The sequence below is a fragment of the Pseudoalteromonas sp. T1lg21 genome (assembly GCF_002964625.1).
Taxonomy (GTDB): domain Bacteria; phylum Pseudomonadota; class Gammaproteobacteria; order Enterobacterales; family Alteromonadaceae; genus Pseudoalteromonas; species Pseudoalteromonas gelatinilytica.
In genome coordinates this window covers 230686-271317 of the sequence record NZ_PQBX01000039.1, presented here as the reverse complement: position 1 = coordinate 271317, position 40632 = coordinate 230686, and the positions used below count along the sequence as shown (strand labels likewise).

Below are 40632 nucleotides of genomic sequence, written 5' to 3'. Positions count from 1 at the left end.
TACCAGAGCGGGTCATTAGCTCAGTTGGTAGAGCAGTGGACTTTTAATCCATTGGTCGATGGTTCAAGTCCATCATGACCCACCATTTTAATGGTATTGTATATCGGCGGATTGACGCATCTTAATATCCAGAGCGGGTCATTAGCTCAGTTGGTAGAGCAGTGGACTTTTAATCCATTGGTCGATGGTTCAAGTCCATCATGACCCACCATTTCTTATTTATCATTTCTTTCTAAGTTATCTTTTATTTATCTTAACAGCGCACAGCAATACTGTTCTTTAGCGTCATATTCTCGTATAATTCGCGCCATGAATGCACTGTGGACTAAGTGGTCGAGAAATGAGTCTAGCTGAACAAATTATGCCTGAAGATTATATCTTCCCTCCAAAGCCAGCTCCGTTATCAAAAGACGAGCAAGCTGAGTACAAGGCACGTATCAAACAATTATTAAAAGACAAGAATGCCGTTCTTGTTGCCCATTATTACACTGATCCTGAAATTCAAGCACTTGCTGAAGAAACAGGGGGTTGTGTTGCCGACTCGCTAGAAATGGCGCGTTTTGGAGCTAAGCACGATGCAGATGTAATTGTGGTAGCGGGTGTTCGTTTCATGGGCGAAACAGCAAAAATCCTTACGCCAAATAAAACCGTTGTTATGCCAACGCTTGCTGCAACCTGTTCATTAGACGTAGGTTGCCCAATCGAAGAGTTCTCTGCGTTTTGTGATCAGCATCCAGATCGTAAAGTCGTGGTGTATGCAAATACATCAACCGCTGTTAAGGCGCGTGCAGATTGGATTGTGACTTCTTCATGTGCGCTTGAGATCGTAGAGCACCTTGATGAGCAAGGCGAAAAAATCATTTGGGGTCCTGATAAACACTTAGGTTCTTATATTCAAAAGAACACAGGTGCTGACATGATCATGTGGAATGGCGCCTGTATCGTTCATGACGAGTTTAAAACCAAAGCACTTAAGGATATGAAAGCCTTACACCCAGATGCGGCTGTATTGGTTCATCCAGAGTCTCCTGCGGAGATTGTAGCCTTAGCTGATGCAGTTGGTTCAACAAGCCAACTAATCAAAGCAGCGCAAACCATGGACAACAAAAAGTTCATCGTTGCGACTGACCGTGGCATTTTCTACAAAATGCAGCAGTTATGCCCAGAGAAAGAATTCTTTGAAGCACCAACAGCAGGTGAAGGCGCAACCTGTAAAAGCTGTGCACATTGCCCGTGGATGGCAATGAATGGCTTAAAAGCGATTGAAGAAGCACTGACAGACCCTGAAGGTAAAGAAGTGTTTGTTGATATGGACTTACGCGAAGGCGCATTAAAGTCGCTTAACCGTATGTTAGAGTTCTCAGCATCGCTTCAGCGTTAATGTTTATACAAAAGGCAAGGTGTTCACCTTGCCTTTTTTGTTTGATTACTAATCACTTAACTGCACTATTTTAAAAAGCCCTTGCGTCGGTAGGGTTGTTTTCATACTATAGCGCCTCGCTAAAATCTTAGTTAGCGCCTTAGGTGACGTGTCCGAGTGGCTGAAGGAGCACGCCTGGAAAGTGTGTATACGGCAACGTATCGAGAGTTCGAATCTCTCCGTCACCGCCATTTCTTAATTTTACCCCACCATAGCAAAGTGCTTTTCAAGATTACATTTAGCACGCATGGCTATGTGACTGCTGACTTTCCTTGCAAGTTCTATCACTAGTAATTCAAGTTGGTCACGGCTATAACCAAGTAATACACAGCGTTTAAGTTGTTCGCTAACTAAGCTGCTGGCATCGTCTAATGCAAATAAAGCGCCTAAAGAGGCAAGCTCAAATACAGTGTTGTTCTGCTGCTCTATGCCAAACGGCAGCTGACCAAATGTGAGTGCAGTTTTTAGCTGCTGCTCTGTGCGCTTGATAAGCAATGTATTTGAACCTTGAATATCATCAAGTGAGTTTAAAATCTCTAGCGCCAGCAATGCTTTTGGCACCCCAGAATACACACTAATATGCGGTAAAATATCACACAACTCTTGCATTGAAACGCCATCATTCAATGCGTGCTGACATGCTCGTTTTAACAAAGGCTTGTCATGAACGGTGACCAAAGCAGCGATCGCGACAAACACAAATAAATCCGTGTTGTTATGGCTCATAATTTCTCTTTTGATTTTAGGTATTGAATGTATTGAGGTTTTGTAGCAGTGGCTGATTGCATAGAGCATGCAATCGAAAAAATGAAAATACATTATGGTCGATAATGGCCGTTTCTGCTTGCCATAAATGATTTAATTTTTGCCTAAAACAACGAACTGTTACCTTTAATGGTCCTAACCTTAAATTACGGTGATACACTTAATTGAGTATTTATGTGAGGTAATCTAAATGCGTCAGGCATTAATAGAAGCAGTGAAAGCAATAGCGATTGCAGATGGTAGTTTTGAAACAGCTATACCTGAGTTATTGGTATTCAGACGAAGCGAAGTCTCATTGCCGATGGCCTGCGTGTATGAATTAGGACTGGGCATTAGCTTGCAAGGTGCAAAGCGAGTTGTGCTGGGTGAGCATAGTTATGATTACACTGACGGCCAATCTCTGGTTACCTCAGTCGATGTGCCTGTTGCGTCGCATATTACTCGTGCCAGTAAAGAGCAGCCATTTTATGGACTTTACTTGCGTTTAGATGCTCATGAAATCAGCCACATTGTTGCTGAAATGGAGTTTGCAGGGCAAGACAAGTTTCCTAAGCACCAAGCTATGTCGGTGGTTGATACTGATAACGGCTTACTTGATGCTTTACTGAGGCTTATTCAACTCGACAATGAGCCACACTTAAAAGCTAATCTTGCGCCACTTATTAAAAAAGAAATCATATTGCGCTTGTTAAATAGTCCGCATAGCCCTTATTTAAGGCAGATTGTAATGTCTGGCTCAGCCCATCAAAAAATCGCCAAGACCTTATGTTGGTTAAAAGAAAACTACACTAGTCAATTTTCAATTGATGATTTGGCCCGTGATGCACACATGAGCCCCTCGACATTCAGGCTGCATTTTCGTGATGTAGTAAAAATGAGCCCGTTGCAATATGTAAAAAATCTGCGCTTGCAGGCGGCAAGACAATTAATGCTGAATGAGCGAATTGATGTAGGCTCTGCAGCCTTAAAAGTGGGTTATGAAAGCCCATCGCAGTTTAGTCGTGAATACACTCGCTTTTTTGGTAAGTCACCGATAAAAGATATTTCAGCACTGCGGTTACAACAAATCGCATAAAAAATGGGAGCACATGGCTCCCTTATATTTAAAATCGTTTCTTTGGCATTCTCAGCTGTGAGTCAAACTCGTCGGGGAATAAAATGGTGCCGTCGTCTTGATCTGTTGGGAACACCGCAATGAGTAAATCATCTTGCTCAAGGCCAGGTGTCCAGCGGCTTAACCAATCTTTTACAGGAATGGCTTTTGGTGTGCAGTCTTGCCATTCGCCGGTTGCCCAGCTTTGTGCAAATTCGCGGCTAGGCCACACAGGTACACAGTCGTCGTCTTCGTTAGAGAGCATGACACAGCCATGTTCGTCATTGAGGATCCACACTTGTTTAAACTCTTGAACCGTTTCAAACATATAAGCGAGTCGTTTCTTTGCCCCTAAGGCAAGAACAGTATCAAATTCAGTTTCAACACGTTTAGCAGTTGCATTATTCATGATAGGCTCACTCTTTTAGTTATACACAGCTACACCTTAATCATAAGGTGATAAATAAATATGACAAGTAAAGTTAATAGCTAAATTAATTTACTAATGCAGCGAATAGATCGTCAGCAAGTTGTTGCAGAGATTTTGGATCTTGATTTGTGAGTGCATAGGTACGAATACCGTATATGCCCATCACTAAAAAGCGCGCCAACTGTTGAGATGACTTGCTACTTTTAAATTCGTGGTTATCAAGGGCTTTTTGAAGCTGCTCAGCGAGGGCATGCTCGTAGGCATTAAGGTTACCACGTAGCACTGTACAAATTTGTGGGTCATTGCCTTCAACCTCAGAAATACTCTTTGTAAGTAAGCACACCTTGGCAACTTCACCTTCAATACATTCATCAACAATCACTGTTAAGTAATGTTTGAGGGTCGATAAAATTGATTGTTGGTCATTAAAAAGGGCAGTAAATTGTTGGTTTCTGTCTTTTTGATATTGCTCGGTAGCGGCTAAGAATAAGCCTTTTTTGTTGCCATAAGCCGCGTAAATAGAGCCCGGATGAAGGTGAGTCACTTCTTTTAATTTTTGCATACTGGTCTTCGCATAGCCATATTGCATAAAAGCATGCATTGCTTGGCGTAGTACAAATTCAGTATCAAATTCAGCAGTTCTCATTAAGGCTCCTCACGGTATATAATACCAATCCGCAATAATACTTAGTCATTTTGAGGGATTAAACCTGTCGCTACCCGCGTTAAAAATTTCTGATTTACGACTGCATGGATGCAGAAGGTAGAGCAATGCAGGAGCAATTGCCGAGCACAACTAAATAACGAAATTTTTGCCTTGTTATCAACGAGGTTTTCTTGCCTCAAAATAGACCACTTAATTAAGCGAATTGGTATAAACGAAGTTTACGTAATCTTGAACGATTATTCAAAATAAACCTTGAAGTATGTTTGTTTCGCCCTTATCTTGAATGTATGTTCAAGATAAGGATAAAACCATGACAACCGATTTACTTTCTCCATTTAAACTAAATGACAGCATTGAGCTGCAAAACCGTGTACTAATGGCACCACTGACACGCTGTATGAGCGACGATAATCTCGTACCAACCCAAGCAATGGTTGATTATTATGCACGCCGTGCCGATGCGGGCTTAATTATTAGCGAAGCAACGATTATTCGTCCAGATGCGCAAGGTTACCCAAATACACCGGGTCTATTTACCAGTGAACAAATTCAAGGCTGGAAAAAAGTCACCGATGCTGTGCACGCCAAAGGCGGCAAAATGTTTGCTCAGCTTTGGCACGTAGGTCGTGTTGCACACCCTCACTTTTTTGGTGGTGATGTTCTGGCACCATCAGCAATTGGTGTAGAAGGTTCGGTACCGAGAATGCGTGAGTTAACTTACGTTACTCCAAAAGCGGCAACCATCGAAGACATCCAAGTTTTAATTGCCGACTACGCAAAAGCGGCTGAAAATGCAATTGAAGCGGGTTTTGATGGTGTAGAAATTCATGGTGCAAATGGTTACTTGATTGATCAATTCTTACACTTTGCTGCCAACCAACGTGAAGACCAATACGGTCAAACACCAGAAAACATGTCACGATTTGCTCTTGAAGTCGTTGATGCTGTCGTGGCAGCAATTGGTGCAGATAAAACTGCTTTACGTTTATCGCCAGGTGCGTATTTTAATATGACCGAAAGCGACGGTGATAAAGCGGTATTCGATTATCTATTACCAGCCCTTGAAACACGTAATCTTGCGTACTTACATGTGGGTATTTTTGATGACAGCATGCGCTTTGCAAGCTTAGGTGATAAGTCGGCGTCTGAATATATGCGCGGTGCGTACAAAGGTACCTTAGTAGGGGTAGGTAGCTATAGTTTTGAGACGGCTAATCAAGCTATCGATAACAACCAATTTGATTTAATTGCGATTGGTCGCCCATTCATTGCGAACCCAGATTACATCAGTAAAGTTAAAAATGGTGAAGCATTAACACCATACAGCGACGAAATGCTGGCTGAATTGATTTAAGAAAATCTAATAATATTGTCCAACCAACAAGCGCTCAGTTAATTTAACTGGGCGTTTTTTTCTAATACTTTCTTATATATTAAACAGTTAAGTCTTAAATCTGCCATGAAAATGCATTAATTGTTTAACTGTTGTGTCAAAAATTTTGACCCTAAATGTAATACACGCTCTGCATACTGTGCCCGCTTTTAAATACGTAACCTTGGAAAAACAATGAGCACAGTAGCAAAAAAAACCAAGCTAAGCCTTGTGATCGCAACGCTTTTAGCAACATCGGCACATGCAAACACGACTAACGAAATTGAAGAAATTACCGTTGTTGCAAAGCCAACCAGTTATGCAAATAACGTTATTGAACCTGCCATGCTTGAGCAACAAAGTTCAGTATCAAGTGTGTTAGCCGTGATTGATAACCTACCGGGTATTAGCATCAACGAAGGTGATGCATTCGGTGGTGACGACTGGTCAACCACCATTACTATGCGTGGCTTTAGTATCGATGGTAATCAACAGCAATTAGGTATGACGATTGATGGTATTCCTAATGGCGGTTCTAACTATGGTGGCGGTGCAAAAGCAAACCGTTACTTAGACAGCGAAAACTTAGCAACAGTTGAAGTAGGGCAAGGTACGTCTGATATTGCCTCTGCATCACTCGAAGCATTAGGTGGTACTTTTAATTTTGTGAGTGCACAACCGAGCACAGAGCAAAGCACTACGTTTGCTTACACAACGGGCGATCATAACGCTAGCCGTTACTTTGTTAAGCACGAAACCGGCACTGTGTTTGATAACACGCAAGCTTATATCAGCTATTCGCAAACAGACACCAGCCGTTGGGTTGGAGATGGTAGCAATGGTGGTAAAGACAACCAGCACATCGAAGCGAAGTTTGTATCAGACTTTAGCGACTTAACCGTAACGGGTCGTGTTTCGTATGATGATGTTCATGAAATTAACTATAACAGCATCAGCATTAGTGAGTTTGAACAAAACCCTGATTGGGATCGTTTAACTTGGAATTGGACTGGCGTGCCGCATTTTGATCAAATGTTTGCTGAGGGCTGGGGTACACTGCGTGAAAATACCCTTGCGTATGTAAAGTTTGATTACGCGTTAAGTGCCACTTCAAACTTAAGCTTGTCGCCTTACTATCATAAAAATTCAGGTCGTGGTGATTGGATCCCGCCTTATTTAACGTCACCTGTTGATGGCGATGGCAACCCAACAATAATTGGCGGCGAAAACGCTGGCAGCTACGGCTTCACCGACAGCGACGGTAATCCACTTGCACCTGCTGCAGGTTGTACGGCAAGTTTAGAGTGGCCATGGTCTTCAGGCCCTGGCTTAAACCCAGCCTGTTACCCAGATGATGCTATTCCGGTTATGTCGTATCGTCATACTCACTACAAAAAAGACCGCTTAGGTATGACCGGTGAATACCAAGTAACCCTTGGCAACCATGACATTGAAGCCGGTTTTTGGTTTGAACAAACAGACCGTGATGAGTCACGTGACTGGCATAAAGTTATTGATGCCCGTGTCTATCATCACTTTGACCATACGCCGTATTGGACACAGTACAAAAACACCTTTGAAACCGATACATTCAAATGGTACGTACAAGACTCAATCAGTTTAGGCGACTTCACACTTAATTTAGGTGCTAAACAGTACCTTGTTGAGCTTCAGCGTTATAACCATTTTGAAGATGAATACTCAGATAAAATCGACAGTGATTCAGATGTGCTCTTCAGCGGTGGTGTGCTTTATCAGCTATCTGCAAGCACAGAGCTATTCACCAGCTACAGCGAAAATTTTGCGGCAATTAAAGATGGTGTACTTGAACGAGATTCATCAACACTGACCGAAATTGAACCTGAAACAGCTGAAAACATCGACCTAGGTGTGCGTTACAGTGATGACCGCTTAAGCTTAACTGCAACAGCTTACAGCATTGAATTTGATAACCGCATTACCTTTATTGCTCCGGGCAGTGATACCGATGGTATTGACTACACGATCGGCACGAACGGTTCTTACATCAACGTTGGTGGTATTGAGTCAACGGGTGTTGAGCTTTCAGCAAGCTATATGCTGACTGACAAATGGAATCTTTACACATCGTATACGTACAATAACTCTGAGTATCAATCGAACGATCCAAGTGCTTACAACAGCGATGGTGAGCTACTTGAGGATGCATCAGCCAGCTTTAAAGCGGGTGATGAAGTGATTGACTCAGCACAAGATTTATTTGTGGTATCGGCAGACTACTACAGCGGTGATTTCCGCTTTGGATTATCGGCTAAATACACAGGTGAGCGTTTAGGTGCATGGACTGATGAACAAACTCGTTCACGTAACAAAGTTGATGGTTACACCTTGGTTGATTTAAACATTGGTTATAACACCAGTCTTGATTCAGGCGTGTTTAAATCAATCGACCTTGCATTTGTGGTGAATAACCTGTTTGATAAATCATATCTCGCAGGTGGCACAGGTAATGGCTCTACCTACTTTATTGGTGCACCACGTACCGCAGCTTTAACACTTACAGCGCAGTTTTAAGTAATAAGCTAACGTTTTAAATAGCCCATCGTTGATGGGCTTTTTTACAGGTGAAATATGAAAAAATTAATTTTAGCCACGGCGGTTGTAGCGGCATCACTATTAAGCTTAAACAGTAAAGCTGCCGACAATGTTGTGCTCGTAACTCTTGATGGGCTTCGCTGGCAAGAAGTGTTCTCTGGTGCAGATAAAAACCTAATCGATAACACTGATTTTGTTGCAGATACAGATGAACTAACGGCGCTTTTTTGGCGAGATGACCAAGCACAGCGAACTCAAGCGTTAATGCCATTTTTTAGCGAAACATTGGCAAAACAAGGCGTTTTGATTGGCGATAGAACGCAAGGCTCATTGATGTCAGTAAGCAACCCGTGGTATTTCTCATACCCAGGTTACAGTGAAATTTTAACCGGCATGGTAGATGAAAATATCGATAGTAACGATAAAGTGCCTAACCCCAATAAAACCATTTTAGAGAGTTTAAATTCTCAGCCAGAGTTTAAAGGTAAAACCGCGCTTTTTGGTAGCTGGGATGTGTTTCCCTATATTGTAAATCGTGAGCGCAGTGGAGTGTTTGTTAATGCTGGCTTTGAAACTTTTGATGCGGTGAAGTCAAAGGAAGTGACTCTGCTAAACCAAATGCAAAGCGAGATCCCAAGCCCTTGGCACAATGTGCGCCTCGACAGCTTTACTTACCGATTTGCCAAACAATATTTATTAAATAAACAGCCGCGTTTGCTGGTTATTAGCTTGGGTGAAACCGATGACTTTGCTCATAACGGTAAATACGATGCCTATTTAAAATCGGCTAAACAAAGCGATGCGTTTATCCGTGACCTTTGGCAAACAATTCAACAAACACCGGGCTATAAAGACAATACCACATTGATCATCACGACCGATCATGGCCGTGGCAGTCATGCTGATGATTGGCAGCATCATAGTCGAAGCGTGCTTTGGCACGTTCAGAGCAAGGAAAGCAGCGTTTTCCAAACGGCATTGTTGGCTCTGAGCATATTTGGTTAGCAGCTATTGGCCCAGATATAAAAGCAACAGGCTTAATTAAGCCAAGCAATGAGCTCAAACAAGCGCAAGTAGCGGCAACTGTGCTGAATATTTTAGGCGTTAACAGTCAGCAAGTTAACCCGAAAATGGTCGCGCCAATTAAGGAGATTTTAAAATGAGTTTAACTTTTAGTTTGTTTAAAAGCGCCTTATCTGGGTTAATGCTGGTTAGTAGTGTGAGTGCGATTGCCGCGCCAAGTAAAATTTTGTTTGGCTCATGTGGTCATCAAGACAAGGCTATTCCGATTTTTGATGCCATCAACAAAGAGCAAGCCGATTTATTTATGTTCCTTGGCGATAACATTTATGGTGATACCGAAGATATGTCGGTACTTGCTGATAAATACCAACGTTTAGGGCAAAAGCCGGGCTTTAAAACATTACGTGCGAATACGCCAATCATTGCCATGTGGGATGACCATGATTATGGCGAAAACGACGCTGGCAGCGAATACCCCAAAAAACAGCAATCACGAAAAATCATGCTCGACTTTTGGCAAGAGCCTGCGGATTCTGCTCGCAGAACTCGTGAAGATGGTATTTACACTTCGTACACGTACGGTGAAGGTGAGCAAACAGTAAAGGTGATCATGCCTGATCTTCGTTTTAATCGCACACCGTTGAATCACGTATCGGCGATGACCTATCAACTTGAACGAAAACCTGCAAAACAAGGGCCTTATAGCCCAACAACTGATAAAAACGCCTCTATGCTTGGCGAAAGCCAATGGCAATGGCTTGAACAAGAGCTTAAGTCAGATGAAAAGATAAAAATCATTGCCTCAAGCTTGCAGCTATTAGCTGATTTTACTGGTTGGGAGTCATGGGCTAATTATCCGGCTGATCGTGAGCGCTTATTTGCGCTTATTAAAAAACATAAAGTAAACGGTGTGATTATTGTCAGTGGCGATACCCACTGGGGTGAGCTGTCTAAATATCAACAAAACCTAGATTACCCGTTATATGAGATGACTAGTTCTGGGCTTACAGAAAAGTGGAAAGATGTTAGCCCTAATAAACACCGTGTGGGTGATTACACTCATGAAGTTAACTACGGCGATTTAACAATCGATTGGCAAAAAGCAGATCCTACCATTCGTATTGCGCTTAAAGGTATTAAGGGTGATGAGATCATGCACACCGAGTTTGCGTTATCGACGATAAGCCCATACCAGTAAATATTGCCAGCTGCGCATATCTTTAACACATGCCCGCAGCTCATGCCCGCAAACATGGAATAAGCCTTGTTTGCGGGTATTTCTCTCTATCCCATCTAATTAAAATATCTTACACTGTGTCAATTAGTTAGTTTCAAGCAAGGACAGTGTAAAGTGCTGAATATAATTCAATCAAATCGCATGGAAGCACTGCAAGCGCGGTTTCACGCTCTTCTTAAAGTTAATCCGCTAACGAGCCCTTTTAAAAAAGAAATTGTGCTCGTGCAGTCACCGGGTATGTCGCAGTGGCTAAAAATAGGTTTAAGCGAACACTTAGGGATTGCCGCTCAGGTCGATTTTCCGCTGCCTTCGAGTTTTATTTGGCAGCTTTACCAACAATTATTGCCTGATGTACCCAGTGAATCACCGTATAACAAAGCTAACCTTGCTTGGAAGCTGTTTGCGATTTTACCAAACTGCATTGATGAGCCGCTGTATTTACCACTTAAAACCTATTTAGAGGGTGACAGTGAAGGGCAAAAAACCTTTGCCTTGTGCGAGAAAATTGCCGACGTTTATGACCAATACTTAATGTATCGCCCTAATTGGATTGCCACTTGGGAGCAGGGCATCGATGAACTTGATGATGTTGATGTAGGCATTGCGCCATGGCAACCGGATCTTTGGCGCAAGCTGGTGGCGCACAGTAAAGAACTTGGGCAAAGCCAATATCACCGCGCCAATATGCAAGACAAACTCCTTGCAGCCCTTGAAAAAATGGACGCAAGCCAATTACCCGAGCGTATTAGCTTATTTGGTATTTCTGCAATTGCGAGTAGCCAGCTTGAAGTGTTTCAGGCCATTGCGAAAAAAACGCAGGTGTTTTTGTTTTTCTTCAACCCCAGTGAGCATTACTGGGGTGACACACTCGATGAAAAAACAGCAGCTAAGATTGCTGCTAAATATGCCAAACGCCCGCAGTTACAAGCGCTTGAAGACAGCGAGAAAAACCCTGATCACGAGTACTTTTTTATTGGTAACCCGTTACTCTCGTCGTGGGGTAAATTAGGCCGAGACTATTTTGAGCAGTTACTACAACTAGACGCGCAGTGGCTTGACGGATTTGATAACGAGTTTGATCAAAGCTTGCTATCGCAAATTCAGTCTGAAATTTACCAGTTAGCTTTTAAAGGTGAATCACTAACACCAGATAAAGAATGGTTTATTAATGACGAAGGCAAATTGCCGATTCAGACTGATGACACCAGTATTGTGCTAAGCGATTGTCACACGCCACTTCGTGAAGTAGAACGACTACATGATTACTTGCTTAATTTATTCAATGAAAATAAAGCACTAACACCGAAAGATATTATTGTAATGATGCCGGATGTTGGCACATACAGCCCGTATATTGAGGCGGTGTTTGGTGGTGCAGAAGGGCGACGCTTTATCCCTTATGCGTTAGCCGATTTAGCCATAGAACAAGAAAAACCTGTGCTTAGTTCGTTTGCTAGTTTAGCTGATTTACCATACTCACGCTTTGGTGTATCTGACATTCTTGATTTACTGCAAGTCACGCAAATTGCCGAAAAATTTAACCTCGAAGCTCATGAGTATGAGCAAATAGGTTTTTGGCTTGAACGCGTTGGCGTTAAATGGGGCTTAGATGCCGCCCACAAAGACAGTTTTGGCTTACCAGCAATAGATTTAAACACTTGGCAACATGGCCTAAACCGCTTGTTACTTGGTGTTGCACAACGTGATGAACTACTGCCTTTCTCGGGGATTTACAGTGCCGATGAAGTTGAAGGTATGGCACTGAATACCTTAAATAAACTCATTGAATTTATTGATGTACTGGCCCGATATAAAGCTAAGCTGCAAGCTGATGCACCGCTTAACGAAAAAGCAGAAATTCTCAAAGAATTATTAAGCGATATATACAGCGATGAAGGCGAGCAAAGCTGGGATTTATTAGTACTGCAAAAAGTGCTCGATACACTGATTAAGCATTATGATAATGGCGATTACCAACAAGCTGTTTCGCAGCGTATTGTGAGTTACTTGGTTAAACAAGGTATTCAAGAAAAAGGCGTAGGGCAGCGCTTTTTAGTGGGGCAAGTTAACTTTTGTACGTTGATGCCAATGCGTGCGGTGCCATTTAAAGTGGTGTGCATGCTAGGTTTAAATGATGCAGATTACCCGCGTACCGTTCAGCCAATCGGTTTTGACTTAGTTCCTTACTCAAAACGCCAAAAAGGCGACCGCTCTCGCAAACTTGATGACCGTTACCTGTTTTTAGAAGCGATTTTAAGTGCTCGTGAGAATTTATACATCAGTTATATTGGCCGTTCTTGCTTTGATAACCAACCAAGAATGCCCTCAACTTTAGTGAGCGAGCTTTTGGAATACATAGCCCGTAGTTTTGAATTTGCTGACAAAGACACTCACTTAAAGCTACCAGAGGCGCTAATTAATTATCAGCACTTACAGCCATTTAACCCAGCTTATTATCTAACAGAGAAAACAGATGACGAGCAAAAAGCAAATAAACCGCTAGCCACACAATTACACAGCTATAACCCAGTGTGGATGCCAGCTCAACCTGTTAATCCTGAGCCACAGCAAGCGCTCAGTGTTCAGCCAGAAAGCAGTGTTGAGTTAACTCAGTTTATTCGCAGTATTTGCCAGCCGCACGAGAGCTTTTATCAGCAAAGTTTGGGTTTACGCTTACCGCAATTTAACGATATTGCTAAAGATGAAGAGCCATTTAGTTTAGACGCATTACGCCGCTACTTTTACCTTGACGAAATTCTCGAAGCGAGCATTCAAGAGTTACCGCTTAACAAAGCGCAAATAATGCAGCGCGGTGAGTTACCACAAGCCCATGTTGGCGACCTTGTGTTTGAAAGTATGCAGCACCGAGTTGATGCGCTTGCAGGGCAAGTGAAAGCGCATATTCAAGGTGATGAAGCATTACCCGTTGAAGTAAATATTAAAATAGCCAACACCACACTAGAAGGTTGGTTAAATCATATTTATGGTCAAAAACAGGTGTTTTATCGCACCGCCAGTATTAAAGCAAAAGATGTAATTCGTGGCTTTGTACATCATTTAGCGGCGCAAATAATGGGGCAACCTGTTGAAACCCTCATTCTTGGCTTAGACAAGCAAATTAGTTTTTCACCCTTGTCAGAAGACGATGCCCGCAAGTATTTAAACGATTGGTTCTCGCTTTATGAAACGCTTTTAACTCGTCCAGTGGCGTTTTTTCCGGTCAGTGGTTACGAGTACATAAAAACAGATAAAGACATGGTTAAAGCAAACAATAAATTCGCGCCGCAATACATAGGCATAGGTGAAGGTGAAAACCCGTATATTCGCTTAACCATAAAAAGCCTCAAAGACTGTGAAGAAGAGTTTATAAAATGGAGCGAGCTGCTGTTATCGCCACTAGTTGAATTAGCACAGGAGGCCGATCATGCAAACGCTTAATCCAATGAGTATGGCGCTGTGTGGGCAAAGCCTTATTGAAGCCAGTGCCGGTACGGGTAAAACCTACACCATCACAGGTTTGTATTTACGGTATTTGTTGGGCTTACAAAAAGCGACCGGTGAAGATGAAGCATTAAATACGCCGCTGAGTGTTGAGCAAATACTGGTGGTGACCTTCACTGAGGCTGCAACCCAAGAAATTAAAGACCGTGTGCGGGCGCGTATAATCAATGCCAGAGATGCACTGCTTGGTAAAAAGCCCGATGATGAGCTGATTGAGCAAGTGATTAACGAGGTGACTGACAAACACGCCGCATTTGATTTGCTAGACGCTGCGGCAAAGTCGATGGATGAAGCCGCTATATTCACCATTCATGGCTTTTGTCAGCGAATGCTGAAACAACATGCTTTTGAATCCGGCGTGGCGTTTAACTTAGAGTTTATTTTAGATGAGCGTGAGCTTATTCAAGAAACCCTTAATGACTTTTGGCGTGCCTTTGTTTACCCACAATCAAAAGAGCGCACGCAAGCAATTACCGATATTTTCCCCGTGCCGGCGTCACTGTATTCACAGGTAGTGAGTTTACTCAATAAACAAGGGGCAACAATTACCCCTGAGTACGACCTTGACGATATATGGCAAGCACGCGACAACTTTGTGGCAAAAGTACCGGCATTTAAAACGGCGTGCCGTAAGAGTGAATTTATTAATGCTGTAAAAGCATCTGATTTAAGTGGTTCAAAAACCCCAGGTCGAAAAAACAGCCTTGCAGCGCTTGAAGAATACTTAAGCAATGACGAGTTGTTTTTTGTATTTGGTACCAGTAAATACTCGTTTGAAGTGTGGAGTACAGAGAATTTAAGCGACCCTGCAAATTATAAGAAAAACGGCCGCTTACTCAGTCATGCAATGCTGGCTCGGTTTGATGAAATGGCTGAACTGAGTAGCCTTATCAATAACGGATTGAATATTGCGATAGTGCAATATGCTGCTAAATGGGTGGCAAGTGCATTAGCTAAACGCAAGCAAGAGCAAGGCGTTATTACTCCAGATGATTTACTGAGTAACTTGCACCAGGCGCTTTTAAGTGAGCAAGGCCAAGCATTAAGTGAAAAAATTGCCGCTTTGTTTCCGGTTGCCATGATTGACGAATTCCAAGATACCGACCCAGTTCAATATGGTATTTTTAGCCGCATTTATGACATTAAAAACACCACGCTTGCCATGATAGGCGACCCAAAACAGGCTATTTATGGTTTCCGTGGTGCAGATATTTTTACTTATATTGGCGCAAAACAAGCCGTTTCAGATGACAAGCAATACACCCTAGATACCAACTACCGCTCAAGTGAAGGGGTTGTTGATAGCGTAAACCGTTTATTTGCTAAAAATGCTAATAGCTTTATTTACAACGATGCAATCCCATTTCAAAAGGTTAATGCCAAAGGAAAACAGCAAGACAAAGCGTTTTTAATAAACGGTGAAATGCCAAGTGCGTTTGAATTTTCGGTTTTTGTTGATGAATACGCCGAAGCGAACAACAAGCCAACCAGCAAAGGGGTGGCTCAACAAGCATTGGCTTTGCAGTATACGAAAAAAATTACTGAGCTACTAAAGCAAGCTAATGCAGGCAATGCAACCATTGCAGGAAAGCCTCTCACCGCCGCCGATATCTGTGTATTAGTGCGTGACAGAAACGAAGCACAGTTGATGAAAACTGCACTGTCAGAAGCCGCCATTGCCAGTGTGTATTTATCGCGAGATAGTGTTTTTAACCAAGAGCTTAGTCATCATTTACTGAACTTTTTAACGGCATTGCATGGACAGTATGATGAATCATTACTGCGTGGTGTGCTTGCTGGGCCATTGTTTTGCTTAAGCTACAACCGCATTTATGAGCTTCACGAAAATGAAAGTGCATGGCAAGAGCATTTAAACTTTTTTGCTCAGCTTGCTCACATTTGGCATAAACAGGGCGCTATGGCGATGCTCGAGCGTTTATTAAGCCATAATCAGCTCGCAGCACGTTGGCAGGGCTTAGGTTACAACGTTGAGCGCTGGCTCACCGATTTCCGCCATTTAGGGGAAATATTACAGCAAAAGCAAATTGAGCTTGAGGGAACCCATCGATTGTTGCGTTGGTTTGCGCAAAAAGTTAGTCAACAAGATGGTGAAGCGGTGCAAGTACGCCTAGAAAGCGATGCTAATTTGGTGAAAATTGTCACCATGCACGCCTCAAAAGGCTTAGAGTACCCGATTGTATTCATGCCGTTTGCCTGTGGTTATCGCGAAAGCAAAGAAGCCCTTTACCATAAAGACGGTAAGCTGATTTATGACCTTGCTAAAAGTGACGATGCAATGCAAAAAGCAGAGCAAGAGCGCTTGGCTGAAGATTTACGCTTGCTCTATGTGGCATTGACTCGTGCCGTGCATTTTTGTTCTGTGGGTATGTATAACATTTCGCAAGGTCGCAGTGCTCGCCCTGGAATTCAAAGTACCAGCATTGGCCACGTATTATTTGCAGGGTTAGAGATTAAATCGGGCGATGAATGGCGCGCGTTGTTACAACAATTTTGTGAAGGCTCTGCGCACATGCACTATGAGGCGTTTAGCCAAGCAGATGAGCTTGAAAAGTTAACATTTGCTGGTGCTGACAGTGAGCAAGCCTATCAAGTTAATACTGTTAAAGCAGACATTCAGCGTGATTGGCGCTCAACCAGCTTTAGTAGCTTAACGCTGAAAAAGCATACTGATCATATTGAGCTTGGCCGCAGTGATGAAGACCACGAAAAAGATGAGTTTTTAGCCCAAAATGCCAATGCTTTAACACCTTACAGCTTCCCTAAAGGGGCAAAGCCGGGTAGTTGTTTGCATGAAATATTTGAGCAATTAGACTTTACCGACCCTTATGCGTTAACGCGCCCAGCCAGCGAGCAAGACGACCACGCACTAGATAAAGTGATCAAAACGTTATTCGAAAAATACCATATTGATGATAGCTGGCAGGAAATGACCGAGCAGTGGATCCTTGCAGCACTGAATTGCCCATTAAACGATAAAGGGCTTAGTTTATCAGTACTTGAGCCCGATACCTGTTTGGTTGAAATGGAATTTAACTTACCGCTGTTATCGCTCTCAAGCGATAAGCTTAACCAAGTGTTAGTAAAACACTTTAACTTACCCGGGCAGCTTGATTTTAGTGAGGTACAAGGCTTACTAAAAGGCTTTATCGATTTAATATTTTGCTGGCAAGGTAAGTATTATATTCTTGATTATAAATCGAACTTTTTAGGTAACAGTGCGGCTGATTACCACCATGAGCAACTAGAACAGGCCATGACCAGTCATCAGTATCATTTGCAGTATTTAATTTATACCGTGGCACTGCACCGTTTATTAAAACAACGTATTCAAGATTACGATAGCGATACGCATTTAGGGGGTGTTTACTACACCTTCTTACGTGGTATGAGCGAAGGGCAAGGGGTGTATTTTAATCAGTTAACAAAACAGCAGATAACTGAGCTGGATAGCTTATTCGCACAAGGAGCCATGCTATGAGTCAACTGACATTCGGCTTTGATGAACATGAGCCAAACGAGCCAATGAATAATCAACCAGAACAACATGGCCAAAGCGATTCAGTGTTGCCTGCCACAGAACTTAAAACACAGCCGTTACTGAGTTATTTACTTGAGGCGAAACGTATTCGCTTAGTTGATGTGAAACTCGCTGAGCTATTGACTGGCATAGAAACAGTAACCGGTTCACAAACACTGATAGAGAATAACGAAGCAGCGCACAGTGAGGTTTTTTACCTGATTTTATTGCTTGCGGCAGCACAGCAAAGTCAGCACAGTTGTTTAGAGCTCGTGAATATAAACTGGCAAAATCCGTTTGAAATTAAACAGCAAAGTTTAGCTGATGCCAGCATCGCAGCCCCTGAGGTTTTAACCCCGTTTGCGACAGAATTTGGCCTTAATGAGGCCGTTAATAAACTAATGAATGCTGAGTGTGTAGGGAACGACAAACCACTGCTATTGTTTGCGAATAAACTTTATTTTGCTCGATTGGCAGAGTACGAAACCACACTGGCTTCGCGTTTACATCATTTAGCAACGAAAGAACTCACCCTTGATGAAGCCGCATTAACAGCACTACTTGAGGTGTATTTTCCTAGCAGTGAACATGCACCCAACCCAAGCGATCCTATTAAAACATTAAACTGGCAAAAAGTAGCTTGTGCGATTGCAGCAACAAAAGGCTTTAGTGTGATCACTGGCGGCCCGGGTACCGGTAAAACCACTACAGTAACTAAGCTACTAGCCATATTACAATCTTTGTATGCCAGTGCACCGCTAACAATAAAGCTGGTTGCACCTACAGGTAAAGCGGCAGCGCGTTTAACCGAGTCGATTTTAGGGGCAAAACAAAAGCTTAGTATGATCCCTGATAATATCGCGCCACTTATTCCTGACAGCGCGCAAACGATTCACCGTTTACTGGGCGTTATTCCGCATACCAATAAGTTTCGCCATAACAAGCGTAACCCACTGCATTTAGATGTACTGATCATTGATGAGGCGTCGATGGTTGATTTGTCGCTTATGGCAAAACTAATCGAGGCATTACCGAGCCATGCTAGGCTTATTTTACTGGGTGATAAAGACCAATTAGCCTCGGTTGATACGGGCAGTATTCTTAGCGACCTATGCCAAGGGCTAGAGCTTGGCAAAATGCCGGATTACAGTAGTGAAAGAGCAGCGCAGCTTAATCGCGTTTGTTTTAATAATCAGAGCGAGATACCTGCGGCGAGCAGTCATTTTGTACTTAACGATTGTATTGCGTTTTTACAGCAAAGTTATCGTTTTGATGGTAGCAGCGGCATTGGTCAATTAGCACAAGCTGTAAATACCAATAACAGTGGCTTACTGGGCTATGTTGAGCAAACGATTAATCAAGGTGGCTTTAAAGACCTTAAACTTAATTACAGCGTGATCAGTAAACCGATTGAGCAATTTGTGCAACAAGCGGCGTTGCAATATCACGATTATTTGCAGCTTATCCAGCAAGGGGCAAGTGTTGCCAATGTGCATAAAGCATTTGCTCATTATCAGTTACTGGCTGCAGTCAGAGAGGGCGATTACGGTGTAAATAGCCTTAATCAGCGTATTGAAAAAGCACTGGCTCAACAAGGTTTAATCTCGCCATATCAAAGGCATTACGTGGGTATGCCAATTATGATCAGCCAAAACGACTACCAGCTAAAACTGTTTAATGGCGACATAGGTATTTTAATGCACGATGAGCAAGGTCAGTTAAAAGCCATGTTTGTTGATGAACAAGAAAATATTCGCGCCTTTTCGCCCGCCCGTTTACCTGCTCACGACAAAGTGTATGCTATGACAATTCATAAGTCGCAAGGCTCTGAATTTGCTTATACCGCAATGATTTTACCGCCAATAAAACAGGCTAATCAGGGCATTAACAGGCAATTGGTTTACACGGGTATCACCCGCGCGAAAACCACATTTGAGCTGGTGGCAGATAAAAATGTATTGCTTATGGCAATGAATAAATCTGTTACTCGTGCATCGGGTTTATACGATAGGTTAAAACATGAAGCTAGTTAAAGTAACGAGTGATCAACTCAACGAGTTAATGGGTTGGTTTAACACAGAGGCCGAACTGCGTATTTGGTCTGGGCCATTTTTTAATTACCCATTTGATAAGCAAAGCTTTAAAAACGATTTAAACCTAGATGCGCTGAATTCCTGCGCGTTGGTTAATGACGAAAGCCAGATGTTAGGGTTTGGTCAATATTATCTACGTGAAGGTCGTTGCCATTTAGGACGGCTAGTTATCGCGCCAAGTGAGCGAGGCAAAGGTCTTGCGAAAGTGTTGATAAATTTACTAGGAGAGCAGGGCAAACAGCAATTGCAGTGTGATAGCTTGTCGTTGTTTGTGTATACCCATAATACCCTTGCTAAAACAGCTTATGAAAAAATGGGGTTTATACAAACCCAGTACCCCGCTGACATGCCACTGGATGGCTGTATTTATATGACCTGCTAAGAGCGTTTAAAGCTGCTTTTACGAAACAGATTAGGTTGCCAGCCAAAGTGTATGGCACCTAATCGTAAACATACCGTCACCGTAAATGCGCCAATAATGCACCAAATATAACTGACCTCAAGGGTGAATAAAGCCGCGTAAGTTAACCCGCCAGATAAGCAAGCGGTTGAATAGAGTTCTTCGCCCATTACTAAAGGCACTTCTCGACAGATCACATCACGCATCAGGCCGCCAAAAATACCCGTGGTCATACCCATGGTGATGGCAACAATCATATCTGCGCCGCCAATTAGTGCCTTTTCGATACCAATAATGTTGAAAATAGCCATTCCTACGGCATCCATTAATAGCATGGTGGTGTTACTTAAATCGGGTAAGTGACGAATTGATAGAATAGACGCGAATATGGCTATGTAAGTTGCGTACAAATAATCGGGCTGAGCTATCCAAAATACCGGTTTGTTAAGTAATATGTCTCGAAGTGTGCCACCACCCAAGGCGGTGACTGTGGCAACGACTACCACACCAAAACCACCGACACTTTTTTCATGGCCCAGCAAAGTGCCAGAAATAGCAAAAAACGCTACACCGATAATGCTTAAAAAATGAAAGTATTCTGATGTCATGGGGCTTCCTTACCAGTTAGTAAGTTAACCCTAGCAAAATGAGCTTTATTGATGCTGAACAGCTAAGAAAATAAGGCGGGTAATGATGTCACCCGCCAGTAGGGAATAGTGATTATATCAATACGCTTATTTAAGGTAATCAACCACTAATTGCGTCATTGCATTTACGCCAAGCTGTAAAGCTTTTTCGTCTGCAAAAAAGTGTGGTGAATGGTTACTTGGTGCTGTGACTGCATCTTGACCTTTTGGTGTGACACCTAAGAAAAAGAACATGCCTGGTGTTTCTAAGGCGTAGTAACTAAAGTCTTCGGCACCTGTGATAAGTGGCGTTGTGATCAGGTTTTCTTTACCAACTACACCAGCAAGTGTTGGTGTCATTTTCTTGGTTAATTCAACATCGTTCACTGTTACTGGGTAACCATGGTCAATGTGAACATGTGCTTCTGCGCCACCTGATTCAGCTACCATCTCAGCGGTTTTAGCTAAACGTTTTTTTATGTCAGCACGCATTTCTTGGTCAAAGGTACGAATTGTGCCCACCATTTCAACTTGATCAGGAATGATGTTGTTACGCACACCGCCATTAATGGCACCAAATGAAACCACAGAAGGCGCTTTGGTCACATCAACTTGGCGAGAAGCGATGGTTTGTGTTGCCATAATAATTTGTGATGACGCTACAATTGGGTCAACCCCATTCCAAGGGCGAGAACCGTGAGTTTGGCGACCTTTTACTGTGATAGTAAATTTGTCGGCGCTGGCCATTAGTGGCCCTTCACGAAAACCAATTTGTCCGGTATTAAGAGAGCTGGTTACGTGTAAACCAAATACGGCTTCTGGCTTTTCTTTAAATAAGCCTTCTTTAAGCATAAGCTCTGCACCGCCTTCTTCGCCATCTGGTGCACCTTCTTCAGCAGGTTGGAAGACAAACAAAATATCACCCGCTAGTTGGTCTTTAATTTTTACTAAAGACTCAGCGGCTGCCATTAAAATAGCCACATGGTTATCATGACCACAGGCATGCATTACGCCAACGGTATTGCCTTTGTACTCTGTTGTTTGAGTTGACGCGAAAGGTAAGTCTACTTGCTCTTTAACAGGTAATGCATCCATATCAGCACGTAGCGCAATAAGCGGACCTTTTTTGCCCCCCTTAAGTTTGGCAACTACACCGGTATGTGCCACACCTGTTTGAACCTCAAGGCCTAGAGAACGTAAATGCTTAGCCACGTATTTAGCTGTTTCAAACTCACGGTTACTAAGCTCTGGGTTTTGATGCAAATGACGGCGCCATTTAATGACTTTTTCGCTGACACTTTTATTTGCAGATTTAAGTTCAGAATTAATATCACTCGCAAATGCAGGGGTAGAAATAGCACTGAGAAGTAGGCTGGTCGAAAGTAGTTTGTTTAACATCCCGTATCCTTTTATTATTTGGATATCCAAACAACCTGTGAAACGCTGAATTCTGCATTTTGAGATGGCTTGGATATATGCACACTACTCCAATGTAAAGGATAAACACTTGAATGAACAAGACCTTTCGGTAATTAACCAAGACAAATGGTTTAAAAATCGCACACAAATATTTAGGGACAAGCTAGTAAAAAATGCTAAATTAATCACCTTAAATGCGGGGGATGCATTGTTTTTGCGTGGTGATGAAAATACCGGTCTGTATTGTGTTATTAATGGCGTGCTTAGAGTTTCTGGGGTTAATAGCCAAGGCAAAGAAGCGGTGCTCAGTTTTGTAACCAGTGCAATGTGGTTTGGTGAAGTGGCTCTGTTTGATGGCGGTAAGCGCACCCACGATGTGTATGCTCAAACTGCAGTACGGCTTTTACACGTTCCTGAGCGGGCATTAAGACAGTTATTACAAGAACATCCCGATTATTGGCATGACTTTGGGCTGCTGCTTACCAATAAAGTGCGAAACCTGTTTGACTCATTAGAAGATCACGCACTCCTTACAGCAAAGCAAAAGGTGAGTAAGCGGTTATGCATGCTTTATCAATCGTCACACCAAAGCTGTTTGCCGCTTACCCAGCAACAACTTGCCGATATGACCTATTTAACACGGCAAACCATTAATCAAATATTACAATCTCTGCAAGCTGATTCAATTATTAATCTTAAATATCAATCGATTGAAATTGTTGATATCGATAAATTGCAATCTCAATGCTAGTTTGGAACTAAAATTGCTACAAAGTTGTAATCAAGCTTAAATGGAAGACAACTTGTGGCAATTACATTTCATAATCAATATAACCCTTATCACGCTTCGGCTGCTGCTAAGTTGTCGCAAACAACTCTCATCGATGATGTGAAGGCCATGCATTCGCCTGCATCTTCAGCACACCAACTTTTACAAAAGCAGTCTGAGCCCAGTTCTTTTTTAGCACAGGCGCAAGAAGCCTTGGTTTATCAGCGACTCGGGGTTGATAAAGAGAAAATTGACGAAATAAAAGCGCAAATAGAAAAACTTGCCGAACAAATGCAGCAACAAGGTGCCGACACCAAAGCACTGCAAGAAAAAATGAATGAGCTGCAAGCGATGCTTGATGAAGAGTATCAAAAAGGACGCGAACGCATGGATATGCGGCCAGAAGCTGAAAAAGGCAAAGTTATTGATGCGCTGGTTTAATGTGTGAGTTTAAGCTAGCTACTGTAAATGTCGGATAGTTGACATTCTTGACGGTGAATTATCTGCTAATCTGAGTTTTGAACACAGTTTTGGCAGGAAAAATAATGAAAACATTAAAACAACAACTGACAAATTACGCCCTTTATCACCGTTCTAAACGCAATATTTACACTCACTTTATTGGCATTCCATTAATTGTGTTTGCGATTATTTGTTTATTGCAACGCGTCACGCTTATCTCAGAGCCTGCTGTTATCTCCTTGGCAACCGTGGTGATTGTATTCACTTGTCTTTATTACTTAATGCTTAGCTTATCTATGGGGTTAATTATGGCTGTATGCTTAAGTGCGTTAAGCATTGCTGCTGAGCCTGTGGTGTCGCTTTCAATAGAATTATGGCTCGCCGTGAGTATTGGCAGTTTCGTGGTGGGTTGGGTGTTTCAGTTTATTGGCCATTATTTTGAAGGTAAAAAGCCAGCCTTTGTTGACGATTTAATTGGTTTGGTAATAGGGCCTTTATTTGTATTAGCAGAGTTCTTGATTATGCTTGGTTTTTATAAAGATATTGCTGATCATATTGAACAACATGCAGGGCCTAACAAAGCATAACAACAATAATAAGGAACACACATGCAATTAAATGGCAAAACAGTTTGGGTTACAGGGGCATCTTCTGGGATTGGTGAGGCACTTTGTGAGCAACTAGCAGCTAAAGGGGCAACGCTAATACTGTCTGCCCGCAATGAAGATAAGCTCAATAAGCTGAATAAACGGCTCGGTGGCAATCATCACGTGGTTGCCCTAGATTTGGCGAAACCTGAAGCCTTACTTGAAGATATGCCCGCAGTGATTGAGCGAATTGGCCACATTGATGTGCTTATCAATAACGGTGGAGTGTCGCAGCGCAGTTTATTTTTAGAAAATGAATTCACTGTGTATCGCCAACTGATGGAAGTAAACTACTTTGGTTTAATTGCTTTAACTAAGGCGGTCGTACCCCAGATGGTGAAGCAAGGTATGGGCATGGTGGTCTCAATTAGCAGTGTGGCGGGTAAAGTCGGTTCAAAGTTCAGAACTGGTTATTCGGGCTCTAAATATGCGGTTGTTGGCTTTATGGATTGCTTAAGAGCAGAATTAGCCGATAAAAATGTGAATTGCCTGACTATTTGCCCGGGTTCAATTAAAACAGCCATTGCGCATAATTCGTTAGATGGCCAAGGTAAGCCGCAAAATAAACCAGAACAATCAATCGAAAACGGCATGGATGTGGCAAAAGCCGCTGCAAAAATGATTAAAGCCATTGAAGCCGAGAAAGATGAAGTTGTTATAGGTGAAGGGATAAGTGGTTTAGCACCAACTATTAAGCGTTTTTTCCCGGGCTTTTTTAATCGCCTCACAGCAAAAATGAACTACAGATAATTAATTATCATTTGTTAGTGAATGATTCTCAGTAAACAATGCGCAACTTGAGTTGCGCATTTTTTGTACCAAATGGTCGGATTATTATCACTTTAATCGATAAAAGGCACTAGTTTGCTATGGTTAAACGGGGATGGATTAGCATACAATGGGGTAAAAGTAGTCCAAACAAGAGAGAACAACAATGGCCGCATTTGGTACTGTATTTATGCCACAAATGATCCAAGCACGTTTTGCTGATAACTCATGGAGTGAAAGCGCGCTGGTCCCATCTGATAAAATCGAATTACATGCGGGTGCTCACGTATTACATTACTCAAGCACCTGTTTTGAAGGATTAAAAGCTTTTCGTCACGAAGATGGCTCGGTCTATATCTTTCGTATGGATGCTAACATTGCGCGTATGAAACAAAGCTCTAAGTTACTTAACTTACCTGACTTTGACGAAAGCATGCTTGAGCAAATGATCAAAGACATTGTTAAAGAGTACGCAGACGAAACACCCGCACCACCGGGGTCTATGTATATTCGTCCTACGCACATTGGTACAGAAGCGGCTATTGGTAAAGCGGCTGCACCGTCAATGAGTTCACTACTGTATGTATTACTTTCGCCAGTGGGTGATTACTTTGCTGGTGGTGCTACAGCACTACGTGTATTACTTGAAGAAGATGGTATGCGCTGTGCACCTCACATGGGTATGGTTAAAAGTGGTGGTAACTACGCAAGTGCATTAGGCCCAATTTTACAGGCTCGCTCTGAACATCAAGCAGATCAAATCTTATTCTGCCCAGGTGGCGATGTACAAGAAACGGGTGCTGCAAACTTCATTCTAATTGATGGTGATGAAATCATCACAAAAGCACTTGATAGCACATTCTTACACGGTGTGACGCGTAATAGTATTTTAACGATTGCGAAAGATTTAGGTATGACTGTATCTGAGCGTAACTTTACTGTGTCTGAGTTGCTTGAAAGAGCTGCTAAGCCGGGTACTGAAGCTGCCTTATCGGGTACCGCTGCGGTACTAACCTCGGTTGGCACGCTTATTCATAACGACCAAGAGTTTAAAGTGGGGTCGGGTGAGCCGGGTGACAAAGTCGCAAAATTACGCCAAGCATTGAATGATATTCAATGGGGTAAATCAGCAGATACTCATGGCTGGTTAACAAAAGTATAATTGCTGAGCGATTACATCGTTATAAAGAGCCACGTAATAACGTGGCTTTTTGTTTTTACATTGGTTTACAGCAGACCCTGTGTTTAACCGCAAATTGCTAGACATTCTTTTGTATTAACTTTACTTTCAATTTGTTAACAATAACTAAAAAGTAAAATTATTATGATCAAGAAAACGCTTGCATGTGCAATTGTAGTTGCACTGGCGGGGTGTGGTGAATCAACCCCAACAAACACAGAACAAACTGTAAAAACTGCAGAGGTTAAAGCTGCTGTGAATTATCCAGAAACTAAAAAAGGCAATGTTGTTGACGAATATTTCGGTGAGCAAGTAGCAGACCCATATCGTTGGTTAGAAGACGATATGAGCGACGAAACCGCACAATGGGTGAAAGCCGAAAATGACGTTACGTTTTCTTATCTAAAAAATATTCCTTATCGCGATGAGCTTAAAACCACGCTCGAAAAGCTGATGAACTACGAAAAAGTGACAGCGCCGTTTAAAGAGGGTGAGTACACCTACTTTTATAAAAACGATGGTCTGCAAAATCAGTATGTGGTTTATCGTAAAAAAGGCGACTCAGAAGCTGAAGTGTTTTTAGATCCAAATACGTTCAGTAGTGACGGCACAACTTCAATGTCGGGTTTAACATTTACTGAAGACGGCACTTTAGCGGCTTACCAAATCTCTGAAGGCGGCAGTGACTGGCGTAAAATTATCATTATTGATACTGCGACTAAACAGCCGATTGAAGAAGCATTAGTCGATGTAAAATTCAGTGGTATCTCTTGGCTTGGCAACGAAGGATTCTATTATTCGAGCTACGATAAGCCAAAGGGCAGTGAGCTGTCTGCAAAAACAGATCAACATAAAGTTTACTACCATAAGTTAGGTACAGCACAAGCTGACGACCAATTAATTTATGGCGGCACAGAGGCACAGAAACATCGTTATATTGGTGCTGAGGTGACCCGTGATAATCGTTATCTAATTATCGCTGCAAGTACTTCAACTTCAGGTAATAAACTGTTTATCAAAGATTTAACTAAGCCTGACAGCACGTTAGTGACGATTTTAGATAACACTGACTCAGATACCTCAATTATTGATAATGACGGCTCGAAACTGTATTTGGTGACTAACTTAAACGCACCCAATATGCGTGTAGTAACAGTGGATGCTGCTGATCCTAGCCCAGAAAATTGGCAAGATTTAATCCCTGAAACTGACAATGTACTTAGCATTTCGAAAGGCGGTGACTACTTCTTTGCTAAGTATATGGTTGATGCGATTTCGCAAGTAAAACAATATGATAAATCGGGTAAATTGGTGCGTGACATCAGCCTGCCAGGTGTAGGTACTGCATATGGCTTTAGTGGTAAGCACGATGCACAAACACTGTATTACTCATTTACGAATTACACTACACCAGGCAATACCTACTCGTTTGATGTTGAGTCAGGAAAGTCTGATGTGTATCGCAAGTCGGGCGCTAAATTTAATAGCGAGGAATATATCTCTGAACAAGTCTTCTATACATCAAAAGATGGCACCAAAGTTCCAATGATTATTTCGTACAAAAAAGGCACTGAGCTTAACGGTAAAAATCCGACTATTTTATATGGCTATGGTGGCTTTAACGTAAGCTTAACCCCAAGCTATAGCCCTACAATTGCGGCTTGGCTAGAGCACGGTGGCGTGTATGCTGTTGCTAATATTCGTGGTGGTGGCGAGTACGGTAAAGCGTGGCATGTAAATGGTACGCAGCTTAAAAAGCAAAATGTTTTTGATGACTTTATTGCTGCAGCTGAGTACTTAAATGAAAAACAATACAGCTCACCTGATTACCTAGCGGTACGTGGCGGTTCAAATGGTGGCTTATTAGTTGGTGCGGTTATGACACAGCGCCCTGAGCTATTTAAAGTAGCGCTTCCTGCTGTTGGTGTTTTAGATATGCTGCGTTACCACACCTTTACAGCGGGTGCTGGTTGGGCGTATGACTACGGCACCAGTGAACAAAGTAAAGAAATGTTCGATTACTTAAAAGGCTACTCACCTGTGCACAATGTTAAAGCGGGTGTTAGTTATCCAGCAACCTTAGTGACAACTGGGGATCATGATGACCGTGTTGTGCCTGCGCATTCATTTAAGTTTGCAGCCGAGCTGCAAGAAAAAGGTGCAAAACAAAACCCGTATCTGATTCGCATTGAAACAAATGCTGGTCACGGTGCAGGAACACCTACAAGTAAGATCATCGATCAATACGCTGATATTTATGGCTTTACCCTATACAACATGGGTGTTAAATCGCTATAAGGTTATGTATATATTACTTAACTAAAATGAAAACGCCGAGCTTAGCTCGGCGTTTTTGTATCGATTAATCGAGATGTTTATAAATCAATACCCAGTGCGAAAATCATTTTGTAATCTTCTTTTTCAGGTACTACCCCGTTTTCATCGGCAATTGGATCGGCTAAGTAATCCCATACTAATGACATATCAAAGTCGATATCATCTGTGATTTCAAATTCAAATGCGGCCATTGCGTATTGAGAATCACCACCGGCGTCACTGTTTGCAGTTAGGTAGCGATAGTTGAAGGTAAAATCAATTTTTTTGGTGACTTCTAACTCGTAATTAGTGCCAATAAAATATGACCAAGATGAATTGGATTTTTCTTCTCCGCTAGCGACGGTATCAAACTCAGTTTTTTGATAAGCAGGGCCTGTTGAGAAGTCCCATTCGGTTTTATCGGTATCCATTACATAGTAACCAACACCGGCACCGACAGTGTATTTGTTGGCGATATTTTGAAACGGATCACGGTAGTATTCGAAGAAGATAGGACGGTAATACATTTTTTGGGTCTGAAACCAATCGAAGGTACCGTTAGCACGAATGTTATTTTTAGTTACTTGTTCATCGCTGGTGGTGCGATAGCCTAAAAACTCTGCGAGAAAACGGCTAGACGCCGTACGGCGCTTGATATCAGCACGCGCTGAATATTCGGTTTGGTCAGTATTGCCTTTTGATATATCAGCGCCCAGCGCTATTTTGACAGTCCACGCGCTTAATTCGCTTTCAACAGAAGGTGCGATAGAAACTAAATCACGGTAACGATATTTAGCTTCTTGTTCACCGACTTTCACATAACCGCCTGAAATATTGAGCGTGCCACTGAGCTCTGTACCATCATTAAAACGAACAGTATGATGGCGGTCTGAGATGATCATATAAATATCGGCACGGTCAATCATCAATGTGTCGAGTATATCACTGTCGAACTCGACTTCTTTGTCGTACAAGGAGACAAGTTCACCTTTGAGCCATTCGCCAGAGTTAAGTCGTATCCAATCAAAATGGGTGGCATCTTTTATGATTATGCTACGCTCTTCAAGTAGCGGATCAGGAAGTGTTTCTGCGCCGTAGCAAGCAAATGAGCTTGCTACAACAGTACTAATAAGCAGGTATTTTTTGAGCATTATTTCAGTCCATGTTAAATAAAATGCATTCAAAGAAGTGTCATTATTATTACTAATAACCTGTTTAATTCTAGAACAACTCACTGTGCTGTTCAAAAATTAGTTAGGCAGATGGCAAAAACAATCGCTGATAGGTCTTATAAGCATATTCATCACTCATCCCTGATAAATAATCACAAATTATACGCATTGCGTTATCGCCTTGCTGGTGCGCATTAAGCCACATTTCTTGCGTTGTTTCTGGCAGTAACCGCATAGGGTCGCTGGCAAAGGCACTAAATAATTCTATCAGTAGATTTTGCCCTTTAAATTCAACTTGCTGCATCTTCGGCTCACGAATTAAACGTTTAAAAACAAAATGCTTTAGCACATTTAGAATTTCGGCAAATTCATCAGGTAGGCTGACCGTGTATTGTAATATTTCAGATTCGAAATCTGCGTTTTGTACAACTAACTGAGCGTTGATAATAAAGGTGTTAACCAATTCACCAATGGCATCTTTTCGTTCGTACTCGTGATGCGAGAAGAGTCTGGCGGTTATCGAGCTTAAATGGGTCGTTAGCCACGCTGAGTCTAGCTCTTGTAGCTGCTCAAGGGCATGGTTTTGCCAATCTGCTAACGTTAAAACCTCGGTGGCGATAGCGTCTTCTAAATCGTGAACGGCATACGCAATATCGTCAGCTAATTCCATAATTGCTGAGTCTATCGATTTGTAGTGGGTTTTGGCTCTAAATTCATCAACCTTGTAATGACTACTTAACAGCTCTTTATCATTATCGGACAGCGGCTCAATGATCCAGTCGAAAACATCTTTATCATCTTTATATAAGCCTTTAGCTGGGCGCCAATGATCGGCTTTAATAAAGCTACGTTGTTCACTTAGAGGTGGAATGCAGTGCCACAAATCATCAATAAAGGCAGGATATTTAATAAAACCCAGCAAGGTGCGTCTGGTTAAATTCATGCCATAGCCATTTGAATAGGGCTCAAGTTTAGAGACAATCCTGAGTGTTTGCGCGTTTCCTTCAAAACCACCGTGCTCACGCATCATGTAATTTAATGCTATTTCACCACCATGACCAAAAGGAGGGTGGCCAATATCATGAGCAAGACACAAGGTTTCGAGTAAGCTACCGCTCGGAAAATTCGTAAATTCAGGGTGTTGCTTTTTCAAGTGGCGTAATAAACCACTGCCAATTTGGGCCACTTCTAATGAGTGAGTAAGACGGGTTCGGTAAAAATCATTCAAGCCAATACCCATAATTTGGGTTTTAGCTTGCAAACGCCTAAATGCAGCGGCGTGAATAATTCGAGAGCGGTCAACTTGCCAAGCTGAGCGATTATCGTTTGGACGATATTTTTGCTGGTCAATAATACGAGCTTGCCAAGATTGGCACATAAAAATAACCTTCCTATTTCTCGTTTGGTTGCTTTTCAGTATACGCAAGCGCTTGAAAATTGCGAGCAAATTGGCCGTTTCTTACCCGGTTCTGTATAAACTTTGGGTAGAGTGCTTCGGGCAAATTCGCCAAAAATCCACAGCTTTGGTATACTCCGCCTTTGTATGTGCGTGACGTTACCGCACATGAGTAGTAGTTTATTTGAGAGAATACATGCTTAAGTACGTTTTTCGAGTTTTACTGACCGCTTTTTTTGCATGGGCAATATTATCGCCATTTATGAAAGAAGACGTAGTCGTAGAAGAGTCTGAACAAACACAGACAACGCCAAAAGGAACCCAGCGCGTAATCAAAAAAGAAAAGCCATTGCATAATGTAAAACTGCCGGATTTTGCAGCATTTACGGATGTGAAAGAAAAGAAACATGCATTTTTTGATTTTATTCGCCCTCATGTCGAGGCTGAAAACAAGAAAATTTTACAGCAACGCGCAACCTTAGAAATTGCGCGCATGATGCTTGAATACAATGAGCCACTGACTAGCAAACAGCAATCAGATATTAAAAAAATCTTAACCAGCTATAAGTTGCCAGCCACCATTGACACTTTATCGCTTACTCAAGCGCTGCGTCGTGTTGATATCATTCCAAAAGAGCTTGCGCTTATGCAGGCGGCGAATGAATCAGCATGGGGTACCTCTCGTTTTGCACGCATTGGTTTAAATTTCTTCGGCCAGTGGTGTTATAAAAAAGGCTGCGGCATGATCCCAAAACGTCGTGCCAACGAAGCAGCCCATGAAGTGACCGCTTTTAAGTCGGTACGTGCTGCGGTAAGCTCTTATTTTAAAAATATTAATACCCATGCTGCCTATAAAGACTTACGATCAATTCGTGCCGATTTACGTCGTCAGCAAAAGCCAATTGAAGCGACCATTCTTACACAAGGTTTGTTGTCGTATTCTGAGCGCCGTGAAGCGTACATTGAAGAATTAAATAAAATGATAAATCAAAACAGAGCTTACTTTGATGAATAAACTCCTTCCATGGTTTAAAGCAGCAACCATTGCGGTTGCGCTAAGTGCGGTTGCAACTAAGGCAGCCGCAACTGAATTTGTTGTTGCCTATGATGGCTTTTACGATCGTTTAAAAGTCGTTAATAAAGGCGAGTTCCAATACGCTCAAGTTAATTTTTACTTATCTGATATTGCTACTAACGAAGTGTGTACAATTAAGTCTGGTAAAATTATTACAGAAAAACAAGAGTTTGACTTAACATACACAGATAAGGCTCAGTTACTTTTACCTTTTGATAAGCAACTAGATACTGATAAAGCCGTAATTGTTGTTCAACCTGAAAATCCAAAACATGATTGCCAATTAAAGTTACAAATCGAAGCAACTGATTTGGCAGATTTTGAACTTAGCAAAGCAAACTTATATACACTCAATCAAGAGTTTGAAGAGTTATTATCTGATTTGTCGGGCTTTTTTGTAAGCAAACTCATGTGGTTCTTGTTACCAGAACAACAAGGTGTTGTGCTGAAATTTGATACTCAAGATGCTGTTTCAGCAAATGCAGTTAGTTGTAAAGAGCTGCGTTGTTCAGTGAAGGTCAGTGATGAGTGGCAAGATGATAAAAGCGTTTTACCCAGCCATGGTAAGCTTATTAGCGCCACACCGTGGATTGTAAAATAGCGCGTAAAAAATCTGACCGCAGCTTTGATTACTATTCAAAAGGGACCTTTTTAGGTCTCTTTTTCGTTTTTAATAAGTAGTGAAGACGTCTCTTTTTTCAATATTTTGCTTAGTATTTTAGGCTTAGCCTAAATTTGTAAAATTCAATGTAAATAGTACGTTTTAAATGACTTCTTCTCTTGCCTAGATTATTTCCTCAATTCATATTTTTGCTAAGCATTTGTATTGCTGCGCAGTTTAAAGAGCGGCTTGTATTTAAATGTAAAAACAGTAGGGATATATGAATTTTTACTGGTTGTTTTTTACTATAGAAAAAGGGCTTGATTTTGGTTGTGCGACCTTGACTTCAATTAGGAGGAAAGTGTTATCTGATTATTTTTAAACAACTTTTTAAGTGTTTAAAAGATAGATATAGATCAATCTCATAAGTAATAACTGACTTAAAGTAAAACTATAGAAATCTAAATATAGGTAGTTATAGTAAAAAAGGAGTCGTTATGCAGACAGTCGATGTCGAAGCCGTTTCAACTAAGCCGCAAAAGTTATCAAAAGCGAAAGCTAAGCAAGATGTTATTTTTGACTTAAATGTTAAAAATCCAAGCTTAAAATGGAATGCCGATGGCCATTACCCATACAAGCGTAAAATGGAGGTGGTTGAGTACGAGCGCCATAAGCATGAATTACAAATTGAGCTTTTAAAAATGCAAGGCTGGGTAAAAGAGACCAACCAGCAAATTGTGATTCTATTTGAGGGGCGAGATGCGGCAGGGAAAGGTGGCACTATAAAGCGCTTTATGGAGCACTTAAACCCTCGTGGGGCGCACGTAGTGGCTTTAGAGAAGCCATCTGCAAGAGAGCGTGATCAGTGGTATTTTCAGCGTTACATTAACCACTTACCCACCAAAGGGGAAATTATACTATTTGATCGTTCTTGGTATAACCGCGCAGGAGTAGAAAAGGTAATGGGGTTTTGTGATGATCACGAGTATTTGGAATTTATGCGCCAAACACCCCAACTTGAACGTATGTTGGTGAATAGCGGTATTAAGTTATTTAAATATTGGTTTTCGGTCAGTAGAGAAGAGCAATTTAGACGCTTTAAATCGCGCCAAAACGATCCACTCAAACAATGGAAATTGAGCCCGGTTGATATGGCATCACTAGCTAAATGGCATGATTATAGTGACGCTAAAGATGCCATGATGTTTCATACCCATACTAAAGATGCGCCTTGGACACAAATTCGCTCTGATGATAAAAAACGTGGGCGTATAAACTGTATGCGTCATTTTTTAAGCTGTTTGGATTACCCAGAAAAAGATCACGACATAGTCAATCGGGTCGATTCGCTTATTGTCACTGAACCTACCCGTATGTCAACGCGTCAGTAAAGGAGAGTACAATGCAAAATTCAGAGTCAGTATTTGAGAAGCGCCTTGCTAAGCTCGAAAAAATTATCGAAAAAAGCAAAAAAGAAGTGGCTAGAACCACTGAACTTGCAAAAGATGCAGCACTTAAAGCACAAGCAGCTGTAAAGTGTGCCAGTGAAGCGGAGAGTCTCGCTGATAATGCAAAAAAGCGATTGAAAGCCGCTAAAAAGCAGTTAAAAGAGGCTAAAGTGTTAAAAATCGCGCAGAAAAATGCATCGAAAAAGTCGGCAATAAAACGTGCTAAACGAATGGCAAAGAATAAGGCTGATACTAAAAACGCTTAAAGTTAATAAAGGGCACATGGCTAATGTGCCCTTTATTTTTGTATTAAGCTTATTGCTGGACATTTTTCTGATTCTCGTCATGCTAAACGTCAACTTTTCAGGGACTTAAAAGCATATTTATGAGAATCATACCGGCATTTTTTGTTATTTTACTGCTATGTTCAGCTTGTAGCAGTTATTCACCTATCAACCAAAAAATGCAAACTAAGTTACAAGGCTCATGGCAGTCTACAAATAGCCCAGTTTGTGAAGCTAATTTTCATACAATAACTTTCAATAACAAAACATTAGAAATCTCTTATGACGAACAAGGGTTTATTTCTGAGACTGAAGCAAGAAAAACCTTTGTTTATACTATTCTTTCGACAGAGAAAAATTTAATTCGAGTGCAACTTGAAAATGAAACTCGCTTAGATAAAAAAGGCAACCCAGTTGTTTGGCATCTTAAGCCACTTAGAAATAATAAATACTGCTGGGGCAGAGATGATTGGCCTGACCTAGCTTGTACAGCTTCCCGTTATAAATGCACAGTAAAATAAATCAGCAGTTAGTTTACAGAGGTCAGAAAATTAGAGCTTTGAGCCTATAAATTCATAAACCTTTGAGTCTATTCCCAAAGCACTTTGCTTTACGTGCTATCTTCTCCAGTGAAGTGCTTTAATTATCCCACGCTAATCATTTCAACTCACTCAAAAAGTCCGTATAATCCACGCCGAACTTTTTACTATGAAACATGGCTTAGTAAAGCCTGTATGAGCAGAGCAAATGAATCAAACTGATACTAGAAAAGAAACTCTTGAATTTAATAAACTTCAAAAGCGTCTAAGAAGGCATGTTGGTACCGCGATTACTGATTACAACATGATCGAAGACGGTGATGTTGTTATGGCATGTATCAGTGGTGGTAAAGATTCTTTTGCAATGCTAGATATTTTGCTTAATTTACAAAAAGCAGCGCCAATTAAATTTGAAGTGATTGCGGTAAACCTTGATCAGAAGCAGCCAGGTTTTCCAGAGCATATCTTGCCTGATTACTTTGAAACGCTAAATATCCCGTATTACATCGTTGATAAAGATACTTACTCAGTTGTAAAAGAAAAAGTACCAGAGGGCAAAACTACCTGTGGTCTGTGTTCACGACTTCGTCGCGGCACACTTTATTCATTTGCAGAAAAAATTGGTGCAACAAAATTAGCACTTGGTCATCACATGGATGATATCGTTGAGACAATGTTCTTAAATATGTTCCATGGTTCACGACTAAAAGCGATGCCACCGAAATTACGCTCTGATGATGAACGTAACGTGGTCATTCGTCCGTTGTCTTATTGCCGTGAAAAAGATTTAATTAAATACGCCGAGCACAAAGATTTCCCGATCATTCCTTGTAATTTATGTGGTTCACAAGAAAATCTTCAGCGTCAATCAATTAAAGCCATGCTGACTGAGTGGGATAAGAAAACCCCTGGTCGAGTTGAAAGTATCTTTAAGTCTTTACAGAATGTCAGCCCAAGTCAGCTTGCAGACAGAAACTTATTTGATTTTGAAAATTTACCACTTGATAGAGAAGGCAATCGTGAAAGCTATGATTTTAGCGAGGCGGTGGTCTCTTCGACAAACATTGATGAATCATTATTTATTGATGTAACAAATATATAAAAAGCCCCAAACTGTATATAAAAAAAGCCCCAAACTGGGGCTTTTTTTATCTCTATTCAATAGGTTACTTAGCAAGTGGGCTTACATAGCCATCTGGTTTTAACGCTAACACATCGCAGTCAAGGCTATCAATGACATGCTCTGCGGTGTTACCGACAAGCGCAGCACTTAAGCCAGTACGGCCAACTGTACCAATTACAACTAATTCGCTATTTAAGCGCGCTGCAACATCAGGAATAACATCTTCTGGTAAGCCTTCTTCAATATGGCAATGAGCTTGGTCAATAGCAAAGCCTTCAGCTAACAAGAGCGTTGATTCATAGTGATGCTTCTTAACTGATTCGTTATAAACACCTGGGTTAAATTCAGGGATTTCAATCGCGATATTAACAGGTGTTGCTGGGTAAGCATTCACAAGGTTAAGCGTTGCGTTGGCCAAGTCACAAATGAAGCGAGCGTCATTAATAATACGCTTGTTAAGTTCAAGGTGTTGTTCATTCTCACTCACTGCGTTTACTGCAGCTAAAATATTCCCTTTTGCCGGCCACTCTTTCTCTTTAACAAGTAAAACTGGAGCAGGGCACTTACGAATGAGGTGCCAGTCAGTAGGGGTGAAAATAACTGATTTAAGCGTATCGTGTTGATGAGTGCCTTTTACAACAAGATCAAAACCATCGTTAATTACCGTATTGATAATGGCTTCGTAAGGGCGATTATGCCAAACCACACAGCTATCAATGGTAAGCTCTGGATAAAGGGCAATTTGCTCATTTAACCATTCTTGGCGGTCTTTTATAACGGCTTCTCGCATTGCTTCACGCTCATCAGCAGAAAGCATTGTGGTCATTTCATAAGAGAAGTCGTAGATACTGAGGAAAGCGGTGATGGTCGCGCCAGATTTTTTGGCTAGATCAATTGAGCGGCTTAAACTATGTTGCTGCTCTTTGGTTGGGTCTATAACTGCTAAAATTCGTTTAATTGCGTCCATGTGCTGCTCCTTAACTGTTCCGCAAAAAGTAGTACTTTGAGTGTAACCTAAATTTAGAACAGTTAAAGGGGCAAACAATAGAAAGTTGCGTTAAATCAAACTCTATTTACATTTAATCGCCGCTGTCGCAGCAAGCGCTTGTTGGTCCAAAATGGTGATAAATTTACCTTCTACCTTGATTAAACCTGCTTTTTGGAAGCGGCTTAAAAGGCGGCTAATTGTTTCAACTGTCAGACCTAAATAGTTACCGATTTCACCGCGTGTCATGGTTAAACGGAATTCTTTACGCGAAAAACCACGCTCACCAAAACGCTCTGCAAGATTATAAATAAAACTGGCTAGACGCTCTTCAGCTGACTTTTTATTGAGTAACAATAACATTTCTTGGTCATAGTTAATTTCATTACTCATTAAACGCATAATTTGTTGGCGTAGCTTAGGTAATTTACCCGCTAATTCATCAAGCGTATCGAATGGAATTTCACATACCATTGAAGTTTCAAGGGCTTGTGAAAAGCTTTGATGAGCCATTTTGTTAATAGCATCGAAACCAACTAAATCACCCGCTAGATGAAAACCAGTTATTTGCTCATCACCTTGTTCTGACAAAGTGTAAGACTTAAACGAACCTGAGCGTACCGCATAAATGGCATTTAAGCTTTCGCCAGATTCAAATAAATAATCACCTTTATGCAGTGGTTTCTTACGTTCGATGATTTCATCGAGACGATCCATTTCTTGACCGTTTAATGAAAATGGCAAACATAGCTGGCTGATACTGCAATTATTACAGCTAATTGTGCATAAGCCTTTTGACTTGTTTTGTGAGAAGTCCATACATCAAATCCATTCAAATAAGTTAACAACCCGTAAGATTAATGAACTAGCTTATCGGTTGCTATAATTAATAAGTATATACCGTACCATATTATTACGCTGCCTAGAATAACCCTAGTCCAGACATGGTTGAAAATAGTGTTTATTTTCTGGCTGACTAGACCTACGCTTATCATCGCAGGAAAGGTTCCTAACGCGAAAAATAACATAACACCTGCACCATGTAAGGCTGATGGGCTAGTGAGAGCCCAGGTTAGCGCTGAATAAACTAAACCACAGGGCAACCAGCCCCATAAAGCGCCATATAGCAGGGCTTTTGGGGTTGTATCAACCGGTAACAAATAACGATTGAGCTTTGCTAGATGCTGCCATATTAAGGTTTTGCCAAGCTTTTCTAGCCACTGTAGGGTTGCTGCTAAGCGCATAATATAAACCCCAACAAGTAGCATGAAAATACCACTTAAAAACGATAAGGCTATTGAAATCGTGGTATTTTGCGCTGCAAAACGGCTGCTAATTCCAGCGACTAGCGCGCCAGCAAGCATGTAACTAAGCGCACGGCCAAGGTTATAAGCAACAGAAAAACTGACAGCACGGTTTTTATTAGCGGCAAGCTGTAAACTACTGGCAATGCCGCCACACATAGCTAGGCAATGACCACTGCCTAGCAACCCCATTACAAATGCACTAATAAACAGCGGATCAATCATTACTTTTGTTGTGCTGCTCTTTATCGTCTTCGAACAGGATACTGTGGCCCTGTTTGTTTAAATCAGAAAATTGTTCGCTTTTTACAGCCCAAAAGAACACCCCAATAGCAATCAGCACAAATAAAATGGCGATCGGGATAAGCATGTAGATGATACTCATAGTTTTAATAACCTTAATGAGTTGGTAATAACCAAAATGGAGCTTGCAGACATACCAATTACAGCCATCCAAGGAGCAACAAGACCAAGGGCTGCTAATGGTAAAATCGAACCATTGTAAATAAGTGATAATGCCAAGTTTTGCTTAACAATACGGCGCGTCTTTTTCGACACTGTGAGCAAATGCTCTATGGCGGTTAGATCACTATTGAGTAATACCACATCGGCACTGTTTTTGGAAATATCAGCGCCGGTTTCCATCGCAATAGATAAATGCGCACTGGCAAATACAGGGCTGTCATTCACGCCATCACCCACCATAGCAACAATGGCACCTTTACTGGCAAGTGCTTCGACATGGGTTTGTTTGTCACGTGGGCTACATGCTGCATGCACGGTATCTAAATTTAATTGTTTTGCAATTCGCTCACCACTGTTCGACGCATCACCCGTTAACATATGGCATTTTATCTGTTGCGAATGTAATTCAGCGATCAACTTATCCGCATTACCGCGAAGGCTATCTGCTAAGTAAAAGCGCGCTACAATTTGTTTATCGATATACAAGGTTGCTTGAGCATCGGCTTTTTCGGTATCAAACCAACCGCTTTTGCCTATCGCGATATGTTGTTCGTTAAGTTCTGCGGTGATGCCTTTACCTGGTTCGATTGTGATATTCTCAATCGGATTAACTGAGTCATTGTAAGTTGCAAATGCATTAGCAATAGGGTGCTCAGAGAAGCTTTCAAGTTGTGCTGCTAGTCGTAATGCATCTGCTTCACTGTACTGGGTATTGACTAGTTCAACACGCTCTATAGTGAAACGACCTTGGGTCAGGGTGCCTGTTTTATCAAAGGCAATATCGGTTAGTTGCGGTAGCGTTTCTAATACGTGGGCTTGCTTAATTAAAATTCCACGCTTTGTTAAGCTTGCTACTGCACAGGTAAGGGCAGTAGGGATCGCTAAGCTCAGTGCACAAGGACAGGTTGCAACAAGCACCGAAATAGTGACCCAAAAGGCATGTTCGGGGTCTATTTGATACCAACCAATTGCTGTAATTGAGGCGAACAGTAATAAACAAGCAACAAACCACTGCGCGACTTTATCCGTGATTTCGACTAATCGCGGACGCTTAGTTAACGCGGTGTGTTGTAACTTAATAATTTGATTAAGCAGAGTATTTTGACCTATTTTGTTGATCTCTATACTGATCACACCATCATGGTTAATAGTGCCTGCGTAAACTTGATGGCTGATAAACTTATTAACGGGTTGATGCTCACCTGTCATCATGGCTTCATCAACCGTGGTTTTGCCTTTTGTAACAACACCATCAGCAGGAATGGTTTCACCTGCTTTGATCAACACAACATCACCCAGTTTTAGTTTTTTAGCCGCAATAATTGATTCTTGATTATTCTCATCGATAATACGAGCAGTAAGAGGCAATAACTTTTGCAAGTTAGCGGTAAACTCACTGGCTTTTAAACGAGCTCTAAATTCTAAATATTTACCCAATAGTAATAAGAAGGTAAACATACAGATAGATTCAAAATATACTTCGCCAACCGACATTAACGTGGCATAACAGCTGGCTCCATAGGCACCAAAGATCGCTAATGAAACAGGTAAGTCCATATTCAGCTGTTTGGCTTTTAAACCATTAATGGCATTGGTTAAGAATGGCAGGGCACTGTAAAGAATTACCGGTGACGCAAGGACCAAGCTTATCCAACGAAAATACTGCTCGAAGTTCTCTTCCATGCCCGAAAACATGCCAAAATACATAGCAAAGGCGAACATCATAACTTGCATGGTCATCAGACCCGCAACCCCTAAACGGCGGATGTACGCTTTTGCGGCTTGTTGTTTTTGACTCGCTTCAAGATCTGCTTGAAATGGGTACGCTTTATAGCCGATTTCGTGTAATGAGGTGATAATTTGGCTAAGCGGTGTGACCGATTTATCCCACTGGATCATGGCACGATTAGTTGATGTATTTACATCCACGCGCTTAATTG

General features: G+C 41.6%; 32 protein-coding genes, 3 tRNA genes and 2 pseudogenes (1 of these 37 only partly in view). 25 read left to right on the top strand and 12 right to left on the bottom strand.

The window, feature by feature from the left end; translation table 11 throughout:
• Positions 1–9: 9 nt before the first annotated feature.
• From C2M25_RS09150 to C2M25_RS09135, 4 genes are all read left to right on the top strand, one after another.
• Positions 10–85, top strand: a tRNA-Lys gene (locus tag C2M25_RS09150).
• 50 nt (positions 86–135) lie between these two features.
• A tRNA-Lys gene (locus C2M25_RS09145) sits at positions 136–211 on the top strand.
• A 129-nt stretch (positions 212–340) separates the two neighbouring features.
• On the top strand, positions 341–1381 hold the full coding sequence (gene nadA, locus C2M25_RS09140) for a quinolinate synthase NadA (RefSeq protein WP_063704744.1): 1041 nt from the start codon (positions 341–343) through the stop codon (positions 1379–1381).
• A gap of 142 nt (positions 1382–1523) precedes the next feature.
• Positions 1524–1611 (top strand) — tRNA-Ser (locus C2M25_RS09135).
• Between the two features lie 10 nt (positions 1612–1621).
• On the opposite strand, the gene C2M25_RS09130 is transcribed toward C2M25_RS09135, so the two are convergent.
• Positions 1622–2146 carry a carboxymuconolactone decarboxylase family protein gene (locus tag C2M25_RS09130; RefSeq protein ID WP_063704746.1) on the bottom strand — a complete coding sequence of 175 codons (525 nt, stop codon included), beginning with the start codon at positions 2144–2146 and terminating at the stop codon, positions 1622–1624.
• A 229-nt stretch (positions 2147–2375) separates the two neighbouring features.
• On the opposite strand from C2M25_RS09130, the gene C2M25_RS09125 reads away from it, so the two are divergent.
• Positions 2376–3260, top strand: a complete 885-nt coding sequence (locus C2M25_RS09125) for an AraC family transcriptional regulator (RefSeq protein ID WP_105180959.1) — start codon at positions 2376–2378, stop codon at positions 3258–3260.
• A 28-nt stretch (positions 3261–3288) separates the two neighbouring features.
• Here C2M25_RS09125 and C2M25_RS09120 read toward each other — a convergent pair whose 3' ends face one another.
• Positions 3289–3687, bottom strand: a complete 399-nt coding sequence (locus C2M25_RS09120) for a DUF2750 domain-containing protein (protein ID WP_063704751.1) — start codon at positions 3685–3687, stop codon at positions 3289–3291.
• An 85-nt stretch (positions 3688–3772) separates the two neighbouring features.
• Positions 3773–4354 (bottom strand): TetR/AcrR family transcriptional regulator, encoded by a 582-nt coding sequence (locus C2M25_RS09115; protein ID WP_105180958.1) that lies wholly within the window; start codon positions 4352–4354, stop codon positions 3773–3775.
• Between the two features lie 331 nt (positions 4355–4685).
• On the opposite strand from C2M25_RS09115, the gene C2M25_RS09110 reads away from it, so the two are divergent.
• From C2M25_RS09110 to C2M25_RS09075, 8 genes and pseudogenes are all read left to right on the top strand, one after another.
• Positions 4686–5729, top strand: coding sequence for an alkene reductase (locus C2M25_RS09110; protein ID WP_105174267.1), 1044 nt, complete (start codon positions 4686–4688; stop codon positions 5727–5729).
• A 213-nt stretch (positions 5730–5942) separates the two neighbouring features.
• Positions 5943–8300 (top strand): TonB-dependent receptor domain-containing protein, encoded by a 2358-nt coding sequence (locus C2M25_RS09105; protein WP_105180957.1) that lies wholly within the window; start codon positions 5943–5945, stop codon positions 8298–8300.
• Between the two features lie 57 nt (positions 8301–8357).
• Positions 8358–9484, top strand: a pseudogene (locus C2M25_RS09100) (alkaline phosphatase family protein).
• Positions 9481–10542: an alkaline phosphatase D family protein gene (locus C2M25_RS09095; RefSeq protein WP_105180956.1), complete on the top strand. Its 1062-nt coding sequence runs from the start codon at positions 9481–9483 to the stop codon at positions 10540–10542. Before C2M25_RS09100 ends, C2M25_RS09095 begins: the two are co-directional and overlap by 4 nt.
• 153 nt (positions 10543–10695) lie before the next feature.
• Complete coding sequence (gene recC, locus C2M25_RS09090) at positions 10696–14019, top strand: exodeoxyribonuclease V subunit gamma (RefSeq protein ID WP_105180955.1); 3324 nt, start codon at positions 10696–10698, stop codon at positions 14017–14019.
• Positions 14006–17581 carry an exodeoxyribonuclease V subunit beta gene (recB, locus tag C2M25_RS09085; protein ID WP_105180954.1) on the top strand — a complete coding sequence of 1192 codons (3576 nt, stop codon included), beginning with the start codon at positions 14006–14008 and terminating at the stop codon, positions 17579–17581. Before recC ends, recB begins: the two co-directional genes overlap by 14 nt.
• Before the next feature lie 44 nt (positions 17582–17625).
• Entirely contained in the window at positions 17626–19653 is a 2028-nt protein-coding gene (recD, locus tag C2M25_RS09080) for an exodeoxyribonuclease V subunit alpha (RefSeq protein ID WP_234003551.1), read from the top strand.
• Positions 19640–20095 (top strand): GNAT family N-acetyltransferase, encoded by a 456-nt coding sequence (locus C2M25_RS09075; protein WP_105180952.1) that lies wholly within the window; start codon positions 19640–19642, stop codon positions 20093–20095. Before recD ends, C2M25_RS09075 begins: the two co-directional genes overlap by 14 nt.
• On the opposite strand, the gene C2M25_RS09070 is transcribed toward C2M25_RS09075, so the two are convergent.
• Together C2M25_RS09070 and C2M25_RS09065 are read right to left on the bottom strand one after the other, a co-directional pair.
• The gene (locus tag C2M25_RS09070) at positions 20092–20721 is read right to left on the bottom strand and encodes a trimeric intracellular cation channel family protein (RefSeq protein ID WP_063704772.1); all 630 of its coding nucleotides are present in this window, start codon (positions 20719–20721) and stop codon (positions 20092–20094) included. The two genes, C2M25_RS09075 and C2M25_RS09070, sit on opposite strands and share 4 nt — an antisense overlap.
• 126 nt (positions 20722–20847) lie before the next feature.
• Complete coding sequence (locus C2M25_RS09065; RefSeq protein WP_105180951.1) at positions 20848–22137, bottom strand: amidohydrolase; 1290 nt, start codon at positions 22135–22137, stop codon at positions 20848–20850.
• 109 nt (positions 22138–22246) lie between these two features.
• Between C2M25_RS09065 and C2M25_RS09060 the strand changes: the two genes are divergently transcribed.
• The 6 genes and pseudogenes from C2M25_RS09060 (at position 22247) to C2M25_RS09035 (ending at position 28282) form a co-directional block, all read left to right on the top strand.
• Positions 22247–22909: a Crp/Fnr family transcriptional regulator gene (locus tag C2M25_RS09060; protein WP_234003548.1), complete on the top strand. Its 663-nt coding sequence runs from the start codon at positions 22247–22249 to the stop codon at positions 22907–22909.
• Between the two features lie 54 nt (positions 22910–22963).
• Positions 22964–23368, top strand: a complete 405-nt coding sequence (locus tag C2M25_RS09055) for a hypothetical protein (RefSeq protein ID WP_105180949.1) — start codon at positions 22964–22966, stop codon at positions 23366–23368.
• Positions 23369–23472: 104 nt separating this feature from the next.
• Complete coding sequence (locus C2M25_RS09050) at positions 23473–23976, top strand: Mpo1 family 2-hydroxy fatty acid dioxygenase (RefSeq protein WP_105174259.1); 504 nt, start codon at positions 23473–23475, stop codon at positions 23974–23976.
• Positions 23977–23997: 21 nt separating this feature from the next.
• Positions 23998–24786 carry an SDR family oxidoreductase gene (locus tag C2M25_RS09045; protein ID WP_105180948.1) on the top strand — a complete coding sequence of 263 codons (789 nt, stop codon included), beginning with the start codon at positions 23998–24000 and terminating at the stop codon, positions 24784–24786.
• 178 nt (positions 24787–24964) lie between these two features.
• Positions 24965–25966 (top strand): annotated as a pseudogene (locus C2M25_RS09040) (branched-chain amino acid aminotransferase); the annotation flags it as partial.
• A 162-nt stretch (positions 25967–26128) separates the two neighbouring features.
• A complete protein-coding gene (locus C2M25_RS09035) occupies positions 26129–28282 on the top strand; it encodes a prolyl oligopeptidase family serine peptidase (protein ID WP_105180946.1) in 2154 nt (717 codons plus the stop codon).
• A 77-nt stretch (positions 28283–28359) separates the two neighbouring features.
• Here C2M25_RS09035 and C2M25_RS09030 read toward each other — a convergent pair whose 3' ends face one another.
• Complete coding sequence (locus C2M25_RS09030; protein WP_105180945.1) at positions 28360–29451, bottom strand: DUF481 domain-containing protein; 1092 nt, start codon at positions 29449–29451, stop codon at positions 28360–28362.
• Positions 29452–29554: 103 nt separating this feature from the next.
• Positions 29555–30850, bottom strand: coding sequence for an anti-phage deoxyguanosine triphosphatase (locus C2M25_RS09025; protein ID WP_105180944.1), 1296 nt, complete (start codon positions 30848–30850; stop codon positions 29555–29557).
• A 214-nt stretch (positions 30851–31064) separates the two neighbouring features.
• On the opposite strand from C2M25_RS09025, the gene C2M25_RS09020 reads away from it, so the two are divergent.
• The 6 genes from C2M25_RS09020 to ttcA all read left to right on the top strand — a co-directional run bounded on the left by C2M25_RS09020 (position 31065) and on the right by ttcA (position 35917).
• The gene (locus C2M25_RS09020) at positions 31065–31883 is read left to right on the top strand and encodes a glucosaminidase domain-containing protein (protein ID WP_063704793.1); all 819 of its coding nucleotides are present in this window, start codon (positions 31065–31067) and stop codon (positions 31881–31883) included.
• Positions 31876–32544, top strand: coding sequence for a DUF2987 domain-containing protein (locus tag C2M25_RS09015; RefSeq protein WP_063704795.1), 669 nt, complete (start codon positions 31876–31878; stop codon positions 32542–32544). Before C2M25_RS09020 ends, C2M25_RS09015 begins: the two co-directional genes overlap by 8 nt.
• Before the next feature lie 497 nt (positions 32545–33041).
• Entirely contained in the window at positions 33042–33935 is an 894-nt protein-coding gene (gene ppk2, locus C2M25_RS09010) for a polyphosphate kinase 2 (RefSeq protein WP_105180943.1), read from the top strand.
• A gap of 11 nt (positions 33936–33946) precedes the next feature.
• The gene (locus C2M25_RS09005) at positions 33947–34258 is read left to right on the top strand and encodes a hypothetical protein (RefSeq protein WP_105180942.1); all 312 of its coding nucleotides are present in this window, start codon (positions 33947–33949) and stop codon (positions 34256–34258) included.
• A 197-nt stretch (positions 34259–34455) separates the two neighbouring features.
• Positions 34456–34797, top strand: coding sequence for a hypothetical protein (locus tag C2M25_RS09000; RefSeq protein ID WP_158679695.1), 342 nt, complete (start codon positions 34456–34458; stop codon positions 34795–34797).
• A 226-nt stretch (positions 34798–35023) separates the two neighbouring features.
• Positions 35024–35917, top strand: a complete 894-nt coding sequence (ttcA, locus tag C2M25_RS08995) for a tRNA 2-thiocytidine(32) synthetase TtcA (protein ID WP_054553048.1) — start codon at positions 35024–35026, stop codon at positions 35915–35917.
• A 64-nt stretch (positions 35918–35981) separates the two neighbouring features.
• Here ttcA and uspE read toward each other — a convergent pair whose 3' ends face one another.
• The 5 genes from uspE to C2M25_RS08970 form a co-directional block, all read right to left on the bottom strand.
• On the bottom strand, positions 35982–36905 hold the full coding sequence (uspE, locus tag C2M25_RS08990; RefSeq protein WP_105180940.1) for a universal stress protein UspE: 924 nt from the start codon (positions 36903–36905) through the stop codon (positions 35982–35984).
• Between the two features lie 102 nt (positions 36906–37007).
• The gene (locus tag C2M25_RS08985) at positions 37008–37742 is read right to left on the bottom strand and encodes an FNR family transcription factor (RefSeq protein WP_063704804.1); all 735 of its coding nucleotides are present in this window, start codon (positions 37740–37742) and stop codon (positions 37008–37010) included.
• 38 nt (positions 37743–37780) lie between these two features.
• The gene (locus C2M25_RS08980; RefSeq protein WP_105174249.1) at positions 37781–38452 is read right to left on the bottom strand and encodes a sulfite exporter TauE/SafE family protein; all 672 of its coding nucleotides are present in this window, start codon (positions 38450–38452) and stop codon (positions 37781–37783) included.
• Positions 38445–38612 (bottom strand): cbb3-type cytochrome oxidase assembly protein CcoS, encoded by a 168-nt coding sequence (ccoS, locus tag C2M25_RS08975; protein WP_054553052.1) that lies wholly within the window; start codon positions 38610–38612, stop codon positions 38445–38447. The genes C2M25_RS08980 and ccoS overlap by 8 nt, the downstream gene beginning before the upstream one ends.
• Positions 38609–40632 carry the 3' portion of a heavy metal translocating P-type ATPase gene (locus tag C2M25_RS08970; protein ID WP_105180939.1) on the bottom strand. Its footprint extends 352 nt past the window's final position, so the window shows 2024 of its 2376 coding nt (coding positions 353–2376); the start codon falls outside the window, past its right edge; it ends in the stop codon at positions 38609–38611. Before C2M25_RS08970 ends, ccoS begins: the two co-directional genes overlap by 4 nt.

Excerpts from the sequence above, each read along its gene's own strand:
- C2M25_RS08985 (WP_063704804.1), bottom strand. The coding sequence starts at position 37,742 with ATGGACTTCTCACAAAACAAGTCAAAAGGCTTATGCACAATTAGCTGT.
- ccoS (WP_054553052.1), bottom strand. The coding sequence starts at position 38,612 with ATGAGTATCATCTACATGCTTATCCCGATCGCCATTTTATTTGTGCTG.
- recD (WP_234003551.1), top strand. The coding sequence starts at position 17,626 with ATGAATAATCAACCAGAACAACATGGCCAAAGCGATTCAGTGTTGCCT.
- C2M25_RS09030 (WP_105180945.1), bottom strand. The coding sequence starts at position 29,451 with ATGCTCAAAAAATACCTGCTTATTAGTACTGTTGTAGCAAGCTCATTT.
- C2M25_RS09025 (WP_105180944.1), bottom strand. The coding sequence starts at position 30,850 with ATGTGCCAATCTTGGCAAGCTCGTATTATTGACCAGCAAAAATATCGT.
- ppk2 (WP_105180943.1), top strand. The coding sequence starts at position 33,042 with ATGCAGACAGTCGATGTCGAAGCCGTTTCAACTAAGCCGCAAAAGTTA.
- C2M25_RS09035 (WP_105180946.1), top strand. The coding sequence starts at position 26,129 with ATGATCAAGAAAACGCTTGCATGTGCAATTGTAGTTGCACTGGCGGGG.
- nadA (WP_063704744.1), top strand. The coding sequence starts at position 341 with ATGAGTCTAGCTGAACAAATTATGCCTGAAGATTATATCTTCCCTCCA.
- C2M25_RS09125 (WP_105180959.1), top strand. The coding sequence starts at position 2,376 with ATGCGTCAGGCATTAATAGAAGCAGTGAAAGCAATAGCGATTGCAGAT.
- C2M25_RS09105 (WP_105180957.1), top strand. The coding sequence starts at position 5,943 with ATGAGCACAGTAGCAAAAAAAACCAAGCTAAGCCTTGTGATCGCAACG.
- C2M25_RS08980 (WP_105174249.1), bottom strand. The coding sequence starts at position 38,452 with ATGATTGATCCGCTGTTTATTAGTGCATTTGTAATGGGGTTGCTAGGC.
- C2M25_RS09110 (WP_105174267.1), top strand. The coding sequence starts at position 4,686 with ATGACAACCGATTTACTTTCTCCATTTAAACTAAATGACAGCATTGAG.
- C2M25_RS09095 (WP_105180956.1), top strand. The coding sequence starts at position 9,481 with ATGAGTTTAACTTTTAGTTTGTTTAAAAGCGCCTTATCTGGGTTAATG.
- C2M25_RS09065 (WP_105180951.1), bottom strand. The coding sequence starts at position 22,137 with ATGTTAAACAAACTACTTTCGACCAGCCTACTTCTCAGTGCTATTTCT.
- C2M25_RS09015 (WP_063704795.1), top strand. The coding sequence starts at position 31,876 with ATGAATAAACTCCTTCCATGGTTTAAAGCAGCAACCATTGCGGTTGCG.
- C2M25_RS09115 (WP_105180958.1), bottom strand. The coding sequence starts at position 4,354 with ATGAGAACTGCTGAATTTGATACTGAATTTGTACTACGCCAAGCAATG.
- C2M25_RS09045 (WP_105180948.1), top strand. The coding sequence starts at position 23,998 with ATGCAATTAAATGGCAAAACAGTTTGGGTTACAGGGGCATCTTCTGGG.
- C2M25_RS09075 (WP_105180952.1), top strand. The coding sequence starts at position 19,640 with ATGAAGCTAGTTAAAGTAACGAGTGATCAACTCAACGAGTTAATGGGT.
- C2M25_RS09120 (WP_063704751.1), bottom strand. The coding sequence starts at position 3,687 with ATGAATAATGCAACTGCTAAACGTGTTGAAACTGAATTTGATACTGTT.
- C2M25_RS09020 (WP_063704793.1), top strand. The coding sequence starts at position 31,065 with ATGCTTAAGTACGTTTTTCGAGTTTTACTGACCGCTTTTTTTGCATGG.
- recB (WP_105180954.1), top strand. The coding sequence starts at position 14,006 with ATGCAAACGCTTAATCCAATGAGTATGGCGCTGTGTGGGCAAAGCCTT.
- C2M25_RS09000 (WP_158679695.1), top strand. The coding sequence starts at position 34,456 with ATGCAAACTAAGTTACAAGGCTCATGGCAGTCTACAAATAGCCCAGTT.
- uspE (WP_105180940.1), bottom strand. The coding sequence starts at position 36,905 with ATGGACGCAATTAAACGAATTTTAGCAGTTATAGACCCAACCAAAGAG.
- C2M25_RS09130 (WP_063704746.1), bottom strand. The coding sequence starts at position 2,146 with ATGAGCCATAACAACACGGATTTATTTGTGTTTGTCGCGATCGCTGCT.
- ttcA (WP_054553048.1), top strand. The coding sequence starts at position 35,024 with ATGAATCAAACTGATACTAGAAAAGAAACTCTTGAATTTAATAAACTT.
- C2M25_RS09050 (WP_105174259.1), top strand. The coding sequence starts at position 23,473 with ATGAAAACATTAAAACAACAACTGACAAATTACGCCCTTTATCACCGT.
- C2M25_RS09070 (WP_063704772.1), bottom strand. The coding sequence starts at position 20,721 with ATGACATCAGAATACTTTCATTTTTTAAGCATTATCGGTGTAGCGTTT.
- C2M25_RS09005 (WP_105180942.1), top strand. The coding sequence starts at position 33,947 with ATGCAAAATTCAGAGTCAGTATTTGAGAAGCGCCTTGCTAAGCTCGAA.